The organism is Arthrobacter subterraneus (assembly GCF_900099735.1).
Lineage (GTDB): Bacteria > Actinomycetota > Actinomycetes > Actinomycetales > Micrococcaceae > Arthrobacter_D > Arthrobacter_D subterraneus.
Map to the genome: position 1 here is coordinate 1 of NZ_FNDT01000016.1, position 55,054 is coordinate 55,054.

54 protein-coding genes, 3 tRNA genes and 1 pseudogene (1 of these 58 cut by a window edge) are annotated in these 55,054 nt (G+C 65.2%); 36 read left to right on the forward strand and 22 right to left on the reverse strand.

Translation table 11 applies throughout. The features are described from left to right. The 4 genes and pseudogenes from BLS52_RS18345 to BLS52_RS19150 form a co-directional block, all read right to left on the reverse strand. Positions 1-215 (reverse strand): annotated as a pseudogene (locus tag BLS52_RS18345) (IS3-like element ISAar46 family transposase); the annotation flags it as partial. Positions 216-244: 29 nt separating this feature from the next. Further along, on the reverse strand, positions 245-1,246 hold the full coding sequence (locus tag BLS52_RS14275) for a hypothetical protein (protein WP_217636767.1): 1,002 nt from the start codon (positions 1,244-1,246) through the stop codon (positions 245-247). Then, complete coding sequence (locus BLS52_RS14280; protein WP_090587663.1) at positions 1,236-2,903, reverse strand: N-6 DNA methylase; 1,668 nt, start codon at positions 2,901-2,903, stop codon at positions 1,236-1,238. The genes BLS52_RS14275 and BLS52_RS14280 overlap by 11 nt, the downstream gene beginning before the upstream one ends. A 107-nt stretch (positions 2,904-3,010) precedes the next feature. Then, positions 3,011-3,553, reverse strand: a complete 543-nt coding sequence (locus BLS52_RS19150) for a Mov34/MPN/PAD-1 family protein (protein ID WP_090587609.1) — start codon at positions 3,551-3,553, stop codon at positions 3,011-3,013. Positions 3,554-4,785: 1,232 nt separating this feature from the next. On the opposite strand from BLS52_RS19150, the gene BLS52_RS14295 reads away from it, so the two are divergent. Next, on the forward strand, positions 4,786-5,751 hold the full coding sequence (locus BLS52_RS14295) for an AAA family ATPase (RefSeq protein ID WP_090587612.1): 966 nt from the start codon (positions 4,786-4,788) through the stop codon (positions 5,749-5,751). Further along, positions 5,744-8,293, forward strand: a complete 2,550-nt coding sequence (locus BLS52_RS14300) for a S8 family peptidase (RefSeq protein WP_090587613.1) — start codon at positions 5,744-5,746, stop codon at positions 8,291-8,293. The genes BLS52_RS14295 and BLS52_RS14300 overlap by 8 nt, the downstream gene beginning before the upstream one ends. On the opposite strand, the gene BLS52_RS14305 is transcribed toward BLS52_RS14300, so the two are convergent. After that, positions 8,239-8,655 carry a helix-turn-helix domain-containing protein gene (locus BLS52_RS14305; protein WP_245702883.1) on the reverse strand — a complete coding sequence of 139 codons (417 nt, stop codon included), beginning with the start codon at positions 8,653-8,655 and terminating at the stop codon, positions 8,239-8,241. The two genes, BLS52_RS14300 and BLS52_RS14305, sit on opposite strands and share 55 nt — an antisense overlap. A gap of 333 nt (positions 8,656-8,988) precedes the next feature. Here BLS52_RS14305 and BLS52_RS14310 point away from each other — a divergent pair, with 333 nt between their 5' ends. The 5 genes from BLS52_RS14310 to BLS52_RS14330 all read left to right on the forward strand — a co-directional run bounded on the left by BLS52_RS14310 (position 8,989) and on the right by BLS52_RS14330 (position 13,095). Then, positions 8,989-9,594: a hypothetical protein gene (locus tag BLS52_RS14310; RefSeq protein WP_090587615.1), complete on the forward strand. Its 606-nt coding sequence runs from the start codon at positions 8,989-8,991 to the stop codon at positions 9,592-9,594. Positions 9,595-9,630: 36 nt separating this feature from the next. Then, a complete protein-coding gene (locus tag BLS52_RS14315) occupies positions 9,631-10,926 on the forward strand; it encodes an endonuclease/exonuclease/phosphatase family protein (protein WP_090587616.1) in 1,296 nt (431 codons plus the stop codon). 345 nt (positions 10,927-11,271) lie between these two features. Continuing rightward, positions 11,272-11,481, forward strand: a complete 210-nt coding sequence (locus tag BLS52_RS14320) for a hypothetical protein (protein WP_090587618.1) — start codon at positions 11,272-11,274, stop codon at positions 11,479-11,481. 142 nt (positions 11,482-11,623) lie between these two features. Further along, positions 11,624-12,358, forward strand: a complete 735-nt coding sequence (locus tag BLS52_RS14325) for a helix-turn-helix domain-containing protein (RefSeq protein WP_090587665.1) — start codon at positions 11,624-11,626, stop codon at positions 12,356-12,358. Beyond that, positions 12,355-13,095 (forward strand): hypothetical protein, encoded by a 741-nt coding sequence (locus BLS52_RS14330; protein ID WP_051470592.1) that lies wholly within the window; start codon positions 12,355-12,357, stop codon positions 13,093-13,095. Before BLS52_RS14325 ends, BLS52_RS14330 begins: the two co-directional genes overlap by 4 nt. 209 nt (positions 13,096-13,304) lie before the next feature. Here the strand turns inward: BLS52_RS14330 and BLS52_RS14335 are convergent, their stop codons facing one another. From BLS52_RS14335 to BLS52_RS14360, 6 genes are all read right to left on the reverse strand, one after another. After that, positions 13,305-13,580 (reverse strand): HPr family phosphocarrier protein, encoded by a 276-nt coding sequence (locus BLS52_RS14335; protein WP_026544795.1) that lies wholly within the window; start codon positions 13,578-13,580, stop codon positions 13,305-13,307. A 29-nt stretch (positions 13,581-13,609) separates the two neighbouring features. Continuing rightward, a complete protein-coding gene (gene ptsP / locus BLS52_RS14340) occupies positions 13,610-15,322 on the reverse strand; it encodes a phosphoenolpyruvate--protein phosphotransferase (protein ID WP_090587620.1) in 1,713 nt (570 codons plus the stop codon). Positions 15,323-15,345: 23 nt separating this feature from the next. Continuing rightward, a complete protein-coding gene (locus BLS52_RS14345; RefSeq protein WP_090587621.1) occupies positions 15,346-17,391 on the reverse strand; it encodes a PTS fructose transporter subunit IIABC in 2,046 nt (681 codons plus the stop codon). Between the two features lie 17 nt (positions 17,392-17,408). Then, positions 17,409-18,389, reverse strand: coding sequence for a 1-phosphofructokinase family hexose kinase (locus BLS52_RS14350; RefSeq protein ID WP_090587623.1), 981 nt, complete (start codon positions 18,387-18,389; stop codon positions 17,409-17,411). Continuing rightward, a complete protein-coding gene (locus BLS52_RS14355) occupies positions 18,386-19,153 on the reverse strand; it encodes a DeoR/GlpR family DNA-binding transcription regulator (RefSeq protein ID WP_026544792.1) in 768 nt (255 codons plus the stop codon). Before BLS52_RS14355 ends, BLS52_RS14350 begins: the two co-directional genes overlap by 4 nt. Positions 19,154-19,356: 203 nt before the next feature. Next, positions 19,357-19,614, reverse strand: a complete 258-nt coding sequence (locus BLS52_RS14360; RefSeq protein WP_026544791.1) for a DUF6458 family protein — start codon at positions 19,612-19,614, stop codon at positions 19,357-19,359. Positions 19,615-19,940: 326 nt separating this feature from the next. Here BLS52_RS14360 and BLS52_RS14365 point away from each other — a divergent pair, with 326 nt between their 5' ends. Together BLS52_RS14365 and BLS52_RS14370 are read left to right on the forward strand one after the other, a co-directional pair. Further along, positions 19,941-20,207 (forward strand): GlsB/YeaQ/YmgE family stress response membrane protein, encoded by a 267-nt coding sequence (locus BLS52_RS14365; RefSeq protein WP_026544790.1) that lies wholly within the window; start codon positions 19,941-19,943, stop codon positions 20,205-20,207. A gap of 109 nt (positions 20,208-20,316) precedes the next feature. Then, a complete protein-coding gene (locus BLS52_RS14370) occupies positions 20,317-21,093 on the forward strand; it encodes a hypothetical protein (protein WP_090587624.1) in 777 nt (258 codons plus the stop codon). An 87-nt stretch (positions 21,094-21,180) separates the two neighbouring features. Here BLS52_RS14370 and BLS52_RS14375 read toward each other — a convergent pair whose 3' ends face one another. Then, positions 21,181-22,386, reverse strand: coding sequence for a DUF445 domain-containing protein (locus tag BLS52_RS14375; RefSeq protein ID WP_026544789.1), 1,206 nt, complete (start codon positions 22,384-22,386; stop codon positions 21,181-21,183). Positions 22,387-22,519: 133 nt separating this feature from the next. On the opposite strand from BLS52_RS14375, the gene BLS52_RS14380 reads away from it, so the two are divergent. Both BLS52_RS14380 and BLS52_RS14385 read left to right on the forward strand, forming a co-directional pair. After that, positions 22,520-23,410: a glycerophosphodiester phosphodiesterase family protein gene (locus BLS52_RS14380; protein WP_026544788.1), complete on the forward strand. Its 891-nt coding sequence runs from the start codon at positions 22,520-22,522 to the stop codon at positions 23,408-23,410. Between the two features lie 12 nt (positions 23,411-23,422). Beyond that, entirely contained in the window at positions 23,423-25,231 is a 1,809-nt protein-coding gene (locus BLS52_RS14385; protein WP_090587627.1) for a glycoside hydrolase family 15 protein, read from the forward strand. 66 nt (positions 25,232-25,297) lie between these two features. Here the strand turns inward: BLS52_RS14385 and BLS52_RS14390 are convergent, their stop codons facing one another. Beyond that, positions 25,298-26,473 carry a zinc-dependent alcohol dehydrogenase gene (locus tag BLS52_RS14390; protein WP_026544786.1) on the reverse strand — a complete coding sequence of 392 codons (1,176 nt, stop codon included), beginning with the start codon at positions 26,471-26,473 and terminating at the stop codon, positions 25,298-25,300. Between the two features lie 101 nt (positions 26,474-26,574). On the opposite strand from BLS52_RS14390, the gene BLS52_RS14395 reads away from it, so the two are divergent. After that, the gene (locus BLS52_RS14395) at positions 26,575-27,294 is read left to right on the forward strand and encodes an AzlC family ABC transporter permease (RefSeq protein WP_035778320.1); all 720 of its coding nucleotides are present in this window, start codon (positions 26,575-26,577) and stop codon (positions 27,292-27,294) included. Continuing rightward, positions 27,291-27,602 (forward strand): AzlD domain-containing protein, encoded by a 312-nt coding sequence (locus BLS52_RS14400; protein ID WP_026544785.1) that lies wholly within the window; start codon positions 27,291-27,293, stop codon positions 27,600-27,602. The genes BLS52_RS14395 and BLS52_RS14400 overlap by 4 nt, the downstream gene beginning before the upstream one ends. Positions 27,603-27,672: 70 nt before the next feature. Here BLS52_RS14400 and BLS52_RS14405 read toward each other — a convergent pair whose 3' ends face one another. Beyond that, positions 27,673-28,800, reverse strand: a complete 1,128-nt coding sequence (locus BLS52_RS14405) for an acetate/propionate family kinase (protein ID WP_026544784.1) — start codon at positions 28,798-28,800, stop codon at positions 27,673-27,675. Then, entirely contained in the window at positions 28,797-30,890 is a 2,094-nt protein-coding gene (gene pta / locus BLS52_RS14410) for a phosphate acetyltransferase (RefSeq protein ID WP_090587630.1), read from the reverse strand. Before pta ends, BLS52_RS14405 begins: the two co-directional genes overlap by 4 nt. Positions 30,891-31,061: 171 nt before the next feature. Here pta and BLS52_RS14415 point away from each other — a divergent pair, with 171 nt between their 5' ends. From BLS52_RS14415 to BLS52_RS14435, 5 genes are all read left to right on the forward strand, one after another. Beyond that, the gene (locus BLS52_RS14415; protein ID WP_090587632.1) at positions 31,062-31,586 is read left to right on the forward strand and encodes a cupin domain-containing protein; all 525 of its coding nucleotides are present in this window, start codon (positions 31,062-31,064) and stop codon (positions 31,584-31,586) included. Between the two features lie 31 nt (positions 31,587-31,617). Beyond that, positions 31,618-31,971 (forward strand): thiamine-binding protein, encoded by a 354-nt coding sequence (locus BLS52_RS14420; RefSeq protein WP_026544782.1) that lies wholly within the window; start codon positions 31,618-31,620, stop codon positions 31,969-31,971. Continuing rightward, a complete protein-coding gene (locus BLS52_RS14425; RefSeq protein ID WP_090587633.1) occupies positions 31,968-32,612 on the forward strand; it encodes an O-methyltransferase in 645 nt (214 codons plus the stop codon). Before BLS52_RS14420 ends, BLS52_RS14425 begins: the two co-directional genes overlap by 4 nt. Before the next feature lie 69 nt (positions 32,613-32,681). Further along, on the forward strand, positions 32,682-33,254 hold the full coding sequence (locus BLS52_RS18860; RefSeq protein ID WP_175460185.1) for a GNAT family N-acetyltransferase: 573 nt from the start codon (positions 32,682-32,684) through the stop codon (positions 33,252-33,254). Next, the gene (locus BLS52_RS14435; RefSeq protein WP_090587636.1) at positions 33,232-34,068 is read left to right on the forward strand and encodes a spermidine synthase; all 837 of its coding nucleotides are present in this window, start codon (positions 33,232-33,234) and stop codon (positions 34,066-34,068) included. The genes BLS52_RS18860 and BLS52_RS14435 overlap by 23 nt, the downstream gene beginning before the upstream one ends. Before the next feature lie 65 nt (positions 34,069-34,133). Here BLS52_RS14435 and BLS52_RS14440 read toward each other — a convergent pair whose 3' ends face one another. Then, on the reverse strand, positions 34,134-35,030 hold the full coding sequence (locus BLS52_RS14440) for a LysR family transcriptional regulator (RefSeq protein ID WP_090587666.1): 897 nt from the start codon (positions 35,028-35,030) through the stop codon (positions 34,134-34,136). Between the two features lie 181 nt (positions 35,031-35,211). Between BLS52_RS14440 and BLS52_RS14445 the strand changes: the two genes are divergently transcribed. Next, a complete protein-coding gene (locus BLS52_RS14445; RefSeq protein WP_035778300.1) occupies positions 35,212-36,606 on the forward strand; it encodes an MFS transporter in 1,395 nt (464 codons plus the stop codon). 2 nt (positions 36,607-36,608) lie between these two features. Then, the gene (locus BLS52_RS14450) at positions 36,609-37,433 is read left to right on the forward strand and encodes a 3-hydroxybutyrate dehydrogenase (protein WP_090587638.1); all 825 of its coding nucleotides are present in this window, start codon (positions 36,609-36,611) and stop codon (positions 37,431-37,433) included. A gap of 88 nt (positions 37,434-37,521) precedes the next feature. Here BLS52_RS14450 and BLS52_RS14455 read toward each other — a convergent pair whose 3' ends face one another. Next, complete coding sequence (locus tag BLS52_RS14455) at positions 37,522-38,952, reverse strand: NCS2 family permease (protein ID WP_090587639.1); 1,431 nt, start codon at positions 38,950-38,952, stop codon at positions 37,522-37,524. 113 nt (positions 38,953-39,065) lie between these two features. On the opposite strand from BLS52_RS14455, the gene BLS52_RS14460 reads away from it, so the two are divergent. Further along, positions 39,066-39,746: a copper resistance CopC family protein gene (locus tag BLS52_RS14460; RefSeq protein ID WP_090587641.1), complete on the forward strand. Its 681-nt coding sequence runs from the start codon at positions 39,066-39,068 to the stop codon at positions 39,744-39,746. 38 nt (positions 39,747-39,784) lie between these two features. On the opposite strand, the gene BLS52_RS14465 is transcribed toward BLS52_RS14460, so the two are convergent. After that, entirely contained in the window at positions 39,785-40,477 is a 693-nt protein-coding gene (locus BLS52_RS14465; protein ID WP_245702884.1) for an FAD-dependent monooxygenase, read from the reverse strand. A gap of 263 nt (positions 40,478-40,740) precedes the next feature. Between BLS52_RS14465 and BLS52_RS14470 the strand changes: the two genes are divergently transcribed. Beyond that, positions 40,741-41,757, forward strand: coding sequence for a universal stress protein (locus tag BLS52_RS14470; protein ID WP_090587642.1), 1,017 nt, complete (start codon positions 40,741-40,743; stop codon positions 41,755-41,757). Here BLS52_RS14470 and BLS52_RS14475 read toward each other — a convergent pair. The 3 genes from BLS52_RS14475 to BLS52_RS14485 all read right to left on the reverse strand — a co-directional run bounded on the left by BLS52_RS14475 (position 41,754) and on the right by BLS52_RS14485 (position 44,692). Beyond that, on the reverse strand, positions 41,754-43,235 hold the full coding sequence (locus tag BLS52_RS14475; protein ID WP_245702885.1) for a C40 family peptidase: 1,482 nt from the start codon (positions 43,233-43,235) through the stop codon (positions 41,754-41,756). The two genes, BLS52_RS14470 and BLS52_RS14475, sit on opposite strands and share 4 nt — an antisense overlap. Positions 43,236-43,376: 141 nt before the next feature. Further along, a complete protein-coding gene (locus BLS52_RS14480; protein WP_090587644.1) occupies positions 43,377-44,294 on the reverse strand; it encodes a cation diffusion facilitator family transporter in 918 nt (305 codons plus the stop codon). A 38-nt stretch (positions 44,295-44,332) separates the two neighbouring features. After that, positions 44,333-44,692, reverse strand: coding sequence for a metallopeptidase family protein (locus tag BLS52_RS14485; protein ID WP_090587668.1), 360 nt, complete (start codon positions 44,690-44,692; stop codon positions 44,333-44,335). A gap of 128 nt (positions 44,693-44,820) precedes the next feature. Here BLS52_RS14485 and BLS52_RS14490 point away from each other — a divergent pair. From BLS52_RS14490 to BLS52_RS14530, 9 genes are all read left to right on the forward strand, one after another. Then, positions 44,821-44,893, forward strand: a tRNA-Glu gene (locus tag BLS52_RS14490). 62 nt (positions 44,894-44,955) lie between these two features. Continuing rightward, positions 44,956-45,029, forward strand: a tRNA-Asp gene (locus BLS52_RS14495). A 55-nt stretch (positions 45,030-45,084) separates the two neighbouring features. Further along, positions 45,085-45,160, forward strand: a tRNA-Phe gene (locus BLS52_RS14500). 151 nt (positions 45,161-45,311) lie between these two features. After that, positions 45,312-45,776: a hypothetical protein gene (locus BLS52_RS14505; protein WP_090587645.1), complete on the forward strand. Its 465-nt coding sequence runs from the start codon at positions 45,312-45,314 to the stop codon at positions 45,774-45,776. 69 nt (positions 45,777-45,845) lie between these two features. Continuing rightward, on the forward strand, positions 45,846-46,286 hold the full coding sequence (locus BLS52_RS14510) for an Asp23/Gls24 family envelope stress response protein (protein ID WP_035778299.1): 441 nt from the start codon (positions 45,846-45,848) through the stop codon (positions 46,284-46,286). A 9-nt stretch (positions 46,287-46,295) separates the two neighbouring features. Then, on the forward strand, positions 46,296-46,487 hold the full coding sequence (locus BLS52_RS14515) for a DUF2273 domain-containing protein (RefSeq protein ID WP_026544770.1): 192 nt from the start codon (positions 46,296-46,298) through the stop codon (positions 46,485-46,487). Then, positions 46,478-46,858, forward strand: a complete 381-nt coding sequence (locus BLS52_RS14520) for a hypothetical protein (RefSeq protein ID WP_400583949.1) — start codon at positions 46,478-46,480, stop codon at positions 46,856-46,858. Before BLS52_RS14515 ends, BLS52_RS14520 begins: the two co-directional genes overlap by 10 nt. Beyond that, on the forward strand, positions 46,855-47,442 hold the full coding sequence (locus tag BLS52_RS14525; RefSeq protein WP_090587647.1) for a DUF6286 domain-containing protein: 588 nt from the start codon (positions 46,855-46,857) through the stop codon (positions 47,440-47,442). Before BLS52_RS14520 ends, BLS52_RS14525 begins: the two co-directional genes overlap by 4 nt. After that, the gene (locus BLS52_RS14530) at positions 47,439-48,047 is read left to right on the forward strand and encodes a hypothetical protein (protein ID WP_090587648.1); all 609 of its coding nucleotides are present in this window, start codon (positions 47,439-47,441) and stop codon (positions 48,045-48,047) included. Before BLS52_RS14525 ends, BLS52_RS14530 begins: the two co-directional genes overlap by 4 nt. A gap of 48 nt (positions 48,048-48,095) precedes the next feature. Here the strand turns inward: BLS52_RS14530 and BLS52_RS14535 are convergent, their stop codons facing one another. Beyond that, positions 48,096-49,817, reverse strand: coding sequence for a glycoside hydrolase family 13 protein (locus BLS52_RS14535; protein ID WP_175460186.1), 1,722 nt, complete (start codon positions 49,815-49,817; stop codon positions 48,096-48,098). 159 nt (positions 49,818-49,976) lie between these two features. Here BLS52_RS14535 and BLS52_RS14540 point away from each other — a divergent pair, with 159 nt between their 5' ends. From BLS52_RS14540 to BLS52_RS14560, 5 genes are all read left to right on the forward strand, one after another. Continuing rightward, entirely contained in the window at positions 49,977-51,329 is a 1,353-nt protein-coding gene (locus BLS52_RS14540; RefSeq protein WP_090587650.1) for an ABC transporter substrate-binding protein, read from the forward strand. Positions 51,330-51,409: 80 nt separating this feature from the next. Next, the gene (locus BLS52_RS14545) at positions 51,410-52,375 is read left to right on the forward strand and encodes a carbohydrate ABC transporter permease (protein WP_090587651.1); all 966 of its coding nucleotides are present in this window, start codon (positions 51,410-51,412) and stop codon (positions 52,373-52,375) included. Then, positions 52,372-53,319, forward strand: a complete 948-nt coding sequence (locus BLS52_RS14550) for a carbohydrate ABC transporter permease (protein WP_090587652.1) — start codon at positions 52,372-52,374, stop codon at positions 53,317-53,319. Before BLS52_RS14545 ends, BLS52_RS14550 begins: the two co-directional genes overlap by 4 nt. Before the next feature lie 6 nt (positions 53,320-53,325). Further along, positions 53,326-54,336 carry a LacI family DNA-binding transcriptional regulator gene (locus BLS52_RS14555; protein WP_090587654.1) on the forward strand — a complete coding sequence of 337 codons (1,011 nt, stop codon included), beginning with the start codon at positions 53,326-53,328 and terminating at the stop codon, positions 54,334-54,336. 26 nt (positions 54,337-54,362) lie between these two features. Continuing rightward, a protein-coding gene (locus tag BLS52_RS14560; protein WP_090587655.1) for an alanine--tRNA ligase-related protein crosses the window boundary here: on the forward strand, positions 54,363-55,054 show its 5' portion. Its footprint extends 37 nt past the window's final position; the window shows 692 of its 729 coding nt (coding positions 1-692); the start codon lies at positions 54,363-54,365; the stop codon falls past the right edge of the window.

Below are 55,054 nucleotides of genomic sequence, written 5' to 3' on the forward strand. Positions count from 1 at the left end.
GTCTCCCCGGCTTTCTTGCCAGCCAGGACACCGCCATCACGCAGCTTGCGCCACTCAGCGATCTGAGAGGAATACAGCCCATGCTCACGCAGGAACGCACCGCCCTCCTGACGGGTGCAGGCATCCTCGTACTGCGCTAAAAACTCAAGCTTCTGCGCTGGGGTAAAAGACCTTCGAGGGGTCGGGCCACCGGCACGCGGTCCGGAACTACTCATGGATCCATCTTGGCCTACCTTGGCCAAAACTAGATTAGACATAATGATCGGTTTCCTGGTTCTCGCCCCACGCGATTAAGCTGACTTGCTCTGTCACCGTGGTACCGCTCCAGCCTGACACGTAGGGGCAGTTGGAGATTTACAGGAGGCAGATTGGCCAGTGCTGTCTCGACCTCAGATCCGGCTACTGGTTCCTCTAGGTTTTCGTCCTCGCTGGGGAGAGTGAGGCCGGCTTCAGCCAGAGGGTCTTCGCCATCCCCGGGGTCGTCTGTGCCGCTGGCGACGGCGAGGTGTTCTCCATATTCGATGATGATTAGTGAAACAGCGTGGTAGGCATCATCTTCCCTGCCGAGTTTCTGTAGCAGGTCGATGAGCCATTCGGCTTTGTCGGGAGCCTCCTGGAATATCGTTGACCTGAGCCCGTACACGAAGCCCAAAGCTGCCAGCGGGTGCCGTAGACGCAGATTCTTCGCGTCGCCGTAGGATTCTTCTACCCGGTTAGCTGCGTTCTTGCCGAAGCTTGAGTCCATCCTTTTCGTGCTGATCAGCAGTTCCGGTCCAGCGATCCAGTTAGACATGACCACGTCGACCTGTTTGAGATAGTTCTTTCCCAAGATGCTTGCACTGGACGCTGCCGCACCTGCTGGCGGCGTTGTAGCACGAAGCCGTTTCCACAACGCCTCCCGCTCCTTCACAGTTACCTTCTCCAACAGGCTGACGATGGGGCTAGGAAGAATGCGCGGCGCAGTTGCTCTTGGCCACACAGCGTTCTCATCGAAGCCGGCACGCCGCAGCTCGTACGAGAGCCACACGTCCAGGGCAAGCGCCGGAACGCCCGTGGTGGTCTCGGCCTGCAGGTAAAGGGGGACACCCAAAAGGCGTTTGAGGGTGGGGTAGTCGGGGTGGAATGTTAGCTTCCCGGAGTCATCATGTGCCCAGGGATTTGTGTGGATTCCGTCGGGAGCGGCATCGACGACGATCCGGTCGAACATTGCCCAGGCTTTGGCCTTTGTCGAAGGCTCAGCGGCCACTTCGCCCCCTTGTTACACGCCGATCGGTCATGCTTCTGTGTGCCTCGCGGACGCTCTGCAATGCTTGGACGTCGAGGACACCCGGGTCGGTGAGGAGCACACAATCCACTAGCTCAACAGCCTGAGCGAGCTTGCCTTGCTGGAGAAGCGTCCCTACTTGGCTCTTAATATCCCTGAGTTGCTCAGCCCGGGACATGACTAGTCTGGGGGAGGGCATTGCCCACACATCTGCCTCCCGCGGTTCTAGTTTGAGGATCCCGCCTCCGGAGGAGCGTCCCACCATTTCCGCGTTGAGCAACGTTACGGAGTTCAAGCTAGCCAAGGGTAGAAGATCACGCCCCAGTTCCTTGAGCTCATCGGTGAGGTAGACCCCATGGACGGAGTTCAGATGATGAGCACCGGCGCTATTCGTCGTCAACCTCGCTGTATCAGCGTTCATGCACGTCAAGAGAAGATCGGCTGCTCGCACAAGTGGAACTTTGTACCATGGCTTTCGGACTCGGCACTTGTACGCCTGATCAACTCCTGCCCGATGCCCGGATTCGATATACGCTTCGGCAGCGCTTGAGAGGCTGCCTGAGGGGCGGAATAGCCATGTCGCTTGTCCTGCCCGACCGAGAGCAGCCATTTTCGCCGTAGAGAGCTCCAACCCTCGTAAATGTGAGCTGCCGGGCGGTGAAAGCCGAACCAGCTCCTTACGAGAGAGCCCAAGTTCGCTTACCCTCGCGGGGGACAGGGCGAAGAAGTTGTTATTGCCGGTGACCATGCCGAGGGTGGTGTCCCCCCAAGCCTCAAGGTGCGTGAAATCGCCCGAAGCTTTTAGGGTACGAAGAGGCTCGATCGCGTCGGGCGCGACCAGAAGACCGGTCCATTTCCCTGCGGGGTCCTGTGGCTTCCACGTGAGTGGTACATCCATGCATGCGAGAGCGGCGGCATTCTGGGCTTGATGAATAGTGGCGTGATCCGTCGGGCCCTCCCCGAAACCATCGGCCAGGAGGAGAACGACGTCAGCCTCTGCGTCAAGAAAAACTTGCTCCCTGAACAGAACTAACTCAACGCTGCGGAACCTGTCGAACAGGAACTGTCTGACGGCAGACGCGTAGTTCACACTCAACAATTCCGCCGGAAGGACAAGACCCATGCGGCCACCCGGTTTCAGGAACAACGCGGAATGGACAGTAAAGGCAGCCCAACTTGAAGCTAACGCCGTGAGGGAAACACCAACTTTCAGCGCGGCTTTCCGCGAGCGGGAACGCGACTCACCGGTGAAGTCCTGATACCGAATATATGGAGGATTGCCAATTACCGCCGAATAGTCGGGGCGGGGATCAACATGGAAGAAATCACTGATTGTGATCTTCGCGGTTCCTCCTGCTTCCTTCACCCGGCAGTGCGCAACTCGGGCACTGTGAGGATGAATTTCCACGCCATCCACCCGAGGTGAAATCGCCGGTCTGCCATCCAGCTGCCGCAGGCGCTCGACTGCGCTAACCAAAAAAGCAGCGTCCCCCGTCGAGGGTTCGAGGACAAGATCATCTGCATCTCGAATGGCCCATTCGGCGATAAATTCAGTGATGGTTCCAGGGGTAAAAAAAGCTCCACGAGCCTTGCGAAGCTCAGCCGTGTCGACGAGGGCAGGCAGGGCTGAATGAGGCATGATCACCATTCTGGTCTATCCCACTGACATCCGTGGGAGGCAACGCTCGGACGCTTGCAAAGCAAATGGCGGCAGAGCGGCATTCGATCTTGGCATCACGGGGAGAGTCAGTCCCATCCTTCTAGATCGGTGGCCGTCCGCAGGGGAACCTGAAGCGTACGGAGTGACCTCGCCCACCAGTCACGCCTGATGGTGTGACCGGCTACCACCCATTTCTCGTCCCTAGGTTGGCCAAGGATTATCATGATCGGCTCCGGGCAGCGAGCTGGCACATGCCGGGCTATGGCTCGCAACGTTCCTCTGTCCCGTGAGCTAGGTACGGGCACCGCACCAGGGTGGGTATGCCAGTCTCCGAGGTAAGCAAGGCGGCGACCGGAGCGCGCGTAGAGGAGCGCTATCTGGTCGGACTGCCACGTGGCGTCGGGTGAAAATGAGTCTCGGGCGTGACGGGCATCCGGCCCGGGTCCGACCATATTTGTGATGCACACCGCGTCCTCGGTGCGCCACCCAAGGAGCACTCCGCCGGTTTCCAGAGGCGCACACCTGGCTGCTTCCTCCAGCAAGTCGTCGAGGACGTTCCTGCCTATCCAGATAGTCACGCGTGCGCGCACGACGGGTGCTTGCCCGGCGTGCGGTGTCCTGGCCCACATTGAAACGCGCTTCGATCTCCGCCAGAGTGAACCCCTGCTCGTAGAGCACGCCGATCTCGGCGACCTGCTGGTCGGTCACCTTGCACCGACGTGCGGGAACCGACCGGCGACGGAGGTGGACCGCCACCGTGGTGCGGTGCACGCTGAAGTGCTCGGCAACCCCCGCATGGTCTTGCCTGAGACGTACCTCATTACCAGCTCATCCACCTGAGTGGCATCGAGAAAGGTTTGTTGAGCCATCCCAATGGAGCGGACCGAGGGTCCCCGCAGTCCCGAATCGAGGGCTCAGACGGGCGATGGTCGCGTTGGTATGCCCCGTGAGACCGCCGCCTGGCCAAGGTTTTCGCTTGCGGGGAGAGGTTCTCAAACTCTCTACTGAGGTCCACAAGAGACCCTTGGAAACGCAGCGTTTCCGGGGGGCGTGCTCGTTAGGCGTTACTCAGCTGGTGGAAATTTAGTGACAGATGGCTAAGAACGCCGAAGATTCCTCCTGGCACACGCCTCGAGCGATCGACCGGCGCCGCCAAATAACCACCCTCAAAGAGGGGTTAGTGCTGACTACCACCAGAGAGCGCTCCCTTGGTGAATTTCCGCAACTATCTCAAATAGCGGCCCGCTCGTCTCAGGCGCCGGTACCCTGAGCTGTCCATGACGTCGACAAGGTGCAATTCGTTTTGAAGCCACATGACCTTGCTTGGGAATCCGTCCATGGCAAACGCCCATCGGCTTGGGGCGGTCAGAAATATTTGCAACACCTCTGAGAAAAGTGACGCGAGGTTTAGATTCTCGAACGCCTCTTGGTGGGAGCTGCGACCGTCGCTTGTCCGACCAATAACCGCCATAATGCGAGAGTAGACAAACATCGCCCCTCGCAGCCCCGCAATTCCTGCGCTCACGATCAGGGCACCAGGCAGTAGCTCCGGTGCGCTCAAAGCTCCGGTCCCGACGCCCAGCATCCGAACGGGCCCCTCGAATAGTCAGTAATTCAGCGCTCTCCTAGGAAGCGATCGCCGGACGCCGCGCAGGCCGCCGATGCGGAGCGCCGGACTTCGCTGGACGCGCTCTGCTGAACTCATCCAGTGCACGCGGGACTCGACCGGGCACCACCTGCTTGCGCGGCGCCGTCTTAGCGTCGAGCACCCGCGTGGCCGGCGGCGACCGGATGGGCGATGCTTTGACGGTCGTCCACCGTAGACTATGGAGCACAGGCGACGCACGGTGGGAGGTGAGTGATGGCAGGCTCTGGGGAGCACTTCAAGGCGCTCGTTCGTAGTCACGGAAGCGGCGACGACGACGCTTTCTACTCCGTTGCGCTGCAAGTCGCGGCGCAAGCCGCGCGACAGGGCCATCACCGTCTCGCGGCCGACCTTAAGGCGGCCGTCGACAACTCCCGGGTCGAGCGCCCGAAGAAGGTCACCTCCATCGCTCAACCGCGAGGCGACCTCTCCGACCTGGTGGTCGCCTCCCACCCCGCGGTCGGGCTGAAAGAACTCGTCCTGCCCGAGGAACTCGCCGCACAGGTACGCCGCGTCTTGAGCGAGCAGCGCCAACGCAAACAGCTCCTGGATCACGGGTTCGAGCCGGCTCACCGCCTCCTCTTCGAGGGGCCCCCGGGCACAGGCAAGACCATGACCGCCGCAGTGCTCGCGCACGAGTTGTCGCTGCCTCTGCTGACGATCAGGCTCGACAGCCTGATGAGCAAGTTCATGGGCGAGACCGCGAGCAAACTGCGGGTGATCTTCGACGCAGTCGCGGCGCAACGTGGCGTGTACCTGTTCGATGAATTTGACGCACTCGGCGGCGACCGCGCGGGAAACGACGTCGGTGAAGCACGCCGGATCCTCAACTCATTCCTGGTGTTCCTGGAGAATAGCTCCACCGAGAGCCTCGTCGTCGCGGCAACCAACCACCGTTCGATCCTGGACAAGGCACTGTTCCGTCGCTTTGACATGGTGCTCAACTACTCCCTACCGGATGCGAAACAGGCCGCAGCTGTAATGCGCGTAAGACTCGGCTCGCTCGCCAAAGGACTCCGTTGGGCGACGCTGGCCGACGAGATGACCGAGCTTTCCCACGCCGACCTGGTACGAGCCGCTGAGTCCGCCGCCAAGAGCGTCATCCTCGCCGGCGGCGCGCGCGTGACCGCAGACAATATCCGCGAAGCGCTGCGTTCGCGGCAGGCGGCGAGCGGTGGCTGAGGGACACGAACACCTCAGCCACCTTCTTGTAGAAAATCGAGCAGCAGACGAGGAGTTCCGTCGCCGGGGTGGACCTGACCCGAAGATCCAGCCCGTCGAGGACCGCGCCGGACACGGTGGTGGGCGTCTGAGCGAGTTGCAGGCGGCGTTCTCCAGTATCGACCAGGCACGAGAGGACCAGTTCACCGAGGCCGAACTCCGCGCCCTCGGCACCATCATCACACTGGAAGGCCAAGACCCGGCCTACCCGCTGAAGCTCGACACCCTCCAGCAGTTCACGACGCATCGCGCCCCGAACCGCAGACGGCCGAAGTGGCTGCTGCTCTCCGTACTGCCCGCGGACAAAGCCGCGGGCACCCCCGAGCGGGCAACCGTGTGGGTCAGCGACGACTATCGTCCGCGGTTCCTTCAGCTCTTCGAGGACTACCTGGCGAAGGAGTCACCGAAGGGCAAGCCACGAAACAATGAACTCGTCGCCAACATCGCGCGCATCCGCGCCACGGTCCTGGCCGACCTGTGGCAATCCGATGGCAGCCCGTCAAAAGGCACGACGTCATGGTGGGAAGTGTGGCTGCGCCCCAGCGCTGACGGGCCCGATCTCATGCGACGCTTCGCCGAGGTCTCAGGGCTGACTGTCTCGCAGCGTCTCCTCCGGCTGGTGGACCGCGACGTCATGTGGGTCGAGGCGACCTGGGCACAACTTGAGGTTCTCCCGTTCACCGCGATCCCGCTCGCCGAGATACGACGCCCGGAGTTCATCGACTCAATCGAAGACCTCACCTCCGAGGAGCAGGCTGAGTACGCCGACGACCTGGCCAAACGGTTGGAGCCCGCCGATGAACTCCAACCCGCTGTCTGCCACCTCGACACCGGCGTCGCCAGGAATCATGTCCTCATCGAGGGCTCCCTCGCACCCCAAGACCTGCACACCGTCCTCGGAGTCAGCGGGTACGACCGCGACGGTCACGGCACCAAGATGGCCGGGCTCGCACTGCTGGGCGACACGATGGACCGCCACCTCCTCGGATCAGACACCGTCACGTTGCGTCACCGACTCGAATCGGTTCGCATCCTCCCAACGGGAACCGAGAAACAGCACGATCCCCGTGTCTATGGAGACGTCACCGTGCAGGCGGTGTCGCTGCCAGAAATCGCCGCAGCACGGCGTCGCGTGTTCTGCATGCCGGTCAGCACCACCACCGACACTCCCGGCAAACCCGGTCAACCCACCTTGTGGTCGGCCACCGTCGACGCTCTGGCCGCCGGCGCCAGCGTCGTCAGCGACCGAGACGAACTCCGTCTGCTGGCTCCGCCGGACAACGACGCGGCACGCCTGCTGATGGTGTCCGCAGGCAACGTCACCGGCACCTACGTCGCTGACCACCTCGCAGAGTCCGATACCGCGGCTGTTCGCGATCCCGGACAAGCATGGAACGCACTCACCGTCGGTGCCTACACCGGTCTGGATACCGTGCCAACCGACCCCGCCTACGCGGGCTGGTCGGCCCTCGCACGGAGCGGCGACCTCTCGCCGCACAGCCGCACCTCGCTGCCGTTCGGCAACCGGCCCTGGCCGATCAAGCCAGACATCGTCATGGAGGGCGGCAACGTGCTCCACGACGGAAGCTCCATGTTCGAGCCCAACCACCCGGTACTGTCCCTGCGAACCACCGGTTACGCCACCGACCAGGCGCTGGCATCGGCCAACGCCACCAGCGCAGCGACCGCGCAAGCCGCGCGGCTCGCCGCGCTCGTCATGGCGACCTATCCTGAATACTGGCCCGAGACTGTACGTGCGCTCCTCGTTCACGCCGCCGAGTGGACACCGACCATGCGCCAAGAGATCGACCAGGCACGGCGCAGCGGGCTTCAAGCTCAGCAGATGCTGCTCCGCCGCTACGGGTGGGGCGTGCCGACCGAGGAACGAGTCCTGTTCTCCTCCGGTCGAGCCGTCACGCTCGTCGTGCAAGACGAGTTCGTGCCCTTCGAGGGGGACGACTTCAAAGCCCCATCGTTCCGGCTGCACGACCTTCCGTGGCCACGTGAGGTACTGCAAGACCTGGGCTCGACTTCGGTGACCCTGCGAGTCACTCTTTCCTACTTCATCGAACCCACAGCGTCCCGGCGAGGCTGGCGCCAGCGGTACAAGTACGCGTCACATGGGCTCCGATTCGAACTGCAAGACCCACTTGAGTCTGAGGCGCAGTTCGTACAACGAGTCAACCATGAAGCCCGTACCGAGGAGTCCGGCGGTCGCCCCGCAGCCGGACAAGTGTCCTGGCTGGTCGGTGCCAACCAGCGCCTGTATGGCTCCCTGCATCAAGACCTTTGGGAAACGTCCGGCGCGGAACTTGCCGACACCGGAAAGGTGGCCGTATACCCCGTCGGCGGCTGGTGGAAGAACACCAAGAACCGCGACCGCATCGACCGAGCGGTGCGATACGCGCTGGTCATATCGCTCAAGACCGACGCCACCGGCGTGGACCTTTACACGCCGGTCGCGAACACACTCCACGTCCCGGTCGAGATCCCAATCGAGTGACTCTTCACCCCGGCCGACTCGCTTGCTTCGGCAGCCACTCGGGTGCTCTGCGGGCGCCGGCCACTGGGCCGGATCGTGACTCCCTCTGCGGCGATGGACCGTCGCACGGTCTGCTGGCTCACGCCGAACCGCATTCCGACCTGCAACAGCGTGAGACCCGACTCGTAGAGAGCGGCTGCCTCGGCAACGAGAAGCCCATCGAGCCCGTCCTGACGAATCGGAACCGCGCGGCGAACCAGGTGCGCTGCGACGGTGCGGCGGTCGACGCCGAACTGACGGCCCAGCTGAGCTAGCGTCGCTCCCGCCTCATACAAGCCCACCAATTCATCAACCTGAACCGGGCGGAGAAGGGTTTGAGTCATCCCAATTGACCGCACCATCCGCCCCCGGGCGTCCCTCACGGCCGGTCCGGACGAGCGACGCGAACTCCGAAAGACCCCACGAGACCGCCGTGAAATGAGGGTCTTCAAGGCCGGGCAGGGGTTCTCAAACTCTCTACGAAGGTCCACCACATGTAGCAGAGCATCCCCGTCGAACCATCGGCGGGGATGCTCTGTGTCGGGGTATATCCCTTGATCGCACAGGGCAACGTTGCCTTATGGCAACAGCCATTGACTCCGGCCGGCAGGAAGCCTGTACTGGAAGGGAAAGAGACTTTCAGTACAGCGGCACCGAAGATGCCGAAGGGAATTCCGATGACCACCCTGTTGGCGATACCCGTCCAGACGGCGCTCGCCGTCGTCGTCATCTGTGCGCTCATCGCTCTGACGGCGGTCGCTGTCTCACGGGGGCTGGAGCGCGATCAGGACCGCGACGGCATCTTCTGGACCGGTTTCACCGGAGGCTTCGCCTGTCTGGGCGCAATGACCGGAGCCATGGTGGTGATTCCGGAGACAGCGGCGGTCACGGGTCTCACCGGCCTGCTGGGCATCGGGATGGCCGCCGGCTGGGTGTGGCGCGGTGAGCAGGAGCGGGGCGCCCGCCGTCGTCGTCAGATGGTGGAAAGGGAGTGGGCAGCCTTGCGTGCCCGCCACGAATCCGTGCTGCAGCGGTGGGTGAGTTACGAGCTGGACCCGGCGGTCGCCATCGATTACCCGGCCATGACTGACCTCAGGCAGGCCGAAACTGCGCAACTGGTGCGCGCGATGCGGAGGGCTGCCGTCCTGCGTGAGCAGGCCGAGACGGCCGACGACGGCGGTGCGTCCGGTTACGAGTCAGCCGTCGCCGAACTGGAGGCTGCGTTCGAGGCGGCCGAGCAGGCGGCCGGGGCCCGTTCGACCGCTCACAGGGAGGACCGTTAGGCTGGGCTGGTCACTCAGGATCGAAGGGGAAAGTCGATGAGTCCAGCACGCACCTTCCAGCACAGGGCGCTCGCCGTCCTCGCCGCCGGAGCACTCGCGCTCACGTCGGCCGGGCTCGCTGCGCCCGGAGCTGCCGCTGCGGCCGACGCGAAGTCCGGCACCTCGGCGCAGGCCGAGCGCAAACAGCAGGTGCGCTTCGCGACCTATAACGCGAGCCTGAACCGGTCGACCGAGGGAGCGCTGGTTGCGGACCTGAGCACCGGGGATGACGCGCAGGCGCAAAAAATCGCGGAGGTCATCCAGATCAGCGCCCCTGACGTGGTGCTGCTCAACGAATTCGATTACGACGCCGGCCACAAGGCCGCTGATCTCTTCCGGACCAACTACCTCGAGGTCAGCCAGAACGGCAAGGTTCCCGTCCAGTACCCGTACGTCTACACGGCTCCGTCCAACACCGGTATCCCCAGCGGGATGGACCTGAACAATGACGGCACTGTCGGCGGCGCCGATGACGCGCTGGGATTCGGCCAGTTCGAGGGACAGTACGGGATGGTGCTGTACTCCAAATACCCCATCGACACCCGGAACGTCCGTACTTTCCAGAACTTCCTGTGGAAGGACATGCCGGGGGCACTCCTGCCCGACAATCCGGCAACCGCCAGGCCCGGCGACTGGTTCACCGATGAGGAGCTGGCTGCAGTCCGCCTCTCCAGCAAATCCCACTGGGACGTGCCGGTCACTATTGACGGTTCCACCGTGCACGTTCTCGCGAGCCACCCCACTCCGCCCGTGTTCGACACCGACGAGGACCGCAACGGCCGCCGGAACAGCGACGAGATCCGGTTCTGGGCGGACTACATCCGAGGCGGGCAGGACGCCCGCTACATTTACGACGACGGCGGCACCCGCGGCGGTCTCGACCGGCGTGCCGACTTTGTGGTGCTGGGCGATCTCAACAGCGACCCCGCTGACGGGGAATCACGCGACGGGTCGATCAGTCAGCTCCTCGAACTGAGGGAGGTCCGGGATCCGCTGCCCGCCGCGGAGGGTGCGGCTGAAGCGTCGGTCCTTCAGGGCAGAATCAACCTGGAACACCGCGGTGATCCAGCTCTGGACACAGCCGACTTCGAGGATGCCGCCGCCGGCAACCTCCGTGTGGATTACGCGCTCCCCTCTAAAACGCTCAAAGTCCGGGGCTCGGGTATTTTCTGGCCGCGTGCCGGTACACCCGGTTCGGAATTGACGGGGGTCTACCCGTTCCCCACGAGCGACCACCGCCTGGTGTATGTCGACGTCGACGTCGCCTCCCCTTCGGACAGCAGGAGAAACTAGGCGCTCCAAGCCCTCCGGCACGAGCTGGGCAGGCAGGACTCTGGTCAGGCATCTGAGGCTCGTGTAGCCTGACCGCCATGGGAACAATAATTTTCGAGTAGTTGCGTCGCTGGCGGCCGTGCCCGTCCCGCATACAGGAACACCCACCCAAAAGACCGTGTCGAGGCATTTGCCTCCATGCTTGTTCCCTCCTCTCCTGCGCACCGGACAGCCGGAAAACTGACTGTGCAGCAGAAGCCTCGTCGGAACCCACAGATCCAGAGCGGCCCAGCAGGCGCTGACGCCGTGACTTTACGGATTCTGGCGGTGAGGGAGCCCGCCGGTCACAGCCATTGAAGGAGAGTCATGCCGCAGCAAGACAACCAACAGCCCCTGAACGTTCAGGTCACAGAGGCAGCAGCGAAGAAACTGGCCGATGATCCGCGGGCCCGGGAAGCGCTGGCGCGAAAGAACCCCGCCTTCGGGGAACTGGACAGCGCACACAGCACCGGCAGGAACAAATCCATCCACGCCAGCAGCAAGCAGGGAAAGCCCGAGAAGAAGGTGCGCTGGTGAGGGACGGCGTCCACAGAGGGCGTTAACGTGAAACTGGCTCCGCGTTCTGCGTATGGGGGAATCGCAGAATGGGGAGCCAGTTCCATAACTATAATGCACGGGAGGGGTTAAAAGTCCAGTCGAAATCCACCGAAGGGTGATGATGACAGTCACAGCTAAGGCGTTTCAGCTGTGGCGTTCCCGGATAGCCCCTGAAGCAACGGTTTCCGACCTCTGCCGCAAGGCCGACATCAAGCGGTCCACCCTCGCCCAGCAGCTTGTTCGCGGGAAAGTGTCCGTGGAAACTGTGGTCAGCATAGCCCGCGCCTACGGAATTCCTCCCGTAGAGGCACTGAGTGAGTTCGAGGGTTACCGTGACCTTACGGACGGCCTGATTCCGCCCACGCCGGAGGAATACCTGAGCCAGGTGTCCTCGATGGACCTGTTGCGCCTGATCCTGGGACGCAGTGAGGACACCGACTGTGTCGGCTGCCCGATCAGTTTTCAGCTTGAACCTCTCCCACACAGGTACTCGGTCCGCGCCTGGTTCGACGCCGTCGACCGCGGGGAGCTGCGCCAGGCGCTCACCACGAGGACCGGCATCGCGCCCCAGAACCTCTCTGCACAGCTCAGCGCCGGCCGGCTGAGCACGCAGTTGTGCGTGGAGGTGGCCCGGGTGTCCGGGGTATCCCTTGCGAACGGCCTGGTGGTTACCGGCCTGCTCACCCCAGAAGAGGCTGACTGGGCAGGCACCGGCCGCGAGCAGGTGTTGAGCGGCCTGCCCGATTCGGAGCTGATCCTGCTGGCGCGTGACCGGTTGGACGGGCTTGGGAAACGCCTGCGCAAGCAGGAGCAGGACAGTACGCGTGACCAGACACTATGGGAGAACCTCGGATGAGCAGCGGAACACTGATTCAATGGATTGCGCTGGCCATCTGCGTCATCTTTGCTGCCGCCAGAATGCCCGACGCCGTTCGCGGCAAGGGCCGGTGCATGTTCGTGGTGCTGGTGCTTTTCGTGCTCGCGGTGGCGCTGAGCCTTCCACCGATCTACCTTGTTGTTGACGGCCTCCTCGGTGGCGTGAACGTCGCAAACCTCCTGATCCGCTTCAGCCTGTATGCCATCATGCTGCTGCTCGGCCTACGCGGGGCCGCAGCCTTCGGGTCCCGGCGCGCCCAGGCCCTTATCCGTGGACCGGTGGGGATCTCGGTTCTTGGCTTCACTGTGGTGGCCACCGTGATCCTGTTCGTGTTGAGCGACCTCCCCGAATCCTCGACCGGCCTGCGCGCCTACGCTGACCAGACAACCGTGCACTGGTACGCCCACCTTGGCCGGATCTATCCGGCCTACGTGGGCGCCTGCCTGCTGGGTCCGGCAGCAGCGAACGCCCTGGACACGACCGCCCGCGGTTTGCATCGTCTGGCGGCGGGGATGATGGCAGTCGGCTTTGTGATGGTCCTGGCACACATGGCCCTCAAGCTCACGGGCATCAGGACGGGGGCCGCTGATGTCTACCTCCCGTTCGGCGCGATTGTCCTGGTGACGACTGGTATCACCCTGATCTGGCTGTCCCGGAGACGGTCGGCGAAGGACGGCTCTGCCAACTTTCTCGCGGGCGAGCAGCGGCGCTTCTGAAGGTGCGGTTAGTCCCTTTGAAAGATTATTCCGACCAATATCGCAAACACTGTTCACGTTTTCATCATGGTGTGTCAAAATTATGATTATGTAACTCCCGGCGACCGTGGGGGGTCACCGGGTTTACACAGCAATAGGTGCGTCCATTAGAACGGGTGGACGCACCTATTTCGATTTCCGGGACGGGCTAGCCCGCCGGCAGCGTGCTGTCAGGCGTCGTGGTCTGTTTCGAGGATGCGAACCAGCGAGTCAAGAGCCTCATCCGCGCCGTCGTCCTCTGACCGGAGTACCACCACGTCACCGTGCTCGGCTCCCAGGCTCATCAGCGAAAGGATGCTCGAAGCATCCATCGCTTCGTCCGCCGGGCTGCCCTCAAGGGCAATGGTCACCTCAACGGGCAGTTCCCCCGCCGCTTCGGCGAAAATGGCTGCAGGCCGGGCGTGGAGCCCCACCCGGCTGGCTACGGTTGCTTTGCGTTCGATCATGATCTTCCTTCCGTTGCTTTTGTGCGAGCCTACAGGCCCAGGGTCTCGAGGATGGGTAAACCGGCCCGCACCGCTGCGCGTGCCTCCAGGGCCGTCGGCGCGGCCAGCGCGCGCTCAGCCAGTTCCCTGGCTTCTGCTGTTGACACCGAGCCGATCACTGCCGCCACAGCGGCCAGCGCCCGTGAACTCATCGACAGTGAGTCGACCCCCAGGCCTACCAGAACGACGGCGAGGGCCGGATCCGCGGCCGCCTCACCACAGACGCCGACTGACTTCCGCCCGGCATCCGCGCCGTCGGGGCCGGCCTCACTGCGGGCGGCACCGGCACCGGCCACCGTACTCCGGATCAGCTGAAGGACAGCCGGCTGCCACGGGTCGTTGAGGGCGGCCAACGGGCCGAGCTGACGGTCCGCGGCCATCACGTACTGGGTGAGGTCATTGGTGCCGATGGACACAAAATCCACCCGCTGCAGGATGGTCCGTGCGGTGAGAGCAGCAGAGGGAACCTCAACCATTACCCCGGGTGTCTGCAGCCCGGCTGCAGCGCAGGACTCAGCGAAGCGCCGCGCCTCCTCTGCAGTGGAAATCATCGGTGCCATGACCCAGATGTCGGTGGTTGCGCCGTCGGACGCCTCGGCGATCGCCTTCAGCTGGCGGTCCACCACGCCGGGAGTCACAAGTTCCGTGCGGTAACCGCGGACGCCGAGTGCGGGATTGGGTTCGGTGGCGTCCGTCAGGAAGGGGAGGGGCTTGTCCGCGCCGGCGTCGAGGGTGCGCACCACCACCTTTCCGTGGGGGAATGCATCGAAAACTTCCCGGTACGCCGCGGACTGTTCGGCGACTGTCGGCTCCGTATCCCGGTCCAGGAAACAGAACTCGGTGCGGAGCAGGCCAACACCCTCGGCCCCTGCTTCCGCCGCCTTCCGGGCGTCGGAACCTCCACCCACGTTGGCGAGCAGCGGCACACGGTGACCGTCCGACGTCGTACAGGTGCCGTTGTAGGCGCCAAGCGAACGCGCCTGCTCCGCCCAGATGGCCGATGCCGTCCGTTCCACGTCCCCCGGCCCGGTGAGTACGGTTCCCGCGGCGCCGTCGACAAACACCTCGGTGCCGTCCTTGATCTCGTCCACGCCGCGGGCGGCCACGACGGCGGGGAGACCGAGTGCCCGCGCCAGGATGGCGGTGTGGGACTGGGGGCCGCCGGAGGAGGTGATCAACGCAAGAACCACTTCCGGGTCAAGCGTTGCGGTATCCGCCGGTGCCAGATCCTCCGCCGCGAGAACAAAGGGGCGGTCGGCCGCAGGAATACCGGGGGCCGGCAGGCCGCGCAGTTCGGCGACGATCCGCGAACGGACGTCCAGGACGTCCTGGGTGCGCTCGGCCATGTAACCGCCCAGGCCCCTCAGCATGTCCGCCACCTGCGCCCCCGCCTCCCAGACTGCCCGTTCGGCGGAGATGCCGGCGACGATGAGGGTATTGGAGGATTTCAGGAGCATGGGATCCGCTGCCATCATGGCGGTGGCTTCCAGGACTGCCCTGGCGTCTCCGGTGGCCGAGTCGCCGCGCTTCCGCAGCTCGGCCTGCACGCTCTTGGCGGCGGCCTTCAACCGTGCCGTTTCCTCATCAACCGTGGTGCTGGACCATTTCTCCCCGGCTGGGGGCTCCGCTACCGGGCGCGGCATTTGCCGTACCGGTCCGATGACCCTGCCGGGGCTCACTCCTACGCCTGTAAACGTGTTCAATGGTCCAACTCCTCAGCTTGGGACTAGGCGGCAACCGACTCGGAAGCGGCAGCCGGTACCGGCTTGCGGACAGCGAACCGCTTGAGGGCCACCACCGCCAGGGCCGAGATGACCATGCCTACGAGGATCGCTACAACAAACATAACGACATTGCCGATCGCGAAGAATACAAAGATTCCTCCGTGGGGGGCCTGCGATGTCACTCCGGTTCCCATGATGATGGCGCCGGTTACCGCCGAACCCAGCATTCCTGCGGGGATGACCCGCAGCGGATCCGCTGCCGCGAAGGGGATTGCACCCTCGGAGATGAAGGCGGATCCCAGGAGCCAGGCAGCCTTGCCGTTCTCGCGCTCGGCGAGGGAGAAACGGCGTCGGTCGATCACCGTTGCCAGCGCCATGGCCAGCGGGGGAACCATGCCTGCGGCCATGACCGCGGCCATGATCTGCCATGGCGCCTGGTTGGCGACGGTGCCGGCACCGAGGCCGGCGACGGCGAAGGCGTAGGCCACCTTGTTGATGGGGCCGCCGAGGTCGATGGCCATCATCAGGCCGAGGATAACCCCGAGGAGCAGTGCACCGGCACCGGTGAGGCCGGACAGCCAGTCGTTCAGTGCCACGGTCAGGCCGGCAATCGGGCCGCCCAGGATCAGGATCATGAGACCGGAAGCCACAATGGAGGCGACCAGCGGGATGATGACCACCGGCATGAGGCCGCGCAGCCAGCGGGGTACCGACAGTTTGCCGATCTTCATGGCCACGTACCCGGCGAGCAGGCCGCCGACGATCGCCCCGAGGAACCCGGCGCCCATGAAACCTGCCACCGCGCCGGCAACGAAGCCCGGTGCGATGCCCGGCCGGTCAGCGAGCGCGTAGGCAATGTAGCCCGCAAGGGCCGGAACCAGGAAGCCCATTGACAGGGCGCCGATCTTGAAGAGCACCGCTCCGAGGTAGGCACCGAGGGCACCCGAGGCTGTTTCCGGGAATTCCGTGGGCAGGTTCCACAGGCTGTTGTTGACCACCATGTCATCAGCAAACCCGGTGATGTCATACCCGCCGAGCAGGAAGCCGAGGGCAATGAGGAGGCCGCCGCCGGCAACGAACGGGATCATGTAGCTGACGCCCGTGAGCAGCGCGCGCTTGAGCTGGCCGCCGATGCTTTCACTGCCGGACTCGTCGTCGTGCGTTCCGGGTGTCGAGGAGTCGGCCACACGGCGGGCATTCGGGTTGTCGGCGGCGGCGAGCGCTTCCTCCACCATGACGCCGGGCTCGTCGATGCCGCGCTTCACGGGAGCGTTGATGACCGGCTTGCCGGCGAACCGGTGCTTGTCGCGAACGTCGACGTCGACGGCAAAGATGACGGCGTCGGCAGCGGCGATCACGGAGGGGTCCAGGGGAGTGGATGCGGAGGATCCCTGCGTCTCCACCTGGAGGTCGATGCCGCGCTCCTTGGCGGCGGCAACCAGGGAGTCCGCGGCCATATAGGTATGGGCGATCCCGGTGGGGCAGGCGGTCACGGCGATCAGGCGCTTGGTGCGCGCTGCGACCGGCGGCGTGGTGGTACCGGGGTCGGCAGACTCCGGGTTCACCGAGGTGGCGCCGCCTTCCTTCTTCGCGGGCCCGGCGTCGAGCGCTTCCTCCACGAGGGCCACGATCTCCTGCTCGGAGGAAGCGGCGCGCAGCGCTGCGGTGAAGTCCTTCTTGATCAGGGAGCGGGCGAGCTTCGACAGGAGCTTGAGATGCTGCTGGTCCGCGCCCTCCGGGGCTGCGATGAAGAACACCAGGTCTGCCGGGCCGTCCTTGGCACCGAAATCGACCTTCGGTTCGAGGCGGGCCATGGCGAGCGTCGGCTCAAGGACGGCGGTGGACCGGCAATGCGGGATGGCGATTCCACCGGGAATTCCGGTGGCCGTCTTCTCCTCGCGGGCCAGGGCGTCAGCGAACAGCCCTTCCACCTGGTCGGCACGGCCCTGCGCCACCACCAGCTCGGCGAGCCGGCGGATAACGCCGGCGCGGTCATTGCCCAGCGACTTGTCGAGGACGACAAGTTCTGGCGTAATCATTGCGGACATCGGAATTCCTTTGGGGGTTATGGGTGGTTGGGGGACGTGTTGGCTGGGGTGAGCGCCCGTACCGTGACGGCGTCGGGCGTGGTCTGGTGCATGGCGGGCACGGTGGATCCCGGCAGGGAGGCCGCGGCCGAACCGTGGGCCACCGCCTGGCGAAGGCAGTCGGGGGCGCCGGCGCCGCCGGTATGCGCCAGAAGGTAGCCGGCCAGCGCGGAGTCTCCCGCGCCGACGGTCGAGATGGCAGTGATGGGTGGGTGCTGGGCATGCCAGGCACCCTCCGCGGTGACCAGCAGGGCGCCCTTGGACCCGAGGGTCGCAAGCACGGCGCCGACGCCGCGGCCGAGTAACCGGGTGGCGGCCTCCACGGCGAGTTCCTGTTCGTCTTCCAGGCTGTCTCCTGCACCGAGTCCGGTGAGCTGGGAGAGCTCCTCTGCGTTCGGCTTGAGCAGATCAGGAGCGGCGCCGCCCTCAATGGCGGCAATCAACGCAGCCTCGGAGGCATCAAGGGCGATCAGTGGTGCCCGGTCGCCATGCCGCGTCCTGACCGCGCGCACCACTGCGGCGTAGAAATCGGACTCAAGTCCCGGCGGTAGGGACCCCGCGAGCACCAGCCATCGGGCGCCGTCGGACAGGTGTACCACCAGATCGATGAGTGCGTCGGCTTCCTGCCGGTTCAGCGCGGGGCCGGGCTCGTTGATCTTGGTGGTGGTGCCGTCGGGTTCCGTGATGGTCACATTGCTGCGCAGTGCCGCTGCAATGGGCAGGTTGCGGTACGGCACGCCGGCGGCCTGAAGGCCCACAAGCACCGGGTCATTGTCATGGCCGGGCAGGATGGCGAGGGTGTCCGCGCCGCCCGCCGACAGAGCGCGGCACACATTGACGCCCTTGCCGCCGGATTCCTGGCGGTTGGCCGTTGCGCGCTGAACTGCGCCGCGGGCAAGGGGAGCGGCAAGCTCGATGGTGCGGTCGAGGCTGGGATTGGCGGTCAGGGTGATGATCATGCGATCACCAGCTCTACATCGGCATCCGCCAGTGCCCGCGCGAGCGCCGGTTCGGGCTGGGCGTCGGTGATGAGCGCGTCGATCTCGGTGAGTCCGGCGAAACCGACGAGCGTCTGCGCGTCCAGTTTCGACGCGTCCGCCAGAACGACGACGCGGCGTGCTGATTGAACGATTGCAGCCTTCACGGAGGCCTCCTCAGGGTCTGGGGTGCTGAGCCCGAATTCCGGGTGCACTCCGTTGGTTCCAATGAAAACGACGTCCGGCCGGAATCCGCTGTACCGCGCCACCGTGCCGCTGCCCACGCACACACTGGTGAGGCTGCGGACGCGGCCGCCGATGAACTCAACCTGCAGCGATGAACCGATCAGGGTGTGGGCTACCGGCACCGAATGGGTGATGATGAGCAGCTGGTCAACGGCTTCCTGCGCGAGGAGCCCCGCCAGGTAACCGGTGGTGGTGCCGCCGTCGAGCACTATGGAGCCCTCAGCTGGAACCATCCCCAGCGCCGCCTTGGCGATGCGCGCCTTCTCGGCCTGGTTGCGTCCCTCGCGGCTGGTCAGGCTGAGCTCACTGGTGCTGGCGCTCGCCGCCGGGACCGCGCCACCATGGACGCGGCGCAGAAGCCCGTCCTTCTCCAGGAGTGCCAGGTCGCGGCGGACTGTCTCCTTGGTGATGTTGAAACGGGCGGCGAGCTGTGCGACCGTGACCCGCCCCTCGGACGCAACCAGCGTGGCGATCCTGTTGTAGCGTTCTTCGGCGAACACGGGACTCCTTACGGGTGACGGCAATCACATGAATGTGTGTTTCAGTGACTCTATCTGTGTTTGTGTCTGCCTGTCAATCAAAAACGGAGTCAAACCCAAATTCAATTTTTGACGCTGTGGCGTTAAAGCAGGAAGCCACCCGCAGGGATGCAGGTGGCTTCACGGTGGGGCCGGCTGACTCGCCGGCCAAACAGGCGGACAGGTCAGATGCCGCCATCGCGGGTCTCGTTGCGGGTAATCTGCTCGCCGGTGTTGGGATCCTGGACGGTCCTGGATTCGCTGACACGCCGCTGGCTGCGGGGTGCGTTCATGAGCAGGGACACGATAAGCCCCAGGATGCCCACTCCCATCAGGATGTAGCCCACCAGGGTGAGATCGATGAAGTTCACGAGATTGTCTGCGACGGCGAAGGCCAGGATTGCACCGAGTGCAATCAGGACGATGGAGGAACCGATTCTCATGCCAACTACTCCTTGATTTGACCCGCCGTGAAGTTTTTGTGGTTAGTGCAGTAGCCACGGTGGGTTGCGAATATCGCGCTATGTAATCAGCATACTTGGCTGCCGGTTCGAGTGGCTCGGGCGGCGCGGCGAAATTATCCAGCGGGGCCACATCCCGACCTAACGGTGAAGTTTTGATTACGGGGGGTTGCAAACTGTCGGAGCAGGAGTTTAATGGTTCCACTGGCAGGGGCGTAAGCTATTACTAAGCGCACTGATGAAGTAGGGTGGTAAGTAGTTGCACTTCGGTGCACCGTGAAATCGAACATTCGATAAAGGAGCACTTCATGAATTTCCTCGCATTTCTTCTTCTCGGTCTTATTGCGGGCGCCATCGCCAAGATGATTCTGCCCGGACGCCAGGGTGGCGGCTGGCTCATCACGCTTGTTCTCGGCGTGGTTGGAGCCCTTCTGGGAGGCTTCCTGGGCAACCTGCTCTTCGGTGTCGGAGTGAATGAGTTCTTCTCGCTTTCCTCGTGGCTGCTGGCCATCGGCGGAGCGATCATCGTCCTCCTCGTCTACGGAGCTATCACCAAGAATCGCTCGCACGCCTAATTGGGTGTGACGCACTAAAACGCCCCGTCGGTCTCATCCGGCGGGGCTTTTTGCGCGACTTTTCGGTGCGCACCAGCCACACTTGAGTAACCCTAGGGAAGGATCAGTAATGGCACGCTTCAACCCCGCGGGAAAATTTGCCAGCGGAGCGGTATTCGACCGGCATGGCCAACCTAAACCGGGTGTCCAGCGCGTGGTGGAACGGGCTATCGACATTCAGCGACCTCTGGTTCTTGCAAACATTCGGAGACTGCGGAGAAAATACCCCTCCGCGACCGCCGCTGAACTGAACGCAAAACTGGAGCGGGATTACCTTGTTGCAATCACTACGGCCGGCGCCGCGGTAGGAGGCACCGCCGTCGTGCCTGCAATCGGGACGGTGGTTTCACTCGGGCTGTCGGCCGCTGCGACCGTCGGCTTCCTTGAGGCGACGGCGCTGTATGCGCAGTCGGTGGCCGAGCTTCACGGCATCTCCACTGACGATCCGGAGCGCGCACGGACCCTCATCATGGGCATCCTCATGGGAGAAGAAGGGTCTGCACTGATCCAGGCAACCATCGGCTCGTCCGCGGGCGGGGTTACCCGCCACTGGGGCAACGTTGTGGGCGGATCGATGTCATCCTCGGCCGTGCGGGGTATCGGCGCAAGCATCCGAAAGCGGTTCATCCGGCGCATGCTCGCCCGGCAGGGGGGCGCGCTGCTGGGACGCGCGCTGCCGTTCGGGGTGGGAGCTGCGGTAGGTGGAGCGGGCAACCACATGATGGGCCGTACCGTCATCAACGCCACCAGGGAGGCATTCGGTCCGCCGCCCACGGTCATTCCCGGCGAACTGCTGACTGAACTCGAGAAGCTTCCGGCCCCTACGGCGGAGGATACGGGGTCCTGAGGGTCTCACATGCTGCCCAGCCCAGGCTGGGGCTGAGCCTCAGCCGAAGCCGAAGCCTGAGCCTGAGCCTGAGCCTGAGCCTCAGCCTCAGCCGAACAGGGCGTGGGCAAGCGCAAAGATACCCAGCCCGGCGAGGGAGCCCACAACGGTGCCGTTGATCCGGATGAACTGGAGGTCCTTGCCCACCTGGAGTTCGATCTTGCGTGAGGTTTCCTCCGCGTCCCAGCGCTCCACGGTTTCGGAGATGATGCCGGCAATGTCGCTGCGGTAGGTACGCACGAGGTATCCGGCGCCGTCGGAAATCCACCGGTTGATCCTGCCCGCAAGGTCCCCGTCGGTGGTCAGGCGGCGCCCGAAGTCGCGGACGGCTGCCTTGAAGTTCCGGGTCAGCTCACTGTCGGGGTCATTGACGGCCTCGAGGAGTGCCGTCTTGACCGTTGACCAGGCCCGCGCGGCCACATCGTGAACCCGCGGATCGTCCAGGAACCCGGCCTTGATCTCCTCGGCCTTGGCGATGACCGCCGGGTCATGCTGTAGGTCCTGGGCGAGGTCCTTCAGGTACTTGTCGATGGAAAGCCGGACATCGTGCTGCGGGTCGGCCTGGACTGCCCGCACAAACTTCGCGAGCTCCACATAGACCTTGTCCCCTACCATCCCGTCCACAAAGTGGGGCACCCACGTGGGGGAGCGCTGGGACACCACGCGGGATACGACGTCGTAATTGGCATCCACCCACTCGGCCGCGCGGTCCACCAACAGGTCCACCAGACGGTGGTGGTGGCCCTCCTCGAAAATCCGCTCGGCCATCCTGCCCACAGGCGGACCCCACGGGGGGTCGACCACATGCTTGCGCACCATCGATTCGATGACCCGCTGGACGGCGTCGTCATCCAGGACAGTGAACGCGCCGCGGATCAGGGCGGCACCCTCGACGGCGACGCGGTCAGCCCCCTCGGGGCGGGCCAGCCAGGAACCTGCGCGCTGCGCGAGCCCGAGGGAGGACAGTTTCTCCTGCACCACCGACTCCGAGAGGAAGTTTTCCTCGACAAACTGCCCCAGGGAGGCGCCGATCTGGTCCTTCTTGCGGGGGATGATCGCCGTATGGGGGATCTTGAGCCCCATCGGGTATTTGAACAGGGCAGTCACCGCAAACCAGTCGGCCAGGGCGCCCACCATGCCGCCCTCCGCCGCAGCGCGGACATATTGAAGCCACGGGTACTCATCCTGCAGGGCGAACGCAAAGAGGAAGATCACGGCCATGAGCGCCAGCAGTCCGGTGGCGACGGCCTTCATCCGCTTCAGACCCGCCGCGCGCTCCGTATCGGTCAACGCAATGCTCACTTCGTCCTCCGCATCATGGCTGAGTTTCCCATCTAACCAGCCGCCGGTAGGGCAGTCACGCCGGGCATTCGCTAGCGTAGGGCCTGTGGCAGAACAACGAGCGGTACAACACCTGGTTTTCGCGCATCGCGGTGCGAGTCAGCAGTACGCCGAGCACACTCGCGCGGCGTTCCTCCAGGCGCTCGCGGAAGGCGCGCACGGCATCGAGTGCGACGTCCACATGACCGAAGACCTGCAGCTGGTCTGCATCCATGATTCGACTCTCGACCGCACGTCGAGCGGGACCGGTGATGTGGCGGACCACACGCTGCGCGAGCTGCGCGAACTCGACTTCGCCTCGTGGAAAGGCGCCAACGTGCCGCCCCAGTACGGCGGTATTGCGGACCAGCTGCTCAGTCTCGAGGACCTGCTGGACCTCCTCCGGCGGGACGGGAGGGAGCTGGAACTCGCAATCGAACTGAAGCACCCCAGCCCCTTCGGGCTCAGGCTCGAGGAGCGGCTGATCGCGTTCCTCATGAGGGAGGGCTATGACCCGGTGACGTCGCGGCTGGCCAACCTTCACATCAGCTTCATGAGCTTCAACCCCGATTCCGTCAGGCATCTGCTGGAACGGGTCCCGGCCGACGTGGTTTGCCAGCTTGTCGCCGACGTGCAGCCCGAGGATGTGCGCGAGACGCTGGGACCGCTCACCGCGGCAGCCGTGATGAATCTGCTCCGCCGCGCGTTGCATGAGGGCGAGCGCATCATTGCGAGCGGGGCGGTGGGAATTGCGGGACCCGGCATCGAGTACGTCCGTGCACACCCCGAGCGGGTGACCGGCTGGCTTGCCGCCGGGCTGCGCGTCCGGGTGTGGACAGTGGACACGGACGACGACGTGGACTTCCTCCGTGACCTCGGTGTCCAGGAGATCACCACAAACCGGCCTGCCCGCGTCCTGCGCAGGCTCGGAGGGGAGCCCGACTCCGGGCGTTTGTGATTGAGTTAATGCATGGCCATGCCGATTGAGGACTATGCACTTATATCCGATCTCCATACCGGCGCCCTGGTCTCCCGGGCCGGAAGCGTGGATTGGCTCTGCTACCCGCGGTTTGATTCGCCGTCGGTTTTTGCGGCGCTTCTCGGAAATGAGAACCACGGCCGCTGGCTTATCGCGCCGACGCACGACGCCGGTGCTGCCGACCCCGTGGAATGGAAATACATCGACTCGACCTTTGTGGTGCAGACCCGGTGGCGGACCGAATCCGGCGAGGTTCTCGTGACGGACTTCATGCCGCTGCATGACCGGCGTGCCTCCCTCGCACGCCGTATCGAGGGCATCAGCGGCTCCGTGCCGATGCACCAGGAGCTGGTTGTGCGGTTCGGTTACGGGGAGGTCCTGCCCTGGGTGAGGCGCACCCATGAAGAAGGCGGGCCGGGCATCCTGGCCATGGCAGGTCCGGACGCGCTGCTGCTGCGCGGCACCCACCTTCCCCGTGCCGCGGACCACCGCCATATCGGTGAGTTCACGGTCAACGCGGGGGAGAAGGTGGACCTGGAGCTGGTGTGGTACCCCTCCCACCGGCCGCAACCGCCGGTCCTGGACTTCGATGCCACGCTCCAGTCGACGATTGACTACTGGCAGGGCTGGGCCGAGAGCTGCGAGAAGCAGGGCGAATACGATTCCATCGTCAAGCGCTCCCTCCTGGTGCTGCGTGCGCTGACCCACGAAGATACCGGCGGCATCGTCGCTGCGCCCACCACGTCGCTACCCGAGGCCTTCGGCGGTGAGCGTAACTGGGACTACCGGTTCTGCTGGCTGCGGGACGCCGCGCTGACGCTTGAGGCCATGATGACGCACGGGTACCAGGACGAGGCTTTCGACTGGCGCAACTGGTTGCTCCGCGCCGTCGCCGGCGACCCCGCGGACCTGCAGATCATGTACGGAGTCGCCGGGGAGCGCCACCTGCCGGAGAAGGTGCTCGGACACCTGCCCGGCTATGCCGACTCGGTTCCCGTACGCATCGGGAATGGGGCTGTGAGCCAGTACCAGGCGGACGTCGTCGGCGAAGTGATGGTGGCACTGGAGAAGCTGCGGGAACGCGGCGTGGAGGAGGGCGAGTTCTCCTGGCCGCTGCAGCACGCGCTGCTGAATTTCCTCGAGAAACACCTGAACCGCAAGGACCATGGCATCTGGGAGATGCGCGGTGAGCCGGCGTACTTCACGCACTCTCGGGTGATGATGTGGGCTGCATTCGACCGTGGTGTGCGTGCCGTCAGGGAGCATGGTCTCAAGGGCGAGGCGGATCGCTGGGAAAAGCTGCGGGACGAGCTCCGGGAGGAGATCCTCGAGCAGGGCTTCGACCGCGAGGTGAACTCCTTCACCCAGTTCTACGGCAGCGCACTGGTGGACGCGTCACTCCTGCAGCTGCCCCAGGTGGGCTTCATCGAGTACAACGATCCCATGATGCTCGGCACGGTGGCCCGGATGGAGCAGCAGCTGCTGGACGAGCACGGGCTGCTGCTCCGCTACCGCACCGAATCGGCGATCGACGGCCTGGCGCCGGGGGAGCATCCGTTCCTCGCCTGTTCCTTCTGGCTGGTGGAACAGTACGCGCACACAGGGCGTCTTGAGGATGCCACGCGCCTCATGGACCAGTTGGTCGGCTACGCCAACGAGCTCGGCCTGCTGTCGGAGGAGTACGACGCCGGGAACCACCGGATGGCCGGAAACTTCCCCCAGGCGTTTTCCCACCTGGCGCTGGTCCGGGCGGCTGACGCGATCCACGCAGTGCGGCGGGCGGCACTCGCCTCGCGTTGAGTTGTCAGGACACGCCGATTATCGGGTGGCAAACGGGGTGTGTCCTGACAACTCAACGCTGGCCGGCTACGGCTTGAGGACCACCTTGATGCACCCGTCCTGCTTCTTCTGGAACATGCTGTACGCCCCGGGCGCCTCGGAGAGCGGAACCTCGTGCGTCTTGAGGTCCATCACACCCAGCGGATCCGACGGGTCCTCGACAATGGGGAGCAGCTGGTCCGTCCAGCGCCGCACATTGCACTGGCCCATCCTCGTCTGGATCTGCTTGTCGAACATTGTCAGCAGCGGCATGGGGCTGGCCGTGCCGCCGTAGACGCCGCTCAGGGATACCGTTCCGCCCCGGCGGACAGAATCGATGGCCGCATGCAGCACATTGAGCCGGTCAACACCGGCCGTCTCCATGGCCTTTTTGGCCAGCGCGTCGGGGAGAAGGCCGACCGCGTGTTGGGCGAAAGCGCCGACGGGAGAGCCGTGCGACTCCATGCCCACGGCATCGAGCACAGCATCCGGGCCGCGGCCGTTGGTCATCTCGCGCAGTACGTCCCCGGTCTCCTTCGAGAACTCGATGGTTTCGATCCCGTGCCGCTCGGCCATCGCGCGGCGTTCTGCTACCGGCTCGACCGCGATGACGCGATGGCCAAGATGCTTGCCGATCCTGCTTGCGAACTGTCCCACCGGGCCAAGACCGAAGACGGCAAGGGTGCCGCCGTCGGGCACGTCCGCATACTGAACGCCCTGCCAGGCTGTGGGCAGGATGTCCGAGAGATAGAGGTACCGCTCATCGGGCAGCTCGCTCCCTACCTTGACCGGCCCATAGTCCGCGTGGGGGACGCGGAGGTACTCGGCCTGTCCGCCGGGAACGGACCCGTAGAGCTCGGAGAAGCCGAACAGGGCGGCGCCGGTTCCCTGCTCATGGACCTGCGTGGTTTCACACTGCGACTGCAGCCCGTTGTTGCACATCCAGCAGTGGCCGCAGGAGATGTTGAACGGAATCACCACCCGGTCGCCGGGCTTGAGGTTGGTGACGCTGCTGCCGACCTCTTCCACAATGCCCATCGGCTCGTGTCCCAGCACATCACCCTTGTGCATGTAGGGGCCCAGTACCTCGTAGAGGTGGAGGTCGGACCCGCAGATCGCTGTGGAGGTGATGCGCACGATCGCGTCGGACGCGTCCTCGATCCGCGGATCCGGGACGTCTTCAACGCTCACCGATCGCTTGCCCTGCCAGGTAAGTGCCTTCATGGCTACATCTCCTTAAATTGCTAAGCATGCTGTCCTTTCTCAGTATTGCGGGCATTGATCCCGAAGTGAAGTGCACCGACCGTTCGGCATACGCTTGGCCGGTGAAGTTTTCGAGATCGCCAGCCGTGCGGGTTGGACTGTCAATCGCCGTGGCAACCGGGCTGTACGGCATCTCGTTCGGGGCATTATCAGTGGCGTCCGGCCTCGATGTCCTGCAGACTCTGGCGCTCAGCCTCCTCCTGTTCAGCGGCGGGTCGCAGTTCGCGTTCATCGGCGTGGTGGCCGGCGGCGGTAGCGGTGCTGCCGCAATGTCCGCGTCGGCGCTGCTCGGAATCCGAAACGCCGTCTACGGCATGCAGATGAACGCCATGCTCCGGCCGCGGGGCTGGCGGAGGCTCGCCGCTGCGCAGGTGACCATCGATGAGTCGGCCGCAACGGCTACCGGGCAGACAGTGCCGCAGGAGCGCGCCCGCGGATTCTGGGTGGCCGGGGTCGGCATATACATTCTTTGGAATATGTTCACGCTGGTCGGTGCCCTGCTGGGAAATGCCCTCGGTGATCCAGCGCAGTGGGGCCTTGACGGCGCGGCAGTGGCAGCCTTCCTGGGGCTGCTGTGGCCGAGGCTGAAGGCGCGGGAGCCGGCGGCCATCGCCGTCGTCTGTGCGCTGGTGACTCTGCTGACCGTTCCCTTTGTGCCTGCCGGCGTGCCCATCCTGGTGGCTGCGGCGGTGGCCGCACTGCTCGGCTGGCTTAACGTCGGGCCTTCCGGAGAGGGACTTGAGCCCGACGTCGAACCCTATCCCGTGGAGGGTCGGCGATGAACCTCTGGATCTGGATCCTTGCCGCCTGCGCAATCAGCTACCTCACCAAACTCGCGGGCTACCTGGTCCCTGCGCGCCTCATGGAGAACCCGCGCATGACGAGGGTCGCGGGAACACTGACCATCGGTCTCCTGGCCTCGCTGACCGCAGTCAACACCTTCTCGAGCGGTCAGTCCCTGGCGCTGGACGCGCGGCTTGCCGCCCTGGCCGCGGCAGCGGTGGCGCTGTGGCTGCGGGCACCGTTTCTCGTCGTCGTGCTGGCCGGCGCCGGTGCGGCGGCTGTGGCGCGGCTGCTCGGCGCCCCCTGACCCGTTGAGCTGTCAGGACACGCCCCTTCTGAGTGCGGCAAAGCGGCGTGTCCTGCCGAATGAACGGGGGTTAGGCGGAAACGACGACGGCGGCAGTCGCCTCTGCGATGGCCGCCTCCTCATCCGTGGGCACCACCAGAACGGGGAACGCGGACTCCTCGGTGCTGATCTCGCGCGGCGAGCCTCCGGGCTTCTGGTTTTCGGCGTCGTCGATGTAGACACCAAGCGCGGCCAGCCGGTTCACCACCCGTTCCCGGAAGCGCCAGGAGTTCTCGCCGATCCCTGCCGTGAACACGAGTGCCTGTGAACCGCCCACTGCGACGTGGTAGCCGCCGATGTACTTCGCCAGGCGGTAGGACGCGATGTCCAGTGCCATGGTGCCGACGGCGTCTGAGGACTCCTCGATCGAGCGCATGTCATTGTGGCCGGTGAGGCCCTTGAGCCCGGATTCCCGGTTGAGCAGCCTGTCCAGATCCTCTTCCGAATAGCCCTCACGGCTGAGGAAGAGCAGGATCGACGGGTCGATGTCGCCGGACCGCGTCCCCATCACCAGACCCTCCAGCGGTGTGAATCCCATGGAGGTGTCGATGCTGCGCCCGTTCTGCACCGCGGTGACGGACGCCCCGTTGCCCAGATGGGCAAGAACGCCGGTGAACTCCTCCGCCGGCATGCCGAGCAGCGCAGCGGCGTGCCGCGTGACGTACTCGAAGGACGTCCCGTGGAAGCCGTACCTGCGGATGCCGAACTTCTTGTAGAGCTCATCGGGCACGGCATACCGCCACGCGTGTTCGGGCAGTGTCCGGTGGAAGGCGGTGTCGAAGACCGCCACCTGTGGCATGTCCGGCCACCGCTCGGCGATCGCGCGGATCCCCTGCACATTCGCCGGGTTGTGCAGCGGAGCCAGCGGATTGAGCCGCTCGATGGCGCGGATGATCTCGTTGGTGATCAGCACCGGTTCGCTGAACCGCTCTCCGCCGTGGACCACCCGGTGTCCGACGGCGTCGATCGGCCGGCCCTGCAGGCTGGCTTCCAGTTGCTCCGTCACGCGGTCCAGCGCCTCCGTGTGATCCGCGGGGCCGCCGTGCGCGCTGTCACCGATGCGCTCGATCAGGCCGTTCGCCAGCCGTTCGCCCGTGCCGGAATCCCGGACCTGGTACTTGAGCGAGGACGAGCCCGAGTTGATGACGAGGATGATCATGACTTCTCCTGCTGTGGTGTGCCCTGCGCCTGGACGGCGGTGATGGCGACGGTGTTCACGATGTCTTCAACGGTGCAGCCCCGGGACAGGTCATTGACCGGCTTGCGCAGGCCCTGAAGGACCGGCCCGACGGCGACTGCACCGGCGGACTGCTGGACCGCCTTGTAGGTGTTGTTCCCAGTATTCAGATCAGGGAATATAAACACGGTGGCCTGTCCGGCAACGGAGGAACCCGGCAGCTTAGACTGGGCAATCGAAGCGTCGACCGCGGCGTCGTACTGGATGGGACCTTCGACGGGAAGGTCCGGCCGGAGGGAGCGCACCAGCTCCGTTGCCTTTCGGACCTCATCCACAGCGCCGCCGTAACCGGACTCGCCGGTGGAGTAGGAGAGCATGGCGACACGGGGCTCGACGCCGAACTGTGCTGCCGTCTCCGCCGACGCAACGGCGATGTCCGCGAGTTGTTCCTCGGTTGGGTCAGGGTTGACCGCACAGTCGCCGTAGACCAGCACCCGGTCCCGGAGCAGCATCAGGAAGACGGAGGACACAATCTTCACGCCCTCCTTGGTCTTCACGAACTCCAGTGCAGGCCGGATGGTGTTGGCGGTGGTGTGCGCGGCGCCCGACACCATGCCGTCAACATAGCCGAGCTGGACCATCATGGTCCCGAAGTAGGAGCCGTCCAGCATGCGGTCCCGGGCGTCGTCGAGTGAGACATTCTTGTGCGCGCGGAGGCGTGCGTACTCGGCCGCGAACTCCTCGCGCAGCCCAGACGTGGCCGGGTCTACCAGGGTCAGCCCGGACAGGTCGATGCCAAACCCGGCGGCTCGCTCGCGGATCTGCGACTCGGAGCCGAGGATGGTCAGGTCACAGACATCCCGCCGCCGCAGGATCTCGGCCGCACGGAGGATCCGTTCGTCGAGACCCTCGGGAAGGACAATGTGCTTTCGGTCGGCGCGGGCCTTCTCGATGAGCTCGTGCAGGAAGCGCAGCGGCGTCATCCGCACCGGCCGCGGCAGCTCGAGCCGTTCAAGCAGTTCCGTGGAGTCCACCTGCCGGGCCCACACACCGAGCGCGGCCGCAGCCTTCCGCCGGAGCCCGGTCGCAATCTCGCCGCGCACCTCACTGACATGCTTCGCGGCAGTGTAGGTGTCGTCGTCGACCGCGAATACGGGGAAGCTGGCGTGCGCCAGCAGGGCGAGGATATTGGGATCCGGGGCGAGGCCGCCGGTGAGGATCATCCCCGAGGGCACGGGAAACTCGGGCGAGAACGACGACGCGACGGTCGCCACGAGCACATCCGCCCGGTCCCCGGGCACGATCACCAACGCGCCGTCGGTCAGCAGTTCAAGGAAGTGATCCACGTTCATGGCGGCCACGCGAATGGAGGACACATCGCGTTCGAGTGACGCGCCGCCGGCAATGTGACGGGCCTCCAGCGCGTCCGCGACCTCCGCGATGGTCGGCTGGGAAATCTCGCTCAGCTCAGGGATGACATAGACGGGCCGGCCCGATTTCCCCGGCCGGACCTGCTCGCGGATGGCCTCGACCGCGTCCTCGGCCGCACGGTTCACCATCATGGCCAGCAGCGAGACCCGCGCGGCGTCGAGTTCCCTGCGGGCGACGTCGACGGCGTCCGCAGCCTCCGCTGCGCTCATGTCCTTGGCGCTCACCACGGCGAGGACCATGGCTCCCAGGTTGTTGGCGAGCCGGGCGTTCAGGTCAAACTCGACGGCCGCGTCCTGGCCGCTCAGATCAGTTCCCTCGACGATGATGACGTCACAGGACTGAGCGATCTCGCTGTAGAGGGCAACGCACCGGGCATCGATTTCCTCACGTTCCCCGGATACGAGGAGAGCCCGCGCTTCCGCCCGCGTCATGCCGCTGCGTGCCGTCTTTTCGGTCAGCCCGAATTCGCGGCGCATCAGCAGGACCATCGGATCCTCTGCTCCCTCCTCCGCCTCCGAGATGGGCCGCAGGAAACCTATCCGGTCCGCGTGCCCCTGGAGCATGCTGGCCAGGCCCAGGGAGATGAGGGATTTGCCCGAGCCGGGGGCCATGGCACTGACATAAATTCCGCGGGTGGTCATTAGTTCATCCTGCACGATCGCGGATGCATAGTCACTGCCGCCACCACGTGCGCTGCCTTACTCCGGAGGCGGGTTGCCGACGTCGTCAGGCCGGTAGTTCGACGGGCTTGACGGTCCGGCGCGGCTGAGTATTCTGGCCTCCACCGTCTCAACGCTGAGGAGCAGGCCACCATGGACGACGGCGCCCACACCCAGGATGAGGGAACCCGCGGCAAGGCGTACAAGCTCGCCCCCGCTGAGGGGCAGGCCCACTGGTTCACCAATGCGCTGGTAACCATCAAGGCCGGCGGAGCCGAGACGGGGCAGCGCCTCACCATCGCCCAGATCCTTCACCCCGCAGGATACTCACCTCCAACGCACAGGCATCTAGTGGAGGACGAGTCCTTCTACATCCTGTCCGGGACCGCCCTGTTCGAAAGCGACGGTGAACGCTTCGAGGTGGGGCCGGGGGACTTCGCCTTTCTTCCGCGAGGATCGGTGCACACCTTCGCCGCCGGGTCGGACGGACCGTTCAGCTGTCTGGTCATCACGGTTCCGGCCGGATTCGAAAACTTTGTGGCAGAAGCGGGAACGCCGGCGGAGAGAAGGGAGCTCCCCGATCCGGTGCCCGTAGACGGCGCTGCGCTCGCCGCCATCGCTGCGCGGCACCAGATCGAAATCCTGGGGCCGCCGCTCAGCGCCCGTGAAAACCCGTGACCCACGCGGCCAAACCTGACAGACTGGTCCCATGCTCGTAGCCTTCTCAGTTGCCCCGTCCGGCCGGCCCAGCGGCGCTCAGGAAGACACGGCCGAAGCGGCTGACGGATCAGTCCATGCCGCGGTGGCCGAGGCGGTGAAGATCGTGCGGGATTCAGGTCTGCCGAACTCCACCAGCTCCATGTTCACCGAGATTGAAGGTGAATGGGATGAGGTCATGGATGTGGTGAAGCGCGCCACCGAGGCGGTCGCAAAGTACGGCAGCCGGGTCTCCCTGGTGCTCAAGGCGGACATCCGGTCGGGCCGGTCCGGGGAGCTGACCGGGAAGGTGGAACGCCTGGAGCGGGCGATCGAGGAGATGGATGAGTACCAGGGGCACTCATGAGCAACTGGGCAGAGGTTGACGGCTTCCTCAACCGCACCGTGGTCAAGCCCGACGACGCCCTGTTGGCTGCCGTCGAGAACACCCGTGCCGCGGGGATGCCCGCCATCGAGGTGACTGCCGGCCAGGGCAAGCTCCTCATGCTCCTGGCGCGGCTCCATGGGGCACGGCGCGTGCTGGAAATCGGCACGCTGGGCGGCTTCAGCACCATCTGGCTCGCCCGCGGAATTCCCGAGGACGGCACCGTTGACACCTGCGAGTACGAGCCCGCCCACGCAGTGGTGGCACGCCGCAATCTGGAGGCGGCCGGCGTCGGGCATAAAGTGACGGTGCATGTCGGGGCTGCCCTGGAAACACTTCCCACGCTCACCGGACCCTACGACCTTTTCTTCATCGACGCTGACAAGGCCAACAACCCGCATTATCTGGAGTGGGCGGTGAAGCTGTCCCGGCCGGGCTCCGTGATCGTGCTGGACAACGTGGTGCGAGGCGGAGCCGTTCTGGATGAGGGCGGGGATGAGGACGTCAGGGGCATCAGAAAGGCGCTCGAGATCCTCGGATCCCACCCGCGTCTGGAGGCGACCGCTCTGCAGACGGTGGGGTCCAAGGACTGGGATGGGCTCGCGCTCGCAATCGTCACCTAGGAGCAGCGGCGGCGCCTGATCTGCCACGCCGGACCGGGAGCCTCCTGTCCGGGCGATAGCATGAACGCCATGGTCAGCATCCGCCCGCTCCGCGTCGAAGAGCTCGAGGCTGCCCTGCGGATGAAGAACCAGGGATGGCGCCAGGCCTACCGCGGGCGGCTCAGCCCGGAGATCCTCGACAGCCTGGATGACACCGTTGACGCGCAGGCAGAAGCGTGGCGGCTCGGCTTCGATCCCCAGGACGATGTCCCGTCGGTCGCCGTGAATGGGAACGGCCGTATTGTCGGTATCGCCGCGGGCGGTCCCGCGCGCGGGGAGGACCCGCCGGCCGCCGTCGAGCTGTTCATGCTCTACGTTCTCGAGGAGTATTACGGCACCGGTCTGGGACAAGAGCTGGCAGCGGCGGTAATCGGCGACGCCGCAGCCTGCGTCTGGGTCCTGGAGGGCAATGAGCGGGCCATCGCCTTCTACCGCAAGCTCGGCTTCGCCCCGAATGGCGAGCGGGAGCAGCTCTCCGACCGGTGGAACGGGCTCTCCGAAATCCGGATGGTGCGCCCGGCATTGCGAGGCACGCCGAACGTCCCGGACCGGACAGCACCGGCTGAGGGAGCAGGTGTCCGTGGGGCGTCAGCGGGAGCGTAGGAAAGCGGAGAGCCCCGACGGCGGGCCGGTTCCGGGCATCCACTCCATCGACACCGGAACCTGTGAGCTGGTCCCGGACAGGTTCAATCCCAACGGCTGGGTGCTGCACATCAACGGCGTGCCGAGCTCCCACATCGACCTCGCGGACCCCGAGCGGCTGGACTTCGAGTACATGCGGTGGATCGGCTCCCTGACCACCTCGCAGTGGCCGGTGACTTTCCGGCTGCGCGCGCTGCATCTCGGCGGCGGGGCCTGCTCACTGGCGCGGAGCTTCGCCGCGAAATTTCCGGGCGCACGGCAGGTTGTCGTCGAACTGGACGGCGCGCTGGCGGAACTGGTGCGTACGTGGTTCGACCTGCCGCGTGCGCCGCTGCTGCGGATCCGCGTGGGGGAGGCACGGGCCGTCACCGAATCCCTCTCGGACAGCAGCCGCGACCTCATCATCCGGGACGTCTTCGCGGGCAGCCGTACCCCGGTTCCGCTGACCACCCTGGAGTTCGTTGAACAGGCCAGGCGCGTCCTCGACCCGGCCGGCGTGTACGTCGTCAACTGCGGCGATTCCCCTGACCTCGCGACGGCGCGCCGGGAAGCCGCGACCATTTCCGCGGCCTTCACGAATACCGTCATCATTGCCGACCCCGCGATGCTCAAGGGGCGGCGCTACGGAAACGTCATCATCGCCGGAAGCGATGCCGCTCTCGGTGAGGATCCGGGCCTCGCCCGCGAGCTGCTCGGCGGAGGGGTGCCTGCTCATCTGTGGCGGGGCCAGCAGGTGAGCAGGTTCATCAGCGGCGCCGCAGTCCTCCGCGACTAGTTGAGTTGTCAGGACACGCCGCTTTCCCGCACTGATAAGCGGCGTGTCCTGCAAAATCAACGGGTTCAGCCGCGGCCGAGCAGCCTGTCCTCGAATGCGTCCGTCGCGGCGCGCAGGGCGCCGACCACGGCCGCAACCGCCGGCTGGCGCAGCGAGTCCGGCCGCGCCACAAGCCAGTACCCCAGCCGCTCCGCGACCTCCTCCGGCAACAGCCGCACCAGGTCCGGGTGCAGGTTCGCCATGAAGCACGGCAGCAGCCCGATCCCGGCACCGGCCCGGGTCGCCTCCACGTGTACAAAGACGTTCGTTGAGCTGAGCGAATCCTTCATGCTCGGCAACAGGCGGCGGGGTGCATCGAGGCTGTCCACCTGGAGCATGGAGTCAATGAAGTAGACCAGCGGATGCTCGAGCACCTCGGTGATGGTGGACGGCGTGCCATATTCGGCCAGGTACTCCCGCGACGCGTAGAGCCCCAGCATGTACTCGCCCAGCCGGATCGCCTCGGCCCGGTGCACCTGCGGCCGGCCCACCACCACCTCAAGGTCCAGCCCGCTACGGGTCTGCGACGCCCGCCGGGTCGCCGCGACAATCTCGACGCTCAGCCGGGGATGATCCCGGCGCAGCCGTGCAAAGGCAGGAGCCGCGATGTAGGCGCTGAATCCGTCCGTGGCACTCATGCGTACGACGCCGGAAAGCCGGCTGGCGCCGTCGTCGTTCCCTTCCAGCGCCGACAGGGCGCGCGCCACCTCCTCCGCGGCCGCCACTGCCCGAAGACCGAGGTCGGTCAGTTCCCACCCTCCGCTCGCCCTGACGAGGACGTGGCCGCCGAGGGAACGCTCAAGCGCCGAGATCCGCCGGGACACCGTGGTGTGGTTCAGGCCCAGCGTCTCGGCCGCCGCGGTGAAACGGCCGGTGCGTGAGACTTCAAGGAGGATGAGGAGATCATCCGAGTGGAGAGTCATCTGTGCATTTTCGCAGATGAGCCCTGCGGTACTGGGCATTGATACGCGCGGTTGTGTGCAGCCATACTCAATGAGGCCCATAGCGGGTGACAGCCGTCACAAGCGCAAAACCTCACCGGATCAGCAACCACGATCCAGACGTACCAAGCGTGTCACAGCCGACACAGAGAAGGAGTAGTCCATGAGCGTCAGCTCACGCCCCGCCCATCCCGGGGGGAACCAGACCGGGACCCCGGATGAGACGCCCACCGGTCTCAAAAAGATCGTTGCGGCGTCCATGGTGGGAACCGTCGTCGAATGGTATGAGTTCTTCCTCTACGCCACCGCGGCCTCGCTCGTGTTCGGCATCGTCTTCTTCCCCAACGCCGATACCCCGCTGGACGCAATCATCGCAGCGTTCCTGACCTACGCCGTCGGCTTCGTTGCGCGTCCGCTGGGCGGCATCTTCTTCGGTCAGATCGGCGACAAGCTAGGCCGCAAGCACACCCTCCAGGTGACCATCATCCTGGTGGGCGTAGCCACTTTCCTGATGGGCTGTCTGCCCGGCTTCAACTCCATCGGCTACTGGGCGCCGGCCCTGCTGGTGGTCCTCCGCTTTGTCCAGGGCTTTGCCGTGGGCGGCGAGTGGGGAGGCGCCGTACTTCTCGTCGCCGAGCACAGCCCCAACAAGTCGCGCGGTTTCTGGTCCAGCTGGCCCCAGTCCGCTGTGCCGGTCGGTAACCTCCTGGCCACGGTTGTGCTGCTGACCATGTCCTCGATCCTGCCCGAGGACGAGTTCCTCGCCTGGGGCTGGCGCGTAGCGTTCTGGCTCTCCGCGATCATCGTGGTGATCGGCTACTACATTCGCACGCACGTCAGCGAATCCCCCATCTTCCTTGAGGCACGCGAACAGGTGGAGCGCGAAAAGGCCATCAGCTACGGCGTCTTCGAAGTTGTGAAGAAGTACCCCCGCGGCATCCTCGGCGCCATGGGCCTGCGGTTCGCGGAGAACATCCTGTACTACATCATCGTGAGCTTCTCGATCGTGTACCTCTCGCAGGTCCACCAGTACAACACCAGCTCGCTGCTCCTTGCGCTGCTGATCGCCCACGTTGTGCACTTCCTGGTGATCCCGCAGGTCGGCCGGCTGTCGGACCGCTTCGGGCGCAAGCCGGTCTACCTTGCCGGTGCCATCCTCGGGGCGAGCTGGGCGTTCTTCGCCTTCCCCATGTTCGACACGCTCAACCCCGTGATCATCATCCTCGCCGTGACCATCGGACTCTGCTTCCACGCACTCATGTATGCGGGCCAGCCGGCGATCATGGCGGAAATGTTCCCCACCCGCATGCGCTATTCCGGCGTCTCTCTCGGCTACCAGGTGACCTCGATCCTCGCGGGCTCCCTCGCGCCGATCATCGCCACGGCGATCCTGCAGGAAACCGGCTCCTGGGTGGGAGTGGCCCTCTACGTCCTCGGCGCCAGCGTGGTCACGGCCATCGCCGTCATCACCCTGCGCGAGACACGCGGAACCTCACTCCGGGACATTGACGCCGCGGATGCCGAGCGTCACGGAATTCCCGTCGGCAGGGAAAGCTAGCCATGCCTTCGGCACACAGGAACGACGACGGCGGCCTCCGCCCCACCGAAGAGCCGCCGTCGTCGGACTCCGGTTCCAACGCCGGCCCGCTCGCGGGCCGGCGGGCGATCGTTACCGGTGGTGCGAGCGGAATCGGGGCGGCCTGCGCCCGGGAACTAGCCGCTCAGGGTGCGTACGTGGTGGTGGCGGACCGCGACGCCGAGGGTGCCGGCGTCGTTGCCAAAGAAATCAAAGGGGAGGCCTGGGCAGTGGACCTGCTGGACACGGCCGCTCTGGAAGAGCTCTCCCTTGACGCCGACATTCTGGTGAACAACGCGGGAATCCAGGTGGTGCAGCCGATCGAGCAGTTTGATCCGGCCGATTTCAGGCGCATCCACACGCTCATGCTGGAGGTACCCTTCCTGCTGATGCGGGCGGCCCTGCCGTCGATGTATGCGAAGGGTTTTGGGCGGATCATCAACGTGTCCTCGGTGCACGGGTTGCGGGCGTCGCCCTTCAAGGCCGCGTACGTCTCGGCCAAGCACGGGCTCGAGGGGCTGTCCAAAGTCGCGGCGCTGGAGGGTGGGCCCCATGGGGTCACGAGCAACTGCGTCAATCCCGGCTATGTACGGACTCCGCTCGTGGAGAACCAGATCGCCGACCAGGCGCGACTGCACGGCATCAGCGAGGACGAGGTGCTGGAGCGGATCATGCTCACCGAGAGTGCCGTCAAACGGCTGGTGGAGCCTGCGGAAGTGGGCTCGCTGGTGGCCTGGCTGGCGTCCGACCAGGCCGGCATGGTGACCGGTGCGTCCTACACCATGGACGGCGGCTGGTCAGCGCGCTGAACCTTCCACGCACGTGAGTTGGCAGGACACGCCCCGAATGCAGCGGCAAACGGGGTGTGTCCTGCCGACTCAACGGAAGAGGCGGGGGTCAGGCGACGCCGAGCAGCTGCTCGATCGGGCCGATCCCGAAGAACACCACAAACGCCCCTGCGACGGCCCACATGAGCGGGTGGATTTCCCTGGCCCTGCCCTGGAAGGTACGCACCAGGACATACGCGATGAATCCCGCGCCCAGACCGTTGGCGATCGAGTAGGTGAACGGCATCAGCGTGAAGGTCAGAAACGCCGGAATGGCGATGCCCCAGTCCTGCCAGTCGATCCGGCCCACCTGAGACACCATCATGAAACCGACGACGACGAGGGCCGGCGCCACTGCCTCGAACGGCACCAGCGAAATCAGTGGCGTGAAGAACATCGCGACGAGGAACAGCAGCCCTGTCACGATGTTGGCAATGCCGGTGCGTGCGCCTTCACCGATACCCGCTCCGGATTCAACGTAGATCTGGTTGGAGGAGACCGAGCCTGCGCCACCGGCCACGGCGCCGAGAGCGTCCACGATGAGCACGCGGTCAACCCCGGGGATGTTGCCGTGTTTGTCCACCAGCTTCGCCTCGTTGGCCAGGCCCACCATGGTGCCCATGGCGTCAAAGAAGATGCTGAGCAGGATGGTGAAGGTCAGCAGCAGGGCAGCGGTTGCTCCCAGGCTGCCGAACGCGCCGAAGACGCTGACGCTGCCGATGAGGCTCAGATCCGGGAATCCGATCCAGGAACCGGAGGGAAGCTCCGGAACAACGAGTGACCAGCCCTGGGGATTGGCGCCCTCCGGTCCGACACTGGGCCCCACGTTCGCGACCGCCTCGACGATGACTGCGAGGATGGTCGCTGCGATAACCCCGATCAGGATTCCGCCGCGGACCTTCCGGACCACGAGGGCGATCGTGAGGATCAGGCCGAAAACAAACACCAGGGTGGGCCAGCCCAGCAGCACACCCTCGAAGCCCAGCCCTACCGGCACAGTGGTTTGGGCGACGTCGGGGATGCGCCGGACGAAGCCCGCATTCACCAGCCCGATCAGTGCGATGAACAGACCGATGCCGACGACGATCGCCGTCTTCAGGCTTTCCGGTACGGCATTGAAGACAGCGGTGCGGAACCCGGTGAGGACGAGGATGAGCATGGTGAGCCCAGCCAGCACCACCACTCCCATCATGTCCGGCCAGGTGAGCTCGGGATTTGTGGCGACCGTGATCGCCACAAAGGCGTTGACGCCCAGGCCCGTGGCAAGCGCGAAGGGGTATTTTGCCCACGCGCCCATGAGGATGGTCAGCACGCCCGCAACGAGGGCGGTCACGGCTGCCACGCGCTCAAAGCCCAGGCTGGCTCCACTGGCGTCCGCCCCGGCGAGGATGAGCGGGTTGAGCACCACAATGTAGCTCATGGCGAAGAAGGTGGCGATCCCGCCCCTGATCTCCCTCGAATAGGTTGAGCCGCGGGCTGTGAGCTGAAAGTAGCGGTCCATTGCGGTGCGCGATGCAGGCACAGGTATTCCTCTGCTGGTGGGGGGAGTTCGCTGAAAAGTCTACCCAATGTGGAGCCCAGGAACCTGCCAGAGGGGTCCCGTACGCTTGGATCATGAGTGAGTTCCCCGCAGCAGCTGCAGCATGTCCCACGGCACGTCCAGGCGCACAGCCTTTCCGGTACCTGGCCCTGCTCCTGGCCGGCCTGCTCCTGGCCGCAGGCGGGTTGATCTTCGGATCAGCCTCTGCCGCCTCGGCGCATGATGAGCTGAGCTCGTCCGCACCCGAGGCCGGGGCCACGCTTGAGGCTGTCCCCGAGGTGGTTGAACTTACTTTCACCAACGTTCCGGCCACGATCGGCTCGGACATCCAGGTTCTCGACGAGAGCGGTGAGGACTGGGCCGAGGGGGAAGTGTCCATTACCGACGCGGTGGCCACCCAGGCTGTTCGCGATGGCGCTCCTGCCGGGAACTACACCGTGAACTGGCGCGTCGTCTCCGCTGACTCACATCCCATCGAGGGGACCTTCGAGTTCACGGCCACCGGCGGCGCTTCACCTGAAACACCCGCCGCTGCCGAGACTCCAGCGGCCTCCGAACCGCCCCGCGCGTCGGCGGGAACGGCCGGCCCTGTTGAGACCGCCGAGCCGGGAGCGCTTGACCAGGAACCGGCCGCGGGCTCTGATGTGTCCTGGGGTGTGATCCTCATGATCGCGGTCCTGATCGCACTCGCCATTGTGCTGGCGCTGGGTGCCCGGCGGAGGCTCCGGCAGGGCGACAGCGACGACGCCGCATAGCGCCTTCTCGGCTGCTGGGTCTCAGTCGGGTAATGGTCTCAGGCAGTAATGGCGGACCGGTGCTGGGCTGAACCGCTCACGCCGGCGGCCAGCACGGAGCCCTTGACCGGCTGGATCGCCTGGGCCGCCCGCGCACCCTGCGTGACGATCGAATCACTGATGAGTTTCGCCTGACGGACAATTTCCCGCGTTGTGGGCGTCAGGACGTCGCCGACACCGATGAGGTAAAGGCCGATAGCGCGCAGGGCCGCCTTGATATCGCTTCCCAGGGCCAGCCCGAGGGACTGCACAAAGCGACGCAGCTGGTTCTGCGGGTACTTGGTCAGGACTACATGGTCAGCGAGCAGGACCCCGTTCCGTGTCTGGACCGCCCACTTCTTGGCGCCCAGCACGGGCGCTGGAAGGACCTGGGAGTAGCCCACCATGCAGAGCCCTTCCGCCACGGTCTCCTGCCGGATGTCCAGGGAATGGCTCGACGCGTAGCAGCGCAGCAGCCGCAGCAGCTCCGTCCGTTCCGACAGGGACACGGAGTCCGTCATGATGGTGCGGTTGGGGCCCGAGTTGAGGCACTCCACACTCTCGACGACGATGGACTGGACGCCGCGGCGGCTCAGTTCGCTGGCGACGGCCAGTCCGGAAAGCCCGGAGCCGATCACCACGGTGGTTGTGATCTCTGCGGTGGCGGGCATGAAGGAATCAGCGGCCGCGCGGGTGGCGGGCTCCGGCATCATCGATGTAAACCTCCTGCTTGAAGGAGAATTCCGCACAGCCCGGCGCCTCTTCCGGGCTGTGCGGACACTTGGCTGCGAACGGGTCAACCAAGCGCACTGAAAGCGGGCGGGAACCTTTTGTGGAGACCATCCGCCCGATAACGATGCTCGAAGCCTATATAACTTTTTGGGTGCTGAATAGGCCCCCTACTGGAGAGTAGGCTAGAAATAACCGGACGGCTGAGCGATGGTGTCAGTGTGGTCCAACCGCAAGGAGGCGGAACATGAATGAAGCTCACGTGCCGGGTGCACCGAGGCCTTTCCAGGGGCGCGGAATAGTTGTCGGGGTTGATGGCTCCGACCAGAGCATGTGCGCGCTGGTCTGGGCCGCGCATGAGGCCGAGCGGCGGCAGACTCCGCTGCATGTAGTCACCGCCTACACCGTTCCGGTCTTCGCCGCCTCGAGCATGGATGCAGGGTACGCAACCGTGGATGACTCAGTGATCCGCGAGGGCGCGCAGGCCGTCCTGGATCAGGCCATCGGGAAGATCGCAGGGCGCCACTCCCTGGAAATCGTGCCGCGCGTGGAGAGCGGCGACGCCGCCGGGGTCCTGCTGGAGCTTTCCGAGGAAGCCGAACTCATGGTCGTGGGATCGCGCGGCAGGGGCGGCTTCGTCGGACGGTTGCTGGGGTCCGTCAGCTCGGCGCTTCCGGCCCACTCCAAGTGCCCCACCGTCGTCGTGCCGCTTTTTTGTGCTCCGCGGCTCGATGAAGCGGGCGTCTCGGCGCCGAAGCCCAAGGGGGAGCCGTGCCCCCGCGCCGAGGAGGTCGAGAAGGTTGTCGTCGTGGGAGTCGACGGCTCAGAGCAGGCGCGGATGGCCTCGCTGATGGCCGCAGAGCAGGCCGAGGCCCGTAGGCTCCCGTTGCGGGTAGTGTGTTCGCTGCCGCCGTTCACCGGTTCCCTGGCGTGGATGCCTACCCCTGTTGACCGCGACGCACTTCATGCCGAGATCATGGTGCAGCTCAACGCAGGCAAGGCCTGGCTGCAGAGCCACTTTCCGCAGCTTGAGATCTCGGTCGAACTGCTTGACGGGCCGCCGGTGGAGGTGCTCATCGAGGAATCCCGCAGGGCCGAGCTGGTTGTGCTCGGAACCCGCGGGCGGGGCGGGTTCGCCGGCATGCTCCTCGGCTCCACCAGTCAGGGCGTGCTGCACCACGCGAAAGGCCCGGTGCTGGTGGTACCGGACCGCGAGGATCCGCGGTTGGCCGACCGTGAGAAGTTCGGGCCGATGGCCGCCTAGAAGCGGGCCGCGAGCGGGTTGAGCGCGCCCATCCCGCTCATGTTTGCGAGGTTCACTTCCACAATGCCCTGGCTGGGGTTGAGGGCATTCACCACGGTGTTGTTGCCCACGTAGATCGCCACGTGCCAGATCCCGGCTCCCTCGCCCCAGAAGACAAGATCACCGTACTGCGCCTGGGAGAGCGGCACGTGGGTGCGGGCGGCGTAGTACTGTGCCGACGCCGTGCGCGGAAGCGAGATCCCGCCGGCAGCAAACGCCTGCTGGGTCAGCCCGGAACAGTCGTAACCGCGTGGACCGTTGCCGCCCCACTGGTAGTAGTAGGGGGCCCCGATCCGCGCCCGGGCGTAGTTGACCGCGGAGGCCACTCCGCCGGTATTTGTTGCGGGGGGAGCGGGTGGCGGCGGGGTGGGCTTGGGCGCCGGAGCGGGAGGCGCCGGTGCGGGAGCCGGAGGAGCCGGTGCGGGCGCCGGTGCGGGCGCTGGCGGGGCAGGAGCCGGTGTGGGAGCCGGCGTCGTTGGCCGGGGCGCGGGAGCATTCGGCCTCTCGGAGGCAGGTGGCTGCACGGGAGCAGGAGCCGTCAGTGGCGCCCGAGGGACAGCGGGTTCAGCCTCAGCCGGCGGGACCAGTGTGGGAGCTGCCGGTCGCGGTGCCGCCGGCGCCGCGGGCAGTGCTGCCGCAGCTTCCGCGGACGCCGCAAGAATCCGCGCTAGCTCCGCTTCACGCCGGGCCTGTTCAAGCCCGGCAATCCGTTGTTCCTCCAGCGCGGCCGTGGTGTCGCGCAGCTCGGCAAGCTGGGCGACGAGTGTCGCGCGTTCGGCCTGCTTCTGCTCCACCAGGGAAGCGGCGGTTGCCATGGCGGCCTCGGTCGCAGCGCCGGCCGCTTCCGCAGTTTCGGCTGCTTCGGCGGCTGCCTCTTCCGCCTGACGCGCGTCGGCCTTCAGCGAGTCGAGCGAGCTCGCTGCCGTTTCGGCCTGGCTCACGGTCCGCGACCGTGAGGCAGCCATCCCCTCGACCGTTGAGGCCTGGTACATGATGCTGCCCGGATCCTGCGCAAAGGCAAGCAGGCTGCTGTCCGGCATGATCCCGCCGGCACGGTAGATGTCGGCGGCCAGTTGTCCCAGCTCCGAGGACGCCGTGCGGTAGGTCTGTTCCGCCTCTGAAGCCAGCGCCGAAAGCCGTTGTGCTGCAGCCCGCCGGTCATCCAGCTCGGCGAGGGCGTCGATGTAGGCACCCTGCGATTTCATCGCCTCAACCTGTGCGGCCTGGAGCTCAGCCGCAGCGTCTTCGAGAATGCTCTCGATCTCCGTGACGAGTTCGCCGGTCCGGGCGGTGCTGTCCTCCGCGGCCCGGATGTCTTCCGCTGTGGGGATTGCAGGGGCAGCGAAGGCTGAGGAGGGCGTCAGGCTGACGGTGAGGAGCGATCCGGCGAGCATGGCGGCGAGTACGGGATACCCGCGCGTTGTAAAGGTGTGCAGCATGACTCGATCCTCGGACGGTAACCAAACATGTCCGAGGATATGGCCACAAATGTCACATTGGCAACATTTGTCACACCAGTAGCATAAATAACACGACGGTCATTTAGGCCGATTCAGCGTTTGGTGGCGTGTCGGGCGTGTTCACGCGTGCTGCCGGCTTTCATGGATGGCGTGCTCCAGCGGCTCCAGCTGGAAGGTGCAGTGCTCGGTGTCAAAGTGGTTGCTGAGGCAGTGCACCAGCCGGTCAAGCATCCTGTCCACACCCTCCGCGTTGAGGCTTTCGGCGTCCACCACCACGTGGGCCGAGAACACCGGGACGCCGGACGTGATGGTCCAGGCATGGATGTCATGGGCATCCACTACCCCCTCGACAGTCAGGATGTGTTCGCGGATCATTGCCGGGTCTACGCCCTTGGGTGCAGATTCAAGCAACACGTTGATCACATCACTGAGCAGGCTCCATGCCCGGGGGAGGATCATGACCGCGATCAGGATGGAGGCGAGGGCATCCGCCTGCCGGAACCCGGTCACTGCAATCACGACGGCGGCAACCACCACCGCTATCGACCCCAGCAGATCTCCCAGCACCTCCAGATAGGCGCCGCGGATGTTGAGACTCTCCCGGTGCCCGCCATGCAGGATCATGAGGCAGACCAGGTTGGCCGCACCGCCGAGCAGCGCCGCGATCAGCATGATGTCCGTCCGCACCTCGGACGGCTCACCCAGCCTGCGGAACGCTTCGATCATGATGACGACGGCGATCACCGCCAGCAGCATGGCGTTGGCGAGCGCGGCGAGGACTTCCGCACGCTGGTAGCCATAGGTGCTGCGCGCCGTCGCCGGACGGCCTGCGATCCAGGAGGCAAGGAGTGCGATGAAGACGCCGGCGGCGTCGGAGAGCATGTGGCCCGCGTCGGCGAGCAGGGCCAGCGACCCGGACAATGCGGCACCGATCACCTGGATGACAACTACGGAGAGCGTGATCACCACAACCAGCACCAGGGATTTGCGGTGTTTTCCGGTGGCGGTGACCGGATGCCCGTGAGTGTGTGCGCCCATACAACCAGTATGAAGCCCGGCCCGTTCCCGGGTCCCGGTTATCCCCAGCCCAGCTCGTGGAGCCGTTCGTCATCGATCCCGAAATGGTGGGCAACCTCGTGGATGACGGTCACGAGGATCTCCTCGACCAGTTCCTCGCGGCTCTCACACATCCGCAGGAGCGGCTGGCGGAAGATGCTGATCCGGTCCGGCAGGGATCCCGCATCCCACCAGGAGTCCCGTTCCGTGAGCGGCGTGCCTTCATAGAGGCCCAGCAGATCGGGATCAGGCTCTTCGCCGGGACCCGGCTCGAACTCCTCCCTGACGAAGATCGCCACATTGTTCATCGCACGGGCCAGCCGGTCGGGGATCTGGTCGATGGCGTCATCCACAGCCGATTCGAAGTCTTCAAGGCTCATGTCGATGGGCACGCAGGAAACTCTACCGCCGCCTCTTCCGGAGGCCGGGACCGGTTTTGTGTAATCGAGACCGAGGCCCTATAGTTTTAGAGGTCCACAACGAGGAGTAAAGCACTTGTGTGGTCCAGGCCCCCATCGTCTAGCGGCCTAGGACACCGCCCTTTCACGGCGGCGGCACGGGTTCGAATCCCGTTGGGGGTACGCAGGAGTGGTTCGAGGCACCGTAGCGGTGCTGGTAGGATAAAACTCTTGCAAAATCGCAAGGCCCTGTAGCGCAGTTGGTTAGCGCGCCGCCCTGTCACGGCGGAGGTCGCGGGTTCAAGTCCCGTCAGGGTCGCTGAGACGCCGGAGCAATCCGAACGTCGACGGTGATCATCACAAGATGGTTGCAAGGCTCTGTAGCTCAGTTGGTAGAGCGTTCGACTGAAAATCGAAAGGTCACCGGATCGACGCCGGTCGGAGCCACCACTGAAAGCCCCTGGGAAACCGGGGGCTTTTGCTTTGCCCGGGTGCGGGAGAAGAGTTGGCCCGTTGACCGTTAATACCGTGGAGGGTTGCCGACAAGCGGAAAGGCTCCACCGAACACCAACCAACGGCCGGAGCGGGAAGGACCATCAGCGTGAGACTGCTGTTCGCGGTGGCTGCTTCGAGTGCCCTGGCCCTCGCGGGCTGCGCCGGTGCTGCGCCGGAGGCGACGAGCACCCTGAGCATGCCTGTCGAGTCTCCCACGCCGCCACAGACGGCTCCCTCCGAGCCCGCCCCAGGGCTTGCCGATGAAACCGGGAACACCGTCCCCGCCATGGAAGACTGCCTCATCGTGGCGGCAGGGGTGTCATCGATGATGCTTGCGCCGCTGAGCTTCATGGGTGATGAGGATCCGCAGACCATGGCGAAACTCGAGGACCAACTGCACCACCTCCACGGCAAAGTGCCCGACGAGCTCAAACCGCACTTTGCCCGGGTAGGCGATGCCGCGGAGAGCGGTCCGGACGGGGCCGGACAGTTCGACGAACCCGCTTTCCGGGAAGCGCTGAAGCCGGTGCAGAAGTGGCTCGCGGACCACTGCAGCGAACCCGTTCGCTGAGCCTTAACCCTCCCGTGTCAAAGGTTCAGCGGAAGGGTTAGGCTGGGCGGAAAGAGAAAGGGTGCCAGCATGGAGAACGAGCAGGAGGTCCCGCCGGCGGGCATGGTGCCGGTCACGGCGTCAGCAACCGGCAAGACAACCATCTCGGAAACGGCCGTCGGCAAGGTCGCAGCCCTGGCCGCCCGCAAGGTGCCCGGAGTGTATGCGCTCGGCAGCGGTACCGGCCGTGCGCTCGGAGCGCTTCGCGACGTCGTCGGTGCCGGTGATCTCGCCCAGGGCGTCCACGTGGAAGTCGGGGAGGTCCAGGCCGCCGTGGACGTCAATCTCGTCGCCGAATACGGCTACCCGCTCACCGCGGTCGCCGACCAGGTCCGGGCCGCGGTCTACGCTGCGGTAAGTGAGCTCGTCGGCCTGCAGGTCATCGAGGTGAACGTCGAGATCAATGACGTGCATGTGCCCGGCCTGAATGATCCAAAGAGCACCGACAAGCCGCGCCCGGCGGCGAGCTAAGGAGACACCATGAACCTCACCGTCGTCGGGATCCTCGTGGGCACGGTCCTGGCTTTCGCTGCGCTCATCTTCCACTTCTGGGGTTTCCTGCTGGTGGCCCTTTTCATGGCTATCGGCGCGTTTGTCGGCAGGGTCGCCGAGGGGAAACTCGACCTGCGCAGTGTGCGTGATGCCCTGGCCGGACGCCGCTCATCATCGTGACCGCCGCTCCTTCCGCGCCTGAGCGGCTCGCCGGTCACAACCGGATCAGCACGCAGGCCCTCACCAGCACTGCCTGCGCCGTCGCAGCGGATGTCCTCCGCGTGCCGGTCCGGGACATCCGGGCCAGCTGGTTCGACGACGCCGGCTTGCTTGCGCTGAGCCTCGCCCTGCCGATTGCGATTCCCTCCCTGCACCGCGTCGCCGCGGATCCGGCAGCCGTGGAGGTGTTCGGCGGATCCGTGCAGGAACGCGCGCACCGCGCCAAGGCGGAAATCCTCGAGCGGGTCATGCGCCTGAGCGGATCGCGCCTCAGCCGCGTGGACATCCGGGTCACCGGCGCCCGGGTGTCTGACGGCGGGAGGGCCAGGTGACGGACGAGACAGAGCGCCTGACCTCCGAGATCATCCGGCGGGAAACACACTCGTCACGTGCTGTACCGGCCACGATCCTGGCTGTGCTGGTGATCCTTGCCTCCCTCTACCTGATGCTGGAAACGGCGCTGAAGGCACTGGGCCAGGACCCGTGGCTGCTGGCGCCCGAGGACGCGGCCGGCTGGGTCGGTTCCCTTCCGGCCGGTATCTCGCCGAGCGTGCTGGCTGCGGCCGGTGCGCTGGTCTTCCTGCTGGGACTCTTCTTCTTCCTCGCCGCGGTTCTGCCCGGCAGGAAGGCGCGGCTCAGTATTCCCAACAAGCGTGCCGCCGTCGTCGTCGATGCGGAGGTGCTGGCCTCCTCACTGGCGCGCCGTGCCCGCGTGGCTGCCGGCGTCACGCCGGACCAGGTGCTGGTGACCATCGGCCGGCGGCTGGTGGAGGTGCAGGTGCGGCCGACGTCGGGCATTCCGGTCAGCGCGCAGGTGGTGCAGACTGCCGTCGAGGATGAACTGCGCCGGACCGCCGTGGACCCTGTGCCGGAGGTCCGCGTGGCAGTCGCGGAGTCAGGGGTGATCGGGCAGTGAACCAGACCCCACGGACCCTCAACCGGATCCTTCTGGCGTTGTTCGGGCTCCTCCTGATGGCAGCCGGAGCGCTGGCGATGGCTCTGAGCACTCCGGCGGTTGCCACGTGGTGGCAGTCAACCGCTGCCCGGGCCGGCGGCACCATCGGCGGGGTTTTGGAGTCCACCACGCTTCCGGGCCAGCGGGACAGCTGGCTCTGGATCGTGGCGGCGCTGCTGCTGGTCCTGCTGATCATCCTCATGGTCGCATGGGTGGCCAACCAGGGGAAGGGCCGCTCGGGGACGCTTGCCTATGACGACAGCGACACCCCGGTTCCCGGCAGCGTCACCATCAACGCCGCAGTGGCTGAGCAGGCACTCAAGGCGGCCCTCAGCGAGCGGGTGGACCTGGTCAATTCCGCCGTGTCCACCTATGAGTTCAGGAACCGGCCCGCGCTGAAGGTGAGGGTCTCCCCGCGCCAGGGGGTTGCGCCGGATGTGGTGGCAGATGAAGTGTCGGCGCTCGTCACGGCACTCGACGCTGCGCTGGGGGTCCAGACGCCGGTCTTGATCAGCATCAGCGGCGGCGCGCGCACCCGCTTCACGCGTGCCGAGAGGGTCCGCTAGACGGAAAAAGCGGCCCCCGGATAAATCAGGGGCCGCTTTTGCCAGGTGTCAGTGGCGCTCAATCCAGACAGCGCTGTCCGGCTGCAGCGTCTGCCCGGCCACTGCATCCTCCGCGCTGGCCACAACGACGACGCCGGCGGGCAGCTCAATCGGTGCTTCACCCATGTTCGCCACCAGCAGGATGGACCCGTTGGTGAAGGCGACCACGCCGTCCTCGGGACGGTGCTCGGGCGCCCACTCGATTGATCCACGGCCGAGCAGCCGCCCGGAGCGCTCAGACAGGGCTGACTTCACCATCTCGTGAACCGATCCGGGTCGGCCCACCTGGACGTCCGCCGCGTACTCCGCGAAGGAGGCCGGCTGGGGCAGCCAGGGGGCGGCAGCGCCGTCGTCGTTGGTGGTGGTGAAGCCGAAACCGGGAGCGTCAGCCTTCCACGGAATGGGCACGCGGCAGCCGTCCCGGCCGCGCTCAACGCCCTCGGTGCGGAAGAACGCCGGGTCCTGACGGACGGCGTCGTCGAGCAGGGTGTGCTCTGGCAGGCCCAGCTCATCCCCCTGGTACAGGTAGGCCGAACCAGGGAGCGCCAGCATGGTGAGGATGCCCGCGCGGCCGCGGCGCAGCCCCAGGGCTTCATCGGGCTGCTCGTCCAGCGGGCCGACTCCCTTGGGAAGCTGTGTCGGATCCTGCAGGCCGAAGCGGGTGGTGTGCCGCACGGTGTCATGGTTGGACAGCACCCAGGTGCTCGGCGCCCCGACGTTGCCCGCCTGTGTGAGCGATTCGACGATGCTGGCGCTGAGCCGCCCGGCATCCCACCCGGCACGCAGAAAGTCGAAGTTGAACGCCTGCTGCATCTCGTCGGCGCGTACGTAGTGGAAGAGCCGCTCGGCCGGTTCCACCCAGGCTTCGGCGACGAGCATCCGGTCGCCGGGGTATTCGGACAGGACGCGGTTCCAGCTCCGGTAGATTGCGTGGACGCCCGGCTGATCGAAGTACGGCGGTGTGGGTTCCGTTGCGGTGGCTTCCTCGAGTGCGTCGGGGTTCTTCACATCGCCGACCATGCTCTCGCGGCCGGCCCAGTCGGGCAGGCCCTCGGCCTTGACCAGGCCGTGCGCCACGTCGATGCGGAAACCGTCAACACCCCGGTCAAGCCAGAACCGCAGGACGGAGATCATTTCATCGTGGACCTCGGGGTTCTCCCAGTTCAGGTCCGGCTGCTTGGTGTCGAACAGGTGCAGGTACCACTGGCCGTCAGCAACCCGCGTCCAGGCATTGCCGCCGAAGATCGACTGCCAATTGTTCGGGGGCAGTTCGCCGTTCTCGCCGCGCCCGTCCCGGAACATGTAGCGGTCGCGCTCGCGGGAACCCTTCGGGGCGGCCAGGGCAGCCTTGAACCACTCATGCTCATCGGAGGTGTGGTTCGGCACCAGGTCCACGATGACCTTCAGGCCACGCTGGTGCGCCTCGGCGAGCATGGTGTCGAAGTCGGCAAGCGTACCGAACCGGGGGTCAACGTCCCGGTAGTCGGCGACGTCGTATCCGGCGTCCGCCTGCGGTGACACATAGAAGGGGGAGAGCCAGACGGCGTTGACGCCGAGATTCTGCAGATACGGGAGCTTGCCGGTAATGCCGTGCAGGTCGCCCATGCCGTCGCCGTTACCGTCGGCGAAGGAGCGGGGGTAGATCTGGTAGATGACGGCGTCTTCCCACCAGGCAGTGCCGTGCCCGCCACCGACCGTGCGGCCGGGGGCGGAGAGGTCGGATGCAGTCATGGGTCTCCTCTGCAGACTATGGATCACGATTCAGTATCGACGGGCCGGTCGGCCGGTCCCGGTGTTGCAGATCACAACGTAAGCGCTTACTTTGATGATATCAAGAGGTGAGGCGGCGGAGTCCACTCAGTGTCCTGCTGCCCGACGAAGGAGTCATTCATGGCGATTTTTCGCAAGAACAAAGCAGTGCTGCCGCTGGCTGCGCTCAGCGTACTGACGCTCGCGCTCTCTGCATGTGGAACGGGAGATGAGGGAGACGGAGGCGGCGGCGAAGAGCCGGCCGCCGACTGCGCCGCCTACGAAGAGTACGGAACCTTCGACGGCGAGGAGGTGAACGTCTACGCCACCATCGTCGACATCGAGGCTGAGCGGCTGGAGAACTCCTGGGCTGATTTCGCAGAGTGCACGGGCATCGAGGTTGTGTATGAAGGCTCGAAGGAATTCGAGACTCAGATCGGTGTCCGTTCCCAGGCCGGCAACCCGCCTGACATCGCGATCTTCCCCCAGCCCGGCCTGCTGGCCTCAGAGGTCGCCGGCGGTAACGTGCTGCCCGCTCCTGAGGCCGTCGAGGCTCTCACCGATGAGAACTGGTCTGAAGACTGGAAGGGTTACGGCACGGTCGATGACACCTTCTACGGCTCACCGATGCTTGCCAACGTGAAGGGTTACGTCTGGTACTCCCCGGCGACCTTCGAGGAGAACGGCTGGGAAATCCCCGAAACCCTCGACGAGATGATGACTCTGACCGAGGACATCGCGGCGGACGGCACGATGAAGCCATGGTGTGCGGGATTCGAGTCCGGTGAGGCCACAGGCTGGCCGGGTACCGACTGGGTTGAGGACTACGTTCTCCGCCAGGCAGGTCCAGAGGTCTATGACCAGTGGGTGAACCACGAAATCCCGTTCAACGATCCCCAGATCGTTGAGGCGTTCGATTCCGTCGGCGAGATCCTGAAGAACGAGGATTACGTCAACGGCGGCTTCGGAGATGTCCGCTCGATCCTGACAACCTCCTTCGCTGACGCGGGCCAGCCGGTCCTCGACGGCGAATGCGCCATGCACCACCAGGCGTCCTTCCAGGCATCGAACTGGCCTGAGGGTACTGAAGTCGCCGAAGACGGCGACGTGTGGGCCTTTATGACGCCGGGCGTCGAGCCGGGTTCGAATGCAATCACCGGTGGCGGCGAGATTATTGCGGCGTACTCGGATGAGCCCGCGGTTGTGGCTTTCCAGACGTTCATGGCCTCTGCTGAATTCGCCAACAACCGGGTGGAGCAGGGAGGAGCCATCAGCGCCAACAAGGCACTCGATGCTTCGCTCGCGCAGAGCCCGCTGGACAAGCAATCGATCGAGCTGCTGCAGAGCGAGGACACCATCTTCCGTTTTGACGCCTCCGACCTGATGCCGGGTGCCGTGGGTTCCAACTCCTTCTGGAGCGGCATCGTGGAGTGGATCAACGGTACGCCGACCGAGGAAGTTGTAGATTCCATCGAAGCCAGCTGGCCCCAGTAGCGGTTTCACAGGCCCGGCGTTCCACTGGTGTGGAACGCCGGGCCTGCCCCTGACATTCTTCGCACCAAGGAGGCTGCGCTATGGAGGATCTCGGCGAGAAATTCCTGCAGGTGGTAATTGCCCTGGCTATCTTCGCCGCCATCATCGGATTCATCATGCTGCTGGTGGACCGGGCACCCAAATCTTTCCGTGACAAAGCGACGATCATTGGCTTCATGGCTCCGGCCGCGATCCTGCTCATCGTGGGCATGGTCTGGCCCGCAGCGCAGACCACTTTCCTCGCATTCACCGACCGTAACGGCGCCATCAACGGTCTGGACAACTTCATCTGGATGTTCACCGACCCCTCGGCGCTGGTGACCCTCCGGAACACCGTACTGTGGGTGATTCTGGTCCCCACACTTTCGACGATCATCGGCCTTGTATACGCGGTGTTCATCGACAAGGCGCATGGAGAGCGCGTGCTGAAAGCTCTCGTATTCATGCCGATGGCCATTTCCATGGTCGGTGCAGGCATCATCTGGAACTTCATGTACGCCTACCGCGGCACAGGGCGGGAGCAGATCGGCCTCGTGAACCAGATCCTTGTCTGGTTCGGGGGCGAGCCGCGCCAGTTCCTGCTCGATGCGCCGGGTAACACCTTTTTCCTCATCGCCGTCATGGTGTGGATCCAGGTTGGGTTCGCCATGGTTATTCTCTCCGCCGCGATCAAGGGAATACCGGCGGATGTCATCGAAGCATCGCGGCTCGACGGGGCGAGTGCATGGCAACAGTTCCGAAACATCACCATCCCGTCGATCCGCGGTGCCCTCGTGGTGGTGGTCACCACCATCACCATCATCACCCTGAAGGTCTTCGACATTGTGCGCACCATGACGGCGGGCAATTTCGAGACGTCGGTCATCGCCAACGAGATGTATACCCAGGCGTTCCGCGCCAATGAGCCCGGCCGTGGAGCAGCGCTGGCACTGGTCCTTTTCCTGATGGTGCTGCCGGTAGTCATCTACAACGCCCGGGTACTCAAGAAGCAGAAGGAGATCCGATGACTTCGACACCAGCCGTTCCGGTAACGGTCGACGACAAGGGCGATCAACCGGTCCCGCCGATCACCCGCAGGGTGAAGCAGCGTCTGACCTCCCGCGGCGCCACGATCGCTGCGGTGATCATCGCCGTGATCTGGACCGTGCCGACTGCCGGACTGTTCATTTCCTCATTCAGGCCGGAGGAAAACCTCAACCGGGACGGTTGGTGGAACGTTTTCTCCAACTTTGAGTTCACGCTTGAGAACTACGCCGACGTGCTGGTCTCTGGCGGCAGCCAGTCGCCGAATCTCGGACAGTATTTCGTCAACTCCCTTGCCATTGTGATTCCGGGAACGCTCATCCCGCTCGTGGTTGCGTCCATGGCGGCCTACATTTTCGCGTGGAGCAACTTCCGCGGCAAGGACACGCTGTTTGTCTTCGTCTTCGCACTGCAGATTATCCCGCTGCAGATGGCGCTGATTCCGCTGTTGACGTTGTTCGTGAACCTGAAGATCGGTGAGTTCCATGTGCTTCCGCCGGGTTCCTACGCACAGTTGTGGCTCGCGCACACGATCTTCGCCCTGCCTTTGGCCATCTTCCTCCTGCACAACTTCATCGCGGAAATCCCCGGTGAGGTTATTGAAGCAGCAAGGGTGGACGGTGCCGGGCACGCGACTATCTTCTGGCGGATCATCATTCCGCTGTCAGTTCCCGCGCTCGCTTCATACGCGATATTCCAGTTCCTGTGGGTCTGGAATGACCTCCTCGTGGCGCTTGTATTCTCGGGCGGTACAGGAGATGTCGCTCCGATCACGCAGCGGCTTGCAGAGCTGACCGGAACGCGCGGCGGGGAGTGGCATCGACTGACGGCTGGGGCGTTTGTCTCGATGGTCGTCCCGCTTATTGTCTTCTTCGGTCTGCAACGCTACTTTGTCCGCGGTCTTCTGGCTGGTGGCCTCAAGGGCTGATGCAACGTGACGGGCATCGAGGATGTCGCTGTAGCCACCGGAGTGTCCACCGCCACGGTTTCCCGCGCATTGCGGGGGCTGACGGGGGTCTCGCCGGCCACCCGGGCGAAGGTCCTCACCGTCGCCCGGGAGCTGGGCTACGTGCCGTCGTCCTCCGCCTCCGGCCTGGCGTCGGGGCGGACCATGGCCATGGGCGTCCTTCTTCCCTCCATCGAACGGTGGTATTTCTCGGCGATGCTGGACGGAATCGACCGGCAGCTGCGCACCGCGGGGTATGACCTGATCGTGTTCAGCCTGGGCGGGTTCGGCGGGAACCGGGAACGGGTGTTCCACCGCTCGATCCTCCGCAAACGCATCGATGCGCTGATCGTGATGTGCATGGAGCTGACCGAGGACGAGTACCGCTCCCTGAGGGATCTCGATTCGCCCACCATCGTGGTCGGCGGGAGCGTACGGGGCGTGCCGCACGTGAGCATCGACGACCACGCCGCGGTGCGGGACGCCGTCGAGCATCTCATCGCGCTGGGACACACGCGTATTGGGCATGTGCGCGGCGGCGGCTCCTTCGGCATGCACTTTGATGTGCCGCGCATCCGGAATGACGCCTTCAAGGAGACCATGGAAGCCCACGGGCTCCCGGTCCGGGAGGAGTGGTCCGTCTTCGGGGACTTCCGGTTCAAGGAGGCCAAGATTGCCGTTACGGCGATGCTCGCCGACGCCGCTGAACGTCCCACCGCCCTGTTCTGTTCATCGGACGAGATGGCGTTCGGGGCCCTGACCGCGGCGGCCGAGCTGGGAATCAGCGTTCCCGGGGAGTTGTCGGTGATCGGCATTGACGATCACGAGTTCGCTGATCCGATGGGCCTGACCACCGTCCGCCAGATGCCCGAGGAGCAGGGCGCCTACGCGGCCGAGCTCATGCTTGCTGAGCTGGAGGGGAAGAAGCTGGAGGGCGGGCCGGTGACGCAGCCGCATGAACTCATCGAGCGCGCCTCGACCGGCCCGCCACTGCACTGAACGGTACCGGCGTCTACGCTGGAGGAATGGCTACCGAGCTCCTCTACCTTGACGATTTCAACGTGCTGACCGCTTCAGCCACCGTTACCGCCGTAACCGCGCTCGACGACGGCCGGACGGACATTGAACTGGACCGCACCTGCTTCTACCCCCGCGGCGGCGGACAGGACTGGGACACCGGCACAATCCGCGCCGGAGACGACGCCTTTACCGTCCAGGAGGTGCGGCTCGACGAGCACCAGGTGGTGCACCACCTGGGTGAGGGAAATCTGTCGGTGGGTGCCGCCGTCGTACTGGAGGTTGATGCCGAGCAGCGGGCGGTGAATACCAGGCTCCACTCCGCGGGGCACATCGTGGACCTCGCGGTGGAGCGGCTCGGGTTGCCGTGGGTGCCCGGGAAGGGCGCGCACTATCCGCATATGTCCTTCGTGGAGTACAACGGTGAGCTGCCGGGTGACGCCGAGGAGATCCGGCAGCGCGTGGAGCAGGAGGTCACGGCCGTGATTGCCGAGGGCAGCCGCAACGAGATCCGCTTCATGCCGGTGGCCGAGATGGGCGATTACTGCCGGCACGTCCCGGACAATATCCCGACCAACAAGCCTGCCCGGATTGTGCTCTACAACGCGGATTTCGGCGTACCCTGCGGCGGAACCCATGTGCAGGACGTTGCCGAGGTGGGGAAGCTCAACATCACAAAGGTCAGGTCGAAGAAGGGCAT

Excerpts from the sequence above, each read along its gene's own strand:
- BLS52_RS14280 (WP_090587663.1), bottom strand. The coding sequence starts at position 2,903 with ATGCCTCATTCAGCCCTGCCTGCCCTCGTCGACACGGCTGAGCTTCGC.
- BLS52_RS19150 (WP_090587609.1), bottom strand. The coding sequence starts at position 3,553 with ATGTGGGCCAGGACACCGCACGCCGGGCAAGCACCCGTCGTGCGCGCA.
- BLS52_RS14295 (WP_090587612.1), top strand. The coding sequence starts at position 4,786 with ATGGCAGGCTCTGGGGAGCACTTCAAGGCGCTCGTTCGTAGTCACGGA.
- BLS52_RS14305 (WP_245702883.1), bottom strand. The coding sequence starts at position 8,655 with ATGACTCAAACCCTTCTCCGCCCGGTTCAGGTTGATGAATTGGTGGGC.
- BLS52_RS14310 (WP_090587615.1), top strand. The coding sequence starts at position 8,989 with ATGACCACCCTGTTGGCGATACCCGTCCAGACGGCGCTCGCCGTCGTC.
- BLS52_RS14315 (WP_090587616.1), top strand. The coding sequence starts at position 9,631 with ATGAGTCCAGCACGCACCTTCCAGCACAGGGCGCTCGCCGTCCTCGCC.
- BLS52_RS14320 (WP_090587618.1), top strand. The coding sequence starts at position 11,272 with ATGCCGCAGCAAGACAACCAACAGCCCCTGAACGTTCAGGTCACAGAG.
- BLS52_RS14325 (WP_090587665.1), top strand. The coding sequence starts at position 11,624 with ATGACAGTCACAGCTAAGGCGTTTCAGCTGTGGCGTTCCCGGATAGCC.
- BLS52_RS14330 (WP_051470592.1), top strand. The coding sequence starts at position 12,355 with ATGAGCAGCGGAACACTGATTCAATGGATTGCGCTGGCCATCTGCGTC.
- BLS52_RS14335 (WP_026544795.1), bottom strand. The coding sequence starts at position 13,580 with ATGATCGAACGCAAAGCAACCGTAGCCAGCCGGGTGGGGCTCCACGCC.
- BLS52_RS14345 (WP_090587621.1), bottom strand. The coding sequence starts at position 17,391 with ATGTCCGCAATGATTACGCCAGAACTTGTCGTCCTCGACAAGTCGCTG.
- BLS52_RS14350 (WP_090587623.1), bottom strand. The coding sequence starts at position 18,389 with ATGATCATCACCCTGACCGCCAATCCCAGCCTCGACCGCACCATCGAG.
- BLS52_RS14360 (WP_026544791.1), bottom strand. The coding sequence starts at position 19,614 with ATGAGAATCGGTTCCTCCATCGTCCTGATTGCACTCGGTGCAATCCTG.
- BLS52_RS14365 (WP_026544790.1), top strand. The coding sequence starts at position 19,941 with ATGAATTTCCTCGCATTTCTTCTTCTCGGTCTTATTGCGGGCGCCATC.
- BLS52_RS14370 (WP_090587624.1), top strand. The coding sequence starts at position 20,317 with ATGGCACGCTTCAACCCCGCGGGAAAATTTGCCAGCGGAGCGGTATTC.
- BLS52_RS14375 (WP_026544789.1), bottom strand. The coding sequence starts at position 22,386 with ATGAAGGCCGTCGCCACCGGACTGCTGGCGCTCATGGCCGTGATCTTC.
- BLS52_RS14385 (WP_090587627.1), top strand. The coding sequence starts at position 23,423 with ATGGCCATGCCGATTGAGGACTATGCACTTATATCCGATCTCCATACC.
- BLS52_RS14390 (WP_026544786.1), bottom strand. The coding sequence starts at position 26,473 with ATGAAGGCACTTACCTGGCAGGGCAAGCGATCGGTGAGCGTTGAAGAC.
- BLS52_RS14400 (WP_026544785.1), top strand. The coding sequence starts at position 27,291 with ATGAACCTCTGGATCTGGATCCTTGCCGCCTGCGCAATCAGCTACCTC.
- BLS52_RS14405 (WP_026544784.1), bottom strand. The coding sequence starts at position 28,800 with ATGATCATCCTCGTCATCAACTCGGGCTCGTCCTCGCTCAAGTACCAG.
- pta (WP_090587630.1), bottom strand. The coding sequence starts at position 30,890 with ATGACCACCCGCGGAATTTATGTCAGTGCCATGGCCCCCGGCTCGGGC.
- BLS52_RS14415 (WP_090587632.1), top strand. The coding sequence starts at position 31,062 with ATGGACGACGGCGCCCACACCCAGGATGAGGGAACCCGCGGCAAGGCG.
- BLS52_RS14420 (WP_026544782.1), top strand. The coding sequence starts at position 31,618 with ATGCTCGTAGCCTTCTCAGTTGCCCCGTCCGGCCGGCCCAGCGGCGCT.
- BLS52_RS14425 (WP_090587633.1), top strand. The coding sequence starts at position 31,968 with ATGAGCAACTGGGCAGAGGTTGACGGCTTCCTCAACCGCACCGTGGTC.
- BLS52_RS18860 (WP_175460185.1), top strand. The coding sequence starts at position 32,682 with ATGGTCAGCATCCGCCCGCTCCGCGTCGAAGAGCTCGAGGCTGCCCTG.
- BLS52_RS14440 (WP_090587666.1), bottom strand. The coding sequence starts at position 35,030 with ATGACTCTCCACTCGGATGATCTCCTCATCCTCCTTGAAGTCTCACGC.
- BLS52_RS14445 (WP_035778300.1), top strand. The coding sequence starts at position 35,212 with ATGAGCGTCAGCTCACGCCCCGCCCATCCCGGGGGGAACCAGACCGGG.
- BLS52_RS14450 (WP_090587638.1), top strand. The coding sequence starts at position 36,609 with ATGCCTTCGGCACACAGGAACGACGACGGCGGCCTCCGCCCCACCGAA.
- BLS52_RS14455 (WP_090587639.1), bottom strand. The coding sequence starts at position 38,952 with ATGGACCGCTACTTTCAGCTCACAGCCCGCGGCTCAACCTATTCGAGG.
- BLS52_RS14460 (WP_090587641.1), top strand. The coding sequence starts at position 39,066 with ATGAGTGAGTTCCCCGCAGCAGCTGCAGCATGTCCCACGGCACGTCCA.
- BLS52_RS14465 (WP_245702884.1), bottom strand. The coding sequence starts at position 40,477 with ATGATGCCGGAGCCCGCCACCCGCGCGGCCGCTGATTCCTTCATGCCC.
- BLS52_RS14470 (WP_090587642.1), top strand. The coding sequence starts at position 40,741 with ATGAATGAAGCTCACGTGCCGGGTGCACCGAGGCCTTTCCAGGGGCGC.
- BLS52_RS14475 (WP_245702885.1), bottom strand. The coding sequence starts at position 43,235 with ATGCTGCACACCTTTACAACGCGCGGGTATCCCGTACTCGCCGCCATG.
- BLS52_RS14480 (WP_090587644.1), bottom strand. The coding sequence starts at position 44,294 with ATGGGCGCACACACTCACGGGCATCCGGTCACCGCCACCGGAAAACAC.
- BLS52_RS14485 (WP_090587668.1), bottom strand. The coding sequence starts at position 44,692 with ATGAGCCTTGAAGACTTCGAATCGGCTGTGGATGACGCCATCGACCAG.
- BLS52_RS14510 (WP_035778299.1), top strand. The coding sequence starts at position 45,846 with ATGGAGAACGAGCAGGAGGTCCCGCCGGCGGGCATGGTGCCGGTCACG.
- BLS52_RS14515 (WP_026544770.1), top strand. The coding sequence starts at position 46,296 with ATGAACCTCACCGTCGTCGGGATCCTCGTGGGCACGGTCCTGGCTTTC.
- BLS52_RS14535 (WP_175460186.1), bottom strand. The coding sequence starts at position 49,817 with ATGACTGCATCCGACCTCTCCGCCCCCGGCCGCACGGTCGGTGGCGGG.
- BLS52_RS14540 (WP_090587650.1), top strand. The coding sequence starts at position 49,977 with ATGGCGATTTTTCGCAAGAACAAAGCAGTGCTGCCGCTGGCTGCGCTC.
- BLS52_RS14545 (WP_090587651.1), top strand. The coding sequence starts at position 51,410 with ATGGAGGATCTCGGCGAGAAATTCCTGCAGGTGGTAATTGCCCTGGCT.
- BLS52_RS14550 (WP_090587652.1), top strand. The coding sequence starts at position 52,372 with ATGACTTCGACACCAGCCGTTCCGGTAACGGTCGACGACAAGGGCGAT.